This window comes from Emticicia fontis (assembly GCF_054779675.1).
In genome coordinates this window covers 1-47,052 of record NZ_BAAGXU010000055.1, presented here as the reverse complement: position 1 = coordinate 47,052, position 47,052 = coordinate 1, and the positions used below count along the sequence as shown (strand labels likewise).

The following is a 47,052-nucleotide window of genomic DNA, read 5'->3' as shown; positions in this document are numbered from 1 at the left end:
TATCACAGCCCCTGCTACAAAAGTAGTGTGTTCACCAAGTACTTTAACTTTAACAGCCAGCGGTTGTGCAGGAACAGTGAACTGGTCAACAGGTGCATCAGGAACAAGTTTAGTTTTATCAAGTGCAGGCACTTATAGTATTACAGCTACTTGTACCGTGGGTATTTGTACCTCTCCAACAAGTACCGCAGTTACAGGTTTACAGATAGGAGAAACGCCTACGGCCACAATCTCAGGTTCAACAAACTTAAGTTGTACCACGACCAGCGTGACCAGAACGGCTTCAGGTGGCGGCACTTATCAATGGTCCAATGGCTTGGGAACCAATGCCTTGGCAACCATTACCTCACCGGGTATCTATACTGTGACTGTTACAGCAAGCAATGGCTGTACTGCTACGGCTACTACCAGTGTGACACAAAGTACCATACCGCCGACAGCCACAATAACTGGCTCAACAAACCTGGATTGTACCACGACCAGTGTAACCAGAACTGCCAGTGGTGGAGGTACTTATCAATGGTCTAATGGCCTGGGAACCAATGCCTTGGCTACCATCAGCTCTCCGGGTATCTATACTGTGACTGTTACAGCAAGCAATGGTTGTACTGCTACGGCTACTACCAGCGTTACTCAAAATTTACTGACTACAGCTAATGCTTCTAATACAGGGCCTTATAATATAGGTGAAACAATTCATTTGAGTGCTTCCGGTGGTGATTCATATAGTTGGTCCGGCCCGGCTTCATTCAGTAGTTCAAGCCAGAATCCTACTATCCAGAATGCAATAATTGGTAATGGTGGCATTTATACGGTTACAGTAACTACTGGATCTTGTTCGACTACTGCTACCACTAATGTGATTGTGAGTGGTATTGACCCTTGCACACAGGTAGTTGATTATAGATATGTCAAGGCCGGTAGCCCTTACCAATTGATGTTTTCTCTGACTGATGGGATGGTCATTCAGCAGATTCCAGAACAAGTGTCTATCATGGCAGCGCCAATATGCCCAACTACTCCTATTGGTAGTGTTGATATGACCATTGTTGGTCCTGAAATCAACTGGACAATTCTGCAAAACGTAGAACCTTATGCTGTTTTTGATAACCTTGCTGATAATTTTAATGGGCGGAATTTCATTCCCGGTACATATACATTAACTGTCACAGGCTATCAGGAAGACAATAGAGTTGGTGGAGTTGTTTACGGGCCTGTGGTAACTACCTTCACAGTTGTGGGTACTATGGCAACTATCAGTGCTCCAACGGTATCAAATAATAATCTTTGTGCCGGAAGCGCGGTGAACGTAACATTTGCTACCACAGGTAGTTTCGACTCCGGAAACAGTTTTAAGGTTCAGTTATCAGACACCACAGGAAGTTTCAGGAATCCGGTAGTGATAGGAACAAGTAATAGTGCGGGAACAGTTGTTTGTCAATTACCACAGAATTTATCTATGAGCGGGCATTATCTCATAAGAGTAGCCTCATCCAATCAGGTAATTGCAAGCAATCCGACTATGAGTTTCTTAACAGTTACTCCTGCCTCTAAAAATCTGATGGCAGACATCAGCACAGGAACCACTACAGAGCAGGCGGCATTACAGATTAACGCGAGCAATAAAATCATCTCTCCTGCCAATGTAAGTTATAATGCAGGGAAAGCCATTATTCTCAATCCAGGATTTGAGACGAAAGATGGCAGCATTTTCAAAGCCCAGATTCAAGGATGTAGTAATTAAGGGCAAATTCAATGAATTGAATGTTGGTTCATTTGTATCCAAAGTATAAAGTAGCTTGTAAACTACAAGTTGAAAATTAAAACAATAAGGCTTTATGGAGTAATTTCATAAAGCCTTATTGTTTATACAGCAATAGATTGCCGACACAGATTATCATTCAACTTTACGCCTTGTTAAATAATAAACAGAGATGCCTAAAACTGCAATGATTAAATCTGGCCAGGTCTCGGTTTAATGCCTTTAGTGTCAGATAAGTTAAAAGGATACATCCCGCTTAACTCACCATAGCTTAGGGCGGCAGTCAGTGTCATGAAGCCTCCAATTATAAACAACTCGCTTGCGGTTTTTATACCATTCAGATTCGGATTTTAACTATTCATTTCCCAAAGTTTTGCAGTTCATTTAGTTTTTTGATAATTTGTTCTAAAAAAACAGTCTACCGAAATGAACGCCATCATTATTGAAGATGAAAAGATTGTAGCCAGAGAATTGTGCATAAAAATCGCGAAAACCAATCCTGAGGTAAAGATTTTAGATATACTCCCCAGCGTAAAAACTGCACTTAGCTGGTTTGCGGCCAATGCCGAGCCCGATGTTGTATTCGCCGATATTCAATTAGCTGATGGAGTAAGCTTTGAGATTTTTGAGAAATTTAAACTTAGTTGTCCGATTATTTTTATTACCTCTTATAATGAGTTTGCCATTCGCGCTTTCAAAGTGAATGGCATTGATTATCTGTTGAAACCAGTAGAACCCGCTGATTTACAACATGCCATTGAAAAGGCAAAAAATATTAATCAGAAACAAACTAAAAACCCCGTTGACCTAAACAAGTTGATGGAGATGCTCCAAACCGGCAATGCTCCTAAACCTGCCTATAAGGAGCATTTCTTGTGTAATCACCGTAATTCGTGGATACTGGTAAAAACCAAAGATATTGCTTATTTCAATTACGAGATGGTGGTGCATATTGTAACAAAAAGCAATGAGAAGTTCAGTCTGGATAATACGATGGAAGAAATTGAAGCAACGCTCGACCCGGATATTTTCTATAGAGTTAACAGGCAGTATATTGTAAATATAGATATCATTCAAAAGGTGTGGGGCCTGGAAAACCTGAAATTAATGGTCAAATTAAAAGAACCTCATCAGGCGATAGAAATTGACATCAGCCGCCAGAAAGCACCAATTTTCAAGAAATGGCTAGAAAAATAAACCAAGCATACAGGATCAGGAAATACAATAGTAACAGGAGATTCCACTCTGGCCTTCTTCTCCTGGCTATTTTATTGCTTTTTATAAACTCCATTTCGTTAACCTTTGCACAAAGGGTGCCTTATACATTTAATCAGATCAAGGTATCAGATAATAGTCTTGAGAACAGTATTTTTTGTATGCTTAAAGACCAAAACGGCTATCTGTGGCTCGGAACTGCAAGTGGGCTTAAACGCTATGACTCTGAATTGACCATTACGTTTAAGCATAAAAGAAATGATACGTCTTCATTGGTAGATAATAATGTGCTGGCTTTATGTGAAGATAAACGAGGGAGAATCTGGGTAGGGACAAGTGAGGGTGTATGTTATTTCGACAAGCAAAAGAACCATTTTATAACCATTGAGGGTCTGAATAAACCAGATTACGTTTGCCTCAATATTATTTGTGATTCCAGAGGAGATATCTGGTTTACCATACGTGACCGCGGCTTGTTTAAATTTGATTCACGTACTAATCATCTGCAAAATTTCAGACATGATGATGCCAACTACCAGACACTCAGTTCTAACCGAATTCTTCAGAATGGATTAATAGAAGACCCTGATAAAAAAGGATTATGGATTGTTTGTAACAATGATTATGGTTTGAATTATTTAGACTTTTCAAGCCAGAAAACAGTCAATCGGCTTTTTAATCCTGATAAAATTCCGGTTTTTGAAATTCAATCTCCTTCTGCATTAACTATCGATAAAAACAAAGTAACATTTGTCGATAACATTGCTCAGGAAATTGTCTGGTATGATACAAAAAGCCACAAAATAATAAAAAGATTTAAGCCCAAGGGTAATTGGTCTTCCTTTTTTGAAGTCTCAGATTTGTTTTTTGACATCAATCAGAATATCTGGTTAAGTTCATTCAATAACCGGGTTGCTTATATTGACATGAAAAAAAATATGACTACTGAGATTAAATATGAAAGGGGCAATAATAACTCTATTACAGCAAATCGTTTTTTTGATATTTTACAAGAAAAAAATGGAACAATATGGTTTGCAACTTTAAATGGCATTTCAACCATAAATGGTTTATCAGCACTTTATCCGAACAGGAAAATCTTTGATGTTTTTGATTTTTCGAAAGCTTTTTTCAAAGACGATGACAAAAATGGCTTCTTAAATCTGGTAGAAGAACCTCGCGACAGCTCGTGGTGGATGTCAACCAGCGATAATCGCCTGATCAGGTATCAACCGGAAACAAATCAATCTGCCACTTATCAGGTCCCAACCAACAAAAAGTATTTAAGCGTTTATGATATACCCATTATCCTCAATGATTATCAACAGCAGCTAATTGTAGTTAAGCCTTTTGAAATTTTCCTGTTTGAAAAGAAGACGAAAAAATTTGAAAAAATAAAGAATCACCCATTGATTTCTTATGGAGTCAGCTACTCTGTTTCCCATACAAGATTGATGGGTGATTCGTTGTGGGTTTTTCTGACAGGAAAAAGAATTTATAAAACCCTTAATTACCACCTGAAAAAAAAGACCTGGAAGATGTATCCGATTATATTCAGTAAAGGAGCCGAACTAAAGGATACCAATAAATACTTTGCACCGAATTTGTCTTTATATAGCCGAAGTGGAGAATTCTGGCTTGCCATTCATTCGGGTGGTCTGGCCAGGTTTTCAAAAGAAAAACAAGCATTTGAGGTTATCAAAACCAAACAGGACATTGATTTTGCTAAAATCGGGTTTTCGGGTTTTGTAGAAGATAAAAATGGAAAATTCTGGCTTGGCACTTATGACCTGATCAAATTTGATCCAAAAACTTACGACTTCAGAACAGTTTTAGACATGGATTTAATCAATGGCTTAACTATTGATGAGCACGACAATCTTTGTATGACTTTTCTGGATAATGTTATGTATTTCAACGAGAAAACAAGAGAGACATTTACCTTTAACTCCCAAATCGGCAATTTATTTTCAGATTGGGGAAACAGAATAATTACGCTTAAAAATAAAAAAATAGTTTCGATTTATAAACAAATGGCAGTGTTGCTTAATTTTAAAGACTTTAAGCTGCCCTCTTTCAAAGATCAGTTATACTTCAACCGTATTTCAACTGCCGATACTTCTATTATCCTTTATAAAAACAATTCACAAGTCAATTTTGATTCTAAGCAAAACTCATTTTACATTTATTTTGGTATCCTTACACCTCCGAATAATGATATGTATGAAATTTCTTATCAGCTGGAAGGTTACGACAAGAATTGGGTACTGAACAAAGAAAGTAAAAAGATGGCTGTTTATGGGCATCTGGATGGGGGTGATTACCTGTTTAAGATAAGAGCCAAAGATATCAATCAGAACTATTTACCTGTTCAGGTATTAAGAATTCATATTGATACACTCTTTTATCGGACACTGTGGTTCAAAGTGCTATGTGTTTGTGCTATTGCTTTCATTATTATTGCTTTCTTTCGTTACCGGACTGATCAGCGGAAGAAAATCCATCATTTGCAGATTCAATCAACCCGATTAGAAAAAGACAAGACCGAAATTCAATACCAGAACCTGATTAATCACCTGAATCCGCACTTTTTGTTCAATAGCCTTACCTCTTTAAATGGTTTTATCTTATCAGAACCTGAAGTAGCCTCTGATTTTTTGCAGAAACTCTCCGCTATTTACCGTTATATTTTACAGAATAAAGATACCGAAACCGTTACGCTAAGTCAGGAATTAGCTTTTGTTAAAAACTATGTAAACCTTCAGAAATCACGTTTTGAAGAGGGCTTACAGGTCAATATCACGATTGAGGAAAAGTATATGTTAAGTGAAATTGTACCTGTAACCCTCCAGAATCTTTTTGAGAACGCTATCAAACATAATACTATTGAGGAAGACAAGCCACTCATCATAGAAGTTTATATAGAGGATGAACAATTGATTGTAAAAAACAATATCCAGAAAAAGAAATTCGTAGAAACCTCTAATAAACAAGGACTAGACAGTCTGAAAACGCTCTATAAGTACCTGAGCACAACACCTGTAGAAACCCTGGAAACCGAGACTGAGTTTATTGTAAAAGTGCCGCTACTTTAAGTGAATAACTAAAGACAAGATTGAGTTATCCTATTATTTCTTTTGTAGATTGTGCCTCTGTCAAGTCAGCAGAAGCATATTTATGCTGATTCAATGTATATTGAATCAATCTTACCACTTGCATCATCTCTACTTCAGTACCAATCGTCAGGCGAAGACATTGGGTCATAGGGTAACTCAGCAGGATATTTCTTGCTGTTAATGTTGTTTTGATATGCTCTAGTAAATTGGCATCATGAAAACGGAGCAATAAAAAATTAGCCGTGGATGGCAGAACTTTAAAAGAGGTTTCATCAGACATTTCATCAAGCAAAAAGAAAACAAAATCTCTCAGATTTTTCACCCTTGCCTGGTTCACTTTTAAAGCATTGATATACTCCGGATTAGACAGAAACTCGGTTACTACCAATTCGGTAAAAATATTAATCGTAAAAGGAATTGTATATTTTTTGATCAAATTTATTAATGAAGTACTTCCGGCAGCATATCCAAATCTGATACTTGGTAAGCCATAACCTTTTGAAAGTGTTTTAAGTACCAGAAGATTAGCATATTCATTGACTAATGGCAGAACAGATTGCTCACCAAATTCGCCATAAGCCTCATCTATAATAAAAATACAGTTGGCGTGTTTCTTCAACAAAGTTTGTAAAGTAGCCAGAGGCAAACTTAATCCTGTCGGATTATTCGGTGATGTCAGAATAATTAATGATGGCTCGTTTACTTGTGGGAAAGTATTGAGGTCAAAGGTATTTTCTTCACTAATGTTCCAGTTTCTATATGGCATTTGCTCATTCTGGCAAATCTGATGATACAAGGTAAACGTCGGGTTCTCAATAATGGCTTCTGAGAGGAATTTAGAACAGCAATTAATCATTTGCTGTATCAATTGCGAAGAGCCATTGCCTAATATAATGTTTTCAGGAGTTAAACCTGCTTGATTGGCTACTAAAGTATGTAGTTTCGTTTGATGAAAATCCGGGTAACGATTCCAGGATACATTAACCATTTTATTGACCAATTGCTGTTTCAGGTTTTGCGGAATATCAAAGGCTGTTTCGTTACAATGCAATCTCATTACTTCATTTTGCTCTAATTCTTCCCAAAGCATTTGTTCTATCGCAGTATAATCTGATACCTGACTTGTTTTGGCTATTAATTGTTCTGTAGTTTTCATGGTATTTTTTAAAAAGAGAAATTCGATTTTTTTTATATTAATTGGCCCAGAAAAGGCTGGTTATTTCTTCGCCTTTGAATTCGGTGGCGTATCTGTTGGGTAAGTCAGCTTTCAGGTTTGTTCCATTTAAATCTGAATATTCGAATGGAGCTGTGCGTTTTTCTAATACAAACCCGGTTTCTTCAAATAATTGTACCCATTGCTCAGTTGCAAAATGTTTTTCTACCCTTACTTCTTCTGTATTCCCTAATACATCGTCAATTTCGCGGCTAAAGAAGAGTTTTAATGCCGCTTTTTCTTTAGTTGTAATAGACAATGTATCTATAATCTGGAATAAGACCCCATAATGATTAACACAGTTCTGGAAACGCTTTTGATATGCTGGTTCAAAATGATTAGAATTAGGCTCACTCAATACAAAGGCATCTACACTCATATTTTTCAGGATTTCAAAAACCGCCTTTCTCTGAGACAACTTTTGGATATGATGCAAGGCAAAGGAAGCGTTTACATATAATCCATCGTATTGAGCCGGAAGCATCTGGCGTAATTCATCTTGTGACATCTGCTCAATAAATGCTTCTTTGACGATGAGTTTTACTTCGAAAGGGGCATTCTCACTGGCACGTTTGATATTTGTTTCAGTCATTTTCAGGGCATCTGCAAAAGGTTCAATTCCGACAATAGTCAGGCATTTTATCTGGTTATCTGTTCTTTTAATAAGGCCTTCAATAATATTACTTACCTGAAAACCTGTTCCGATGCCAATATCCATCAAAACCGGACATGAATGATTTACCAGCGCATCTATCAATAGAATATTGGTACAGTGCTGGCTAAGATTTGCCAATGGGAATTGCTGAATTAATAGTTCAAACAAACGAATCTGAGGGATTTCGAAACGTTGTAAATAAATATGTTCTTGCGATTGCCCTACCATCAGGTGTTTTCTCATGGCTTTGGCCAAAGTATAGGCAAACATCGCCTCAGGGTCTTCCAGGTCTTCTAAAGATTCATGATAAATATCATTCAGCAAGGCTTTATCAACTTCGGTCAATGAGTCAGGCATTCTGCTTGCCAGATCTTTTAAAATTACTTGTGTATTGGCTGATACAATTTCCATAGAATAATGAGTTGTTTTTGATTGATGATTCAAAACTATTCAATGCAGACTGCTCAGTAAATTTTTTTCGGGCGAATAGCAGGAAAATGAAAATGAATTGTTTCCCAGATGGAAGTGAGTTGAAAAAGCTGTTTTTAAAATCTCCTACTCTTGCGGCTAAACTTATCAACAAACATTAGCAGTATTTTATGCCTTGAATATTGCACCTGATTGGCTATGCTGGTCTTATGAGTTTAATTGCTACTTATATAATTCTTCAGAATAATCTCTTCTTCCAAAAACACAGTTCGTTCATAAATTCTCTCAACTCATGCCAGTGTACATTTTCTGCGCCTAATAGCCTTTTTAGTTTTGCCCAAGGAACTAAAAAACAGAATTTATGAAAAAGTTAATTGTAACAATCGCCGTATTGTTTTCTGCCCTGCTGATAAGTTGTGAGGTAGACGACATCAAAGCAGAATACGGAAGAGGCCCCAAAACAGAGGTGCCGATGAGTATACAAGGTAGCTGGATGTTCGGAAATTTTTCTATGACTGAATACTGGAGCCAGGAACCTGCCAGCTATACCGGTAATGCCTTGCAACTGGCCATTGCTTTTAAGTTTAACGATAATGGCACATTTGAACAGTATTTTACCTCTGGCATTACCAGCAACACCAGCCAGACATATCAGCAATCGGTTACCAAAGGCACCATAGAAATTGATGCTTCTGCCAAGACCATCACCACTCATGCCTATTCTTCTAAATACCGCCGCACAGTAAACGGAAAAATAGTAGAAGATCGCCAGCTGGATGCTGACGAAATGACTAAAGATAATACTTACCATTATACGCTAGATACAGAAGCAAATGGTACGAGAGTAATTAATCTTACCATCGACGGCACCAGCAGCACATTACCATTTCAAAAGAAATTTTAATCTCAAAATCAGATAACCATGAAAATTTTTCTCAAAACTCTAAAATGGATAGGTATTTCCTTATTAGGTGTAGTAATCATATTTGTAGTGACGGTATCTATGCGCCAGAACCTTACTTATGAAGCGCCTTATCCGAATATTAAGGCGAGTAAAGACAGCGCCATCATTGCCCATGGCAAGAATTTGGCGCTAGGGCCTGCGCACTGTGCTAACTGCCATAGTACAGCAAATGTTGATTCGTTAGTGGCCTTAGGGCAGGAAGCGCCATTAAGTGGTGGATTTGCCTTTAAAATACCTCCGGTAGGCACTATTTATAGCCCTAATATTACGTCTGATCCAACACACGGTGTCGGAAAACGTACAGATGGTGAGCTAGCACGTGCCCTACGCTACGGTGTTCGGGCAGATGGAACTGCTATGTTTGACTTCATGCCTTTTCATAACGTATCAGATGAAGATTTAACGGCTCTTGTGTCTTATGTACGTACACTAAAACCAATCAACAAGCCTAGAAAGGAACATGAGTTTCAGCCAATGGGTAGAATCATCAAAGCGTTTTTAGTAGAACCAGTCTGGCCAAGTGAAAAAATTGCAAAATCGATAAAGATAGACTCTACAGTTGAATATGGTCGTTACCTGGCGCATAATGTAGCTAATTGCGTGGGTTGCCATACACAAAGAGGCTTAGCCGGAGGTTATACAGGTGCCCCATTTGCCGGTGGAAACAAAATCGGTGAGCTTATTACCCCTAATATCACAACCGATAGCACAAGTAAGATTTTCGGATGGAGTGAAGAGGCTTTTATTGCACGTCTGAAAGGAGGCAAGGTGATACCACAAAGTGAAATGCCATGGGCATCGTTCAAAAGAATGAATGACACTCAACTAAAGGCGATTTACAGATATTTACAAACGGTGAAACCCGCAAAGATGCCCAAAGAGGGATAAGATATAGGTGTAGGATTGTTTTATAAAGTTTGAGTATTTAAAAATAAAGTGAAAATCAAAAAGGCCGAGACTATTAGTTTCGACCTTTTTCTATTTACTAAACCTCTACCAGAATATATATTAATGCTGATAAACTTGTAAAAAAATAAGCACTCTATTTACCCATCCACTTTTTAAAATCAGTTACCTTTTCGCGGCTTACGATTGCTTCCTTATCTACAGGCGGATTTAATGCTAAAACCAGACGGTTACCAAAATAATCTTCAATTTTAGTAATACAACCTACTGATACATAAAAAGACCTGCTGATGCGGAAGAATAATTCAGGTTCAAGCATTTCTTCCAGTTCGTCCATTGTATAATCAACAGCATATCGCTTATTATCTGGTGTTTTAAAGAAATTCAGACGGCCATCGCTATAAAAATAACAGATGTCTTTTACTTCAATACTTACCAGTTTGGCACTGTATTTCACCAGAAACCGCTTGCGATATTCTTTAGGTTGCAATTTCTGTTGCAATTCTTTTACAATTTTCTCCAGCGAAGTATCTGTCGATTTATAAGCAACCGACAGTTTTTTGAATTTCTCTAAGGCTACCTGTAACTCATCATTCTGTATAGGTTTCAGCAGATAATCTACACTATTTACCTTAAATGCTTTCAAAGCATATTCATCATAAGAAGTAGTGAATATAACCGGGCATTTAATGTCAATCAGGTTGAATATCTCAAAGCTTTGTCCATCGGCCAATTCAATATCCATTAAAATCAAATCAGGGGCAGGATTAGCCGCAAGCCACTCTACACTACTTTTGATACTATCTGCCACCCCTACTACTTGTGCAGTCGGGTCTACGGTCGCTAGTGTTTTCTGGAGTTTTTTCACTGCCAGATCTTCGTCTTCAATAATTAGAATTTTCATAAACCAATGTCACGAAAAGGTTAACTGAGTATTTTTTATACTAATTTAAAAAGAGCTTCTTTATCCTCATACACCTTTAAGTGCAATCAGCTAAATAGTGGATGAATTGTAATTTTTTATGAATGAATTGTAGCGGGCTTCCAAATCAGGGGTAATACAACCGTGAAATTTTTATTGTCAGATAGCACCTGAAACCCTGGTTGATTTAAAAGGCTATACTTGTTTTTAATGTTTTCGAGCCCTACCCCATTACTCGGCACTTTGATTGTCCGGGGTTGAATATTATTATTGACCACCAGTTTTTTGCCTCTGGTTGAGAATATATCAATCACTAAGGGTTTGTTTTTAGATAATGAATTGTGTTTCACTACGTTTTCAACCAGAAGTTGTAAAGTGAGCGAGGGTATGAGGTAACCGTAGTATTGCTTATCTATTTGCAAATTCATTTTTACTGCCTCTCCATGACGGGTTTGCAATAACCGGAAATAAGAATGAATAAATCTGACTTCGTTATCTACTGTACTCATGCCTTCTTCGTTGTTTCTTAGTAAGTATCGGTATACTTTACTTAGCTCGTCCAGAAATTGTTCGGCTCTTTGTTTATCTACGGCAATTAATGAAGAAAGCGTATTGAAACAATTGAATAAGAAATGCGGATTGACCTGGCTTTTGAGCGTATCAAATTCCTGGTTGATAGCCAATTGTCTGAGTGTTTCTTTTTCAATGGCAGTCTCTTTTAGCTTTGATAGTATAAAATCAGCCTCAAATAGGGTTTCGAAAGTAAGATAAATAAAGAAAACAAAGGCGAAGCATTTCCAGAAATGAGCATTTTGATACTCGTAACCAAACAAATGAAAGAAGCCATAAAATGTTACAGGCACGAAAGTACCTACCAAACAAATTAAAAGCAGAGAAATCAGTTTTCTGGAAATCCGTGCAAAACTTTGCTGTACTTGTGGATAAATTCGCTCTAGATATTGATTGTAACGCAAACGTATCAACCAAACGATAAAGCCTAAAACAAAAACCAAGGGAAACGAATATAACCACAGGCGTGAGTCTTGCCAGATGGTATTTTCATACATAAACAGATGTGCGACACAAACAATAAATGGCATCGAAAACAAAAAGCTGAAAAGCTCTAGTTTAGGTATAGATTTAAAGTGCATAGCTCACCTCCTTTTCTTTTTTGATTAAAGGGATAGTAATAGTCCGGCAGGAAACTTTTTGCTCATCTACCTCTATACTTTTGCCCAGCAACTGATATTTTTTTACCAGATGGTCAAGCCCTGACTCAAAGTCAATGGCTTCTGTAATGGACTTGGGGTTAACAGAATTCCTAAATCGCAAAGTCTCTTCGCTTTCGGAACAAATATCAATTTTTAAAGGGCTTGCCTTGCTCATGATATTCTGTGAGAAAGCATTTTCAATTAATACCTGCAAAGTAAGTGGGGCTATCAGTTTTGTTTTTATGCTATCAGTTATTTCAATTTTTACCTGTAAACTATCCCCATATCGCGCTTTGAGGATATGGATGTAAGACCTGATAAATTTTAGCTCTATTTCGAGCGATACCATCGGGTCTTCATCATTCCGAAGCATATAGCGATACACCTTTGTCATTTCGTTCAGAAAAGTCTCTGCCTGCTCTTCATCTTCCTGAATCAGGCTAGACAATGAATTAAGGCTATTGAACAAAAAATGTGGGTTCACCTGGCTTTTCAAGCCAATCAGCTGGCTTTTCTTATAGGCTATGCTCAGTTTTTCGGTTTCTTCTTTACTTTTTTTCCACTCATTATACTGCACAATACCTTCCATCAGGAAAGTGATGAAAATATTGAGGAGCGCTAATGACACGTAATTCCAGGCCAGATCTGTTTCAACAAAATGATAGTTAAGAAAACTAAACCAATCTTCCAGTTTATTCAAGTAGAGATATAGAAATAGGAAAGTCAATAGAAGAAAACAAGTGATGCTCAAAGAAAGACGCGTAGATATCTGCCTCTCGTTCGGAAACCGCTTTTTAACTTGTACAGCTATTGCCCCGCAAAAAACGAAATAGGCTCCGAATGCTATCAATGTGGAGGTACTCAATACCAGAAAATTAAAGGTACTGGCAAAGTATTGCTGCGAGAAGTTATATGAATTGAATATAAGTGCAAACACCGGTGTAACTATCGCCATCACCAAATTATCTTTACCATTATATGCGGGTAGTTTGACTTTCATTTTACGAAATTCCTGAAAATTTTATTAGACAAATAGTTGCTTCGGCTGAATCCGTCAAAGTCAGGCTTGAAGTGTTATAAGGGTATCTTTATCTGAACTACCGAATACTTTTCCTGATGACGGATGTCGAGATGAGCCCGCAGACCATCTTGCTTCTGTATAAATTCCTTACATTCAAAAACACTTTTAACGAATTGACGATTCAGGTTGCTGCTAAAGAATTCAATAGAAAAATCTAAAACAGATAACATTACTTTCAGCTTGATTTTACGTATTTCCGTTTCAGCATAAACCAGATGTTCAATACTTTCCTTAAACAATATCAGCAATTCATGCCTTACACGCATATCCAGTTGTAAAGCCTTTACTCTTTCTTCTACCTCAATTAAAATCTCTGTCCCATTTTCCTGATTCAGACACTCAATAAACTCCTGCAAGCGTTCCACTACTTTTTCCATGCTGTCATTCGCAGGGTTAATACTCCAGAGCATATCATCCATCGCCACAATCATGCTCCCGCTTTTATCATGAATCTGTTCTATAAATTCTTTTGATTTCACAGGGTCAGTATCGGTTTTTATACGGGCAATCTCGCTCAGCACATTGATGTTATTCAACACCGTGCTGATGTCCTGATGCAGGCTATCGGCTATTGTATTACGCATCTTCACCAGAGCGTCTTTGCGTTTCATCCGTTCGGTATCCAACCAGAAAATAACAGCAGCCGCTAAAACAAGCATAGTTATATAAAACCACCAGGTCTGATAAAACGGTGGATTTATTTTAATAGTCAGTTCGGTAGCCTGTTGAGATTCATTGCCCTCTTCGTCTACGGTCTTGATGATAAAATGGTAGCGATCGGGAGGCAAATAATTATAAATAGCCTCATTATCAGCCGTTTGCCAGTCTTTATCAATGCCTTGTAGTTTATATTTAATCATATAAGCACTATTGTATAATAGCGTTGAAAAGCGGATCAGGATGGAGTTCTGGTTGTGTTCCAGTTCAATTTCTTCGAGTTGAAGAAGAGAGTCAACAGGTAATGATTTATTGAGCACCTTAAAGTCGGTAATCCTGACTTCCGGTGGAGTTGTATTCGAATGAATCTGGGCAGGATTAAATGCTACAAATTGGTTTACTGTACCAAAAAGCAATCTGCCATCAGATAGGTGATACGAGGCAGATTGCGTAAAGTTTTCATTTTCGAGTCCGTCTGTACGGTTAAAAGAGCTAAAAATTGTTTTGGGCAAATTGAGTTTGTATAAACCATTGGTGCTGGTTATCCAGAGGTATCCGTTTTTATCTTTCTCCACAGCTGTATTAAAACCGGAAATCCTGCCGGGTGCTCCAATAATTCTGGAGCGATTCAAGAGCATATTATAGCAGACTATACGGGTACCGGTAAGAATCACCATTAATGAGTCGTTACATTGAAGGAACCCAGCAACTCCACGTTCAGGAAGTAGTTTGTTTTCATATTTGATACGACGCAATATTTTACCTGAAACAGGACTAAATACGAAGGCTCCATTTTCGGGGGTAGCTACCCATATATTCCCTTTGGAGTCAAGTTGTAATTTATTAATAGAGACTTTAGGGACAGCCTCAAAAGAATTGATTTTGAAATTATTTTGTGGACTTGCCCTGAAAATACCCTTGCTTTCAGTACCTATCCATAGGTCACCATTTTTGTCTTCTACAATCTGTTTGATGGGCTCGTTTGTCAGTTCATCCCAATGTATCCATTGGCAGGATTTTGATTGCTGATTTAAGGCATAAATTCCGCCGTCTGTACCAATCCAGATGGTATTACTATCTGCTGAGGCACACATAGCCCATACATTGAAATTCCCATGCGCAGGTAAACCTTTTATTCTGAAAGGTATAGGTTTAAGGTTCTTGTCATATTCCGAAAGCCCATCGCCCCAGGTACCAACAAGCAATGTGTGTTTGCGTGTTGGCATAAATGCATGAACCCTTCCTGTACCACTAAGTCCCGATTGTCTATTCAGATGATGCACATTCGTAAAAAACTCCTGTGAGGGGTTAAACCTGAAAACACCATTATTATTGGTAGTCACCCAGAGGTTGTTCTCACGGTCTTCATAAATGGTTCGTACCCGCTCATAGGCAATACTTTTTTCACTCGTAAACCCATTGGGAATCATTTGGAATTGACGGGTATCTTCCTGGAAAAAAGCTAATACCAATTGCCCTTTTACCCATATAGTGCCATTTTGCTGTTCATGAAACCCAAAAATATCGTAATTGCCTTTTAGGATATTATTAAACGAGTAATTAATAAGAACAGGTTGACGACGAGCAATATCATAGCATCCAATAGGCGGAGATATAACAGGGGTTATATACCAGAAACGTTTTTTGCTATCAAAAAATAATCGGTTATAAACCTCTTTTGGATTCAGTTGGTCAATCAAAATCTCATGGTCAGGATTATGACCCGATTCGTTCCATCGTCTGGTTTTTAGGTTGTAAACAGCCAGCCCGCCGTTGCTTAAACTTATCCAATACTTATGGGTATGCGGTTGTTGAACAAAGTCTACTATACCCCATTTGGCTTTAAAAGGCATAAAGTTGTATCGATAAGAAAACTCATTTGCCTGTGGACTATAAGTAATTACCTCACTTCCGCCAATCAGATAAAACAAATGACCTGATTGGTCAGTTATCAGCCGCTTAACATAGGTAACTGGGGATATTTCTTTACGAAAATGTGTTTCTACTTCATGAAAGATGAATTTTTTGGTATCAAAGATTCCAACCTTTCCACTTGCCAGAAGTACCCATAGGTTGTTTTTATTATCTACAAGCAATTGCCAGACCGGATTAGAGGGCAATTGACTATTGGCCATCTGAAAAGACTTGTATTCTTTGCCATCAAAACGTTGCAGACCATTGGTTGAGCCGATCCAGATAAACCCTTCTTTATCCTGCACAACTGTATTGGTTTGATAAGCGAGAAGCCCTGAGGCCGGAGTGTAACGGGTAAAGGTATATTGTCCCTTTACAGGCAGACTTAGCTGTAAAGAAAGAAGAAATAGGATAAGGAGTGTCAGCGTTTTCTTCAAATGCTTTTTAGCAAAATTAACAATTATTCCTTTGCATCCGAAAATTAAATAATTGTTCTGAAAATCAGACTCTTAGCTATTATGTCTTCAAAAAAAAGATGTATGAATTGAGAAAAAACGTGTATGAATTGTAGTCAACAAAATACTAAGCCAAAGAAACACGAACCAGAAAATCTCTTGATGCGTGTTCCTTTGAATTTCTAAACCAAGCCGGCATTATTTATATTATTGACAGGCGTTCTTAACAGCTTCCTCAAATTGTTTTCGTTCGGCGGCAGGTATTCCGGGGCAATCAATTACTTTTCTTGCGGCAGTTACCACAGCTTTACATTTTGTCAGGTTAGTAGGGTCTTGTGCAAATTCTTCATAGGCTGCTATATAATCTTTTGTGGTTTTTTCATAGCAACTTGCAGGATCTGGTATAATATCTACTTTTGATTTACTACAAGCAAACATTGTTGCTGCAATGGTAACGGACATTAATAGCTTTTTCATTTGAATATCAGTTTAAATGACTTGTTTATTTATTTTGATGGCTCAAAGTTCTTTCTTTTTGTATGGGCTAGCTATCCCTTCCGGCTGGATTGAGGCTTTTTTCGAATCAATTGAAGTATTTAAGGTTATAGCTTCTGGCAATTCAATAAATGCTGTGATTGGGAAGGATTAAGTATAGCTTTTATTGAAATAAGGCTTAGTAGAAAAAAACCAATAAAAATCTAATTAGCTCTCTATAAAGCAATTGCAATAGAAATAAACAATTCAACGGCTTCTCCCTCAATCTATTCCAATCTTCTGTTGAATGAACTGAAAGGCTTATTTTCTTTTTTGGATAATGATGAATTTTGGATAAAATATTAACACAAAAATCAAGAAACCATGAAAAGAAAATTCATCAATCCTGAAATACAGGATGAAGCAACCTTCACCAGATTTGCTTGTGAGACTGATGGGGAATTAACCGAAATTGACATTCTATTACAAGTGGGTGGAGGCAATCCATTGCATTATCATAAAACGTATTCAGAGACTTTTGAAGCCATTGAAGGAGAGCTAGGCGTAAAAATTGGTAAGAAAAAAGAAATAAGAATTTTGAAACCGGGAGAGAAAGTAACAGTACCTGCGAATACACTTCATTGCTTCTTCAATCCTGGTAAGGAGCCAATCAGATTTAAGGTTACGATTGCTCCGGGGCACGAAGGTTTTGAAAAGGCCATTATGGTTGGATATAGTCTGGTTGAAGACGGAATGATGAAGAAGCATTTTTTAAGAAATATGTCCGTACTCATCACGATAAGTGATATGAACATACCGGGTCTCTTTTCCTTTTTCGAGCCTCTTTTAAAATGTATTGCTTATTTCTCTAAAGATTATGAAAAAGCATTAGTAAAAAAATATTGTTCACAATCCATTCAAGTCAATGAATTGGCTTGATATTCAATTTTTCATAAAGTTGATGAATCGAAAAGAGGCTTCTAAAATTAGTTTACAGGGACTTATTCTGATTCTGTTGATTCGGGAAATGCTTAAATCAAAAAATCATGCGAAGAAGTTTTTTCAATCCTGAGATGCAGAATCAAGCAACATTTATACAATTGGCTTATGAATCTGATGGTAAGAAGACTGTAATTGAAAATGTTTTACAACCGGGTGGAAGCAATCAATTACATTATCATAAAACTTATTCGGAGACATTCACAGCCATTGAGGGAGAGCTAGGCTTAAAGGTTGGTAAAAAGAAAGAAGTTAGGATTTTGAAACCCGGAGAATCATTTACACTATCGCCCAAAACGCCGCATTGCTTTTTTAATCCGGGTGAAGTGGCCATTAAATTCAGGTCGGAGGTTGTTCCGGGTCATGAAGGTTTTGAAAAATCAATTATGATTGGATTTGGTCTGAACATAGATGGCCTCTTCAAAAAGAATCTTTTAAGAAATGCCTCAATCATTCTTACGATTGGTGAAATGAATATGCCCGGCATCTTGTCTTTTTTAGAACCTGTGTTGAAATGTATTGCTTATTTCTCAAAAGACTATCAAAAAGCATTGGTGAAGAAGTATTGTACGCCAATTGCCATCGCAAAAGAGTTAGCATGATATATAGGAATTTACTCACCGCATGGTGTTAAATATAGATGATCAGTAGTCAGAAACCGTCTCAAATGAATTTTGAGGCGGTCTTTTTTTGCAGATTATCGGAGTACAAAACTATGGCGCATTCGCCCTATTGAATGTCGTTTTCGACCCTCATCTGATTAAATAAATTGGCTAATTTTACAAGAAAACACTATGCGAAAAATTATTGTTACCGAATTCATCACGCTGGATGGTGTTGTTGAGGCACCCGGCGGCAACGAAACCAATCATCCTCACGGCGGCTGGCAGGCACAATACAGATCACCCGAAGGGGGCAAATATAAAATGGACGAGCTGCTTAATGTAGGTGCTTTATTATTGGGCAAAAATACATATGTACAGTTTGCTGATTACTGGCCAACTCAGGCTGGAAGTGTATTTGGCGACCGGATGAACGACTATCCAAAATATGTGGTATCTACTAGCTTGCCCAGTGCCGATTGGAAAAATAGCCATATTCTTCGGGATGTTGCTCAGGAAGTAGTAGCATTAAAAGAGACCGATGGGAGTGATATATTGGTGTATGGAAGTGCTACACTTGTGAAAGCTCTGCTTCACAATGACTTAGTTGATGAATTGCGATTGATGGTAATTCCCGTAGCAGTTGGTGGTGGATTGAGGCTTTTCGATGATAATCTGGAATTAAAGAAATTTGGCCTTAAAAGTGCTGACACATGGAGCAATGGCATTATTATGCTAGTATATCAGCCAATCAAATAAAGTGTCTTATAATACTTATATAGGCTAAAGCCTGCGAATAAATTCTTGCAGGCTTTAGCTATAATTTTCTTTTTACAATCTATTAATTATCGGTTGTGCTATATACACAAGCTTCTATTTTAGCCTCAAAAACTGAATTGCTATCGGCTACAAAACCGGGTGTCAGTTCAATAGATTTGCCTGCTATCAGTTTATAAGATTTATCGGCTGCAACTCTATTGCTACTCTTGATGGTATCATAGGCTTGATTGTACAAGTAATTAATATCTCCTGCCAATACCGCATTATTCTTACAATCTCTGAATACATGAATCTGATGTGTGCCATTCTGAAGTGTTATCCTTACAAATATAAGGCCGTTATGCGGCACAAAGTATTGTGGAAATGAGTACCAATTAGGCACTAAGTCAGCCAGTATTCTCTTTGAATCAGCAGTAGACTCAATTTTTGCAGGTTCCGAATCTGTTGCATCATTAGATGCAAAATAAACACCTCCTTTCCCAGCATAAGCATATATATTAGTTATACCAGTAAGGGGCACGGTACCTTCTGCTGTCAAATCAGATTTAAATAATTGTCTATAATTGTTTGGTGAAGAAGCAAGGAAGTAGACATTGTCTTCAAATACCGCAAATCTAAGATTGTTTGCATAATTTAAAGGTGCGCCTGAGTTAGTGCCTGGATAAATATCTTTTAAGAGTTTGGTACCAGCCGCTGTTCCGTCTGATTTCCAGAGTTCATAACCATTTTCATTATCGTAAGCACTGAAAACTAAAAGCGAATCTTTGAAATTGGTGAGATAACTTGGGCAAGCCCCTGCGTTTCCAAAAGAATGTAAAAGCCTTGTATTATCAGCCGTACCATCTGTTATATACAATTTACATCCATCTGTAGTGCTGTATTTAGTAAAATAGAGACTTGTACCCACAAGTTCTATGAACGAATTTCCCAAGTACATATTCAATCCTGGTGTAAGTTCTTTCACCAAAGTGATATTCCCCTCACTATATTGAAATAATTCTTCGCCATAAATACTTGAATATCCCATAAAGTACAATTTGTCGTTTAAGGCCTTCAGGCCTCTGATACCTCGGGTATCGTTAGGATAAGCACGATCTACAATTCCCACATTTACTGTGGTTTCAATGCTTCCGGCGGTTTGCCATAATTCATTAACTACACTGAAATAGACCTGGCCATTGGCTGACTCAAACTTATTAGAACTTGATAGCTGCCCAAGCCTTGGGCTTGAATAGAGTTCGACAGGTGCACTCACACCATCTGTTACCCATACTCCTGTAAAGGTCATGATATAAATCTGGTCATTAAACTCATATAAATCCCAGAATTTAGAAGAGTTATTATAATATTCAAAAGCATCTTCTTCCGCAATCGTTTTTTCGGGCATCGGATACGGTGCAAGATCTGCAAATAAGGCTGTACCAGCTTGCTTGCCATCTGTTTTCCAGATTTCTAAGCCATTTTTTCCATCGTCGGCGGCAAAAAACAAGCCTGTTGAATTAGAAACTGTTTTTGAAAAGTTATAATCATTGCTTTTATAAGTAGCATCAATATCACTTATAAAAGTGTTCGTTTCACCATCGGTTTTATAGAGTTCGTAACCAGTTGCCGGATTATAAGCAGAGAAATAAAACCAGTCACCTGATTGTGTCAAAGGATACACATTGTCGATATTGAGGGCAGAGGTGATATTTTTTACTAAAACTGCATCTTCACCGTTTTGTGTCATATAGCATTGGTATTGGCCTTCAGTATTATTTGTAATGAAAAACAATTTATTATTGAACCCTCTCACATACGAATAATCGCCGTACCATAAATTCTGAATGGGCTTGGTTCCTTGTTGAGTGCCATCAGAAATCCATAGTCTGGTACTTGACGATTCGTGATCAGTAAAGAAATAAATACTTCCATTGGCCATAGGGATGAATTTTCTCTTTTCTGCATTTACAGGAAACGGGTCAATATTGGCATCTGTCACGTTTATTACCTGTGCAATTTCTTCATCAACAGGCGATTCAATTATTCCTAAATCTGTTTTTCCACCAGTATTATTTATTAAAAAGAATAATTTATCCTGAGAAACAGTCAGATTTTCTGCCGTCCATGAGCTATAAGTAAATTCGTTATTAACAATAGTAGGTAGACCATTAATTCCCAGGAAGAAAAGATTACCGCTATAAATAGGATTAGTAGTAAAATATACTTTTTCATCAAAGAGGGTTAAATTATTAACATTTAAAAAACCGGAACCCATAGAATAGGTACTATTATAGGTCCCCCCCGATTGTATCATCACTGTAGTGTTAGCCACACTCCCATCCAATAGATTAATATAAGCCCCATATCCATTCACTACTATTTTACTGGTGCTTATAAATGAACTTTTGACACCGGGATAAATATCCTTTACTAATTCTGTTCCCCCTGAAGTACCATCCGTTATCCAGAGTTCACGGCCATTTTTACTGTCAGTAGCTGCGAAAAGTACTTTATCTTGCAGTACTTCAAAATTCGAAGGTGATGAACTCCCTGAATCAGGATTAATGTCTTTTAGTAATTTAGTACCCTCGGTTGTACCGTCAGTTACCCAAAGTTCCTCACCTACCAAACCATCATTTGCACTAAAAAATGCTTTGAGTGCTCCTTTCATAGAAACGACTTTGACATTCTTAATATCAGATGTTCTACTGTTTACATTAATGTCTTTTACCAGAAAAGTCCCTGCGGGTGTTCCGTCTGTTATCCATAATTCATAATTTAAGTTATTATAATAATCAGAGGCAATTAGAAGCGCCTTATTTCCAAATGGAATAATACATTCCTTGTTCCGGATGCTGGGCTGAGGCTTGGTTCCTGTAGCAGTAACAATTCTGGTGGTACCACCAGGAGTACCATCCGATTTCCAGAAACCGTAACTAGAAGAGTTTGCTATGCCTCCTACAAAATAATAGACTCCGTTTACATCTACGCCATAGCGAGGATACGAACTCTGGGTAGAGGATTTGATTTGCGTTAAAAGCGAATTCTGGCCAAAGCCAATTGATATAAAGAGAGAAAAAATAATGGTCAAAAGTTTTTTCATAGCTCGTATAATTTTGATTTATGGTCAAAACTATCGGCTTGCAAAACAGTAAAGAACAGGCTTGTGAATGAGTTGAGGTTATTGGTTTATGGATTGAGGAATTATTTTCAGTGCAGTGAGGTATAAGGATGATATATAGACATTACATAGATGTATAATATAGCAGTGTAAAATCATCACAAACAATTATACAATTTTCTTAATTTTTACTCTATACCATAGATAAGAGATTAGTTTTGATAGTGCATTCAGGTAAGTAAATCTATCCGGGAAGACCATGAGTCTCTTTCTTTCAAGTGCATTGGGTAAAGAATAGAATTTTATTAATTGATGTGTGTACTCAGCCCATGAAAGTGGAGTGTCCTGTAATTGACGATAAATAGATTTGTATTTTATTTTTGGCAAGAATCTATCGTAATGCCGACTCTTTTCCCAAAAAGAAAAAATCCTGTGTCCGATTTTTTGTTCAAATACTATCGATTCTCCAGATTCAGAAAATATATTCTCCATGATGGCATTACCTGTATCAAAAATCTTCTTCATTTTCATTTCCTCGGCCCAATTTCTTAGACATGAGGAATCATGCTCTGGATACCTATTCCTGAATGCTATTAAATCGGCAAAATCTTTGAGCCTTAACCAACAACCTCTTCCACCATGATGATTAAGCATCATTTTGAAAATGGCTTTTGCATTTGGGATACGTACTAGTTTTCTTTGAAAATTTTCAATTTCAGTTTGTTCAAAAAACTCATTCAGATCAATGGTATAGAAATGAAAATTCTCTCCTATCGCCCAATGAAAATCTATATATAATTTAATTCCCATAGGTGATTCTTTATATAGTCCAAGCTCTCCGTTTTGAGCCCTTTTTATCAAGTCATCAATAAAATCATCATCAATTTTGTGTATTTCTGTATGTTTTGTAGTTAGATTATAGCCATTTTCAAGTAGTAATTTAGCAGCTTTAGAAGCTTTTTCTGGTTTTACGAGAATATCAATATCACAACTTTCACGGTATGGCTTTTTGCCATAAAGCTTTTCAGAGAAAAGAATGCCCTTGTAAGGTATACACTCTATATCATTTTCCTGAAAAAAGGCTAATATGTTTCCCAGTTCCTGAATACTTGATAAATCGTTCATCGCCTGATTCCGGACAAATTTTTTCAGAACAGCAACAGACTTATTTTCAAAGCCGACAATTCGGCAGGCTTCATAAAGCAGAGGTCTTATCCGATGATACACGGCCATCTGGGTCAATCTTTCCCAATCTATATCTGATGAATTAATAAGCGCTGAAAATGTATCTTTTTGTTTATTAAGAAGAATAAGCCTAATGGCTTCAATTAAAACCTGCAATTCGAAAGAAAAGAGGGTCTTTTGATTATTCATGAAAGTCGGTTTGATTTAATTAAAAGGGTTTAGCGTTTTCATTTGCTCAATCTGTTAGAAACTGAGTACTCCAGCGAGGATATTTCTCTCTTTGTTAGTAAAGAAACAGAAAAAGCATTGCCAGCAAATATCAAAAGCGAAACTAGGAAAATATTAAAGTAAATACAAATAGCAAAACTCATGAGTTGGTTTTATAGGAATAAATGATGAGGTAGAAAAGCTTTATTTCTTTGTTGTATTGATGGATAATAAGGCCCAAATTTCTACCAAAAAAAAATAATGCAGTATACGTATTGTTTATTTAAATGGGATTACATAGTTTTATAACGTATTTCAAGCCAAACTTCTATAATATAAAAACGCTTTACTTCTGAAAGGAAACTTTTGCTGAGTTTAATAACCATTTCCTTCACAAGTAACTAGCTCCATTCGAAAATTTGCAAATGCTTTTTCGGATAAAATCATTAATCATTTTTTGCGGTTACTTCATTTGAGTAATCAAAAAACAGGGATTGGCCCGCTTTTTTATCAGCATGAGATTAATTCTTTTGCGTTTTACTTTTGCGTAAGTTTTTTATAAATATTAAAACTTTTGTTCTGTGTCGTTTTCAAATCCTAATTTTCAGTTCAGTCGTGAGCGGAAGTTCACGATTGCTCCGGCTGCGTCTGCTTCAATGGAGGTAATGCCTGCCGTTATCAATAACCTGGCGCTTATCATTAAAGGGCAGGGAGTGGTAATTTTCAAAGCACTTAAAGAATTCTCATCCGACACTTCAACCTTTCTGTCTTTTCATAATGAAGCCAAAAGTGTAAATATTGAATTACAAATGCAGGTAGGCAAGATAATTCTGACTCAGAATGGCAGCATATTGTATGAAAAAAATGATAGTGGGCTCACCACCCATTCGAGAGCTTTTTATTGGGCAAGCCTAGATGCGCAAAAACAATGTTTGCGATTTGGTGTGGGAGAATCCCGCTTAGAGACTGAAACATTTCTTTATCAGTTCCCTATTGGCCACTCTACTAAACTATTATTAGAGAGCTTAACCAATTTCAGCTATGATGATGAACAAATAAGCCTTTTAAGGCTTCTGCGCGATCCTATCCTTGACGATGTTCCGTTAATGGTAAAAAATACTAATGAATTAACGATGGACATGATTGCCAATGGTACTTTTCTGCCTAAAGCAAATCTTTCTACTATTGCTCAGAAGCTATATGATAATATAGCTGGTAACAATTTCACACTTAATACATCAGATTTCCCTGATTTTGTTGAAGCAATCGAACATAGCATTGCTACTCCCGGGTGCTGGTGTTATGAAAAACTCAAAGAAAAAGCCGGAGAGTTTGGAGATAAAGACCCTAAAAAAGTATATCTCAGAATTACCTTAGGGCAGAATGGGGGTGAGTCACCGGGCATACCATATGTCATGGAAATCTGGCCGGCGGGCTGTTACTCCCCTATTCATAACCACGCTGGGGCCAACGCAGTTATCCGGGTTTTACACGGGCAGATAAATGTCAAACTATTTCCGTATCTGGGCACAGATAAACCTTTTGGTGAGGCAGTGTTTTCAGAAGGAGACATTACCTGGATTAGCCCTACACTCAATCAGTTTCATAAATTACAAAACCCTAATGAAGCCGGCCCAACATGTATTACCATTCAGTGCTATATGTATGATGAGAATGATTTAGGGCATTATGACTATTTTGATTATATGAGTGACGACGATAAGATACAACAATATGAGCCTGACTCTGATTTAGACTTTGTAGAATTCAAGGATAAAATGCAAAAGGAATTGGGCAAAAAATGATTTACGTATATTAGTTGCGTTAGTTGCGGATCAGTAATTTTTCGCGACTAAAGAGTGCATTTAACTAATAAGTCTGAAAGGTTATCAAAAGGCTGTCAAAAACCATTCAACCAGGTTATTAAAATTAAAACCAGAATCGCAAAGTTGGATGTCTGAAATTAGTATTTAAAGTAAATCTGTATTCGGGAGGTAAGATGTGTTTACATCAACCTAATGATGGTAAGTTTCAGGTCTGGGAAGAGGCTATCGTTTGAAGATCCTGAACAAATATGATAGTATTATTTTTACACAGAAACTTAGTGCCGAAAAATAAATACAAGCAAATTCTTGGAAAACTAAGAATCATTATTTTCATTTGTACCGTATAGTCAAAAAAAACAACTGAGCTGACAAGCTTCAAAAGGGCCCTGTCTTACTAAATCTGAGAAAAGTTTTATTAACCTAAGCATTTATTGTTTTGTAAACAATGATAGGAGAGGTATCTGTCTTTTTAGAAATTCTCTTAACAACTAAACACTTTTGTTCACAGAATGCATGAATATATTTTATAGCTACGCTCAAGTGTTATAAGTTTTCATGCCGCATAATTAAAAAACAACTAGGCTGACAAGCTTCAAAGGCACTCTGGCTTGCTCATCTGATAAGATTCTTATTGGTTTAAATATACCGTTGCTTTTAAAACAACGGCTTGGGCAGCTTTTGTCGTTTCCTAAATTATTTTTTCAACCTTTAATCACTTTTATTCACATTATGGATGAATATATTGGCATTATCAAACCGTTTTTGGGAAATTTCCCTCCTAAGAACTGGTTACTATGCGATGGCTCATTAGCGCCCATTGGCACTTTTCAAGTGCTCTACTCTCTGATGGGAACAAGGTATGGTGGCGATGGTATCAGGACTTTTGGCTTGCCTGATCTGAGGGGTCGAATTCCAATTGGTTTGGGTACAGGTGGTGGGCTAACCCCAAGAAATCTTGGCGAAAAAAGCGGTTTTGAAAATGTAACCATTACGCCATTAACCTACCCTAAACACACGCATACGTATAATGGACTTACCGGATCAAGAGAGACGAATGCTCCTACCGGTAACTACTTAGGTATAGCAGCCGGTAATTTCTACTGCCAGCCAGACTCAGGCGACACTTTACTTCCTATGAATGATAAAACTGTTTCGGATTCCCCAGGAGATAATCTGCCGCATGATAATATGCCCCCTTTTCTGGTAGTAAATTTTATTATTTGCTATAACGGTATATACCCGTCAAGACCATAATACAGAGTAGAAAAATATAACTATTTACTTAAAATAGGCTTTAAAGACCTTTAAAATAATTAATAAAATGGAAGAATATATTGGAATGACCAAAATGTTTATCGGTGATTATGCTCCTATAAACTATCTTTTGTGTAATGGTGATACCTTGCCAATTAGTAAATATAATGCCTTATTTGCTGTTATTGGCACTACTTATGGCGGAGATGGCAAAACCAGTTTCAAACTACCGGATTTCAGAGGGCGTATAACAGTCGGTATGGGTTCTGGCCCAGGTCTTACTCCCCGGCCACTCGGCCAATATGCCGGTGTAGAAACAGTAACACTTAATACCAACCAGGTTCCTCCACACAATCATGTCTACAATGCTTTATCAGGCAGTAGAGAAGCGCCAACCCCGGCTGGTAACTTTTTAGGTACTGCTGCCGGTAATTTTTACTCTCAACAAGACTCTGGTGATCAGTTATTACCTATGAACGAAGGAGCCATTTCTCCAGCTGGTGGAGGACAGGCACATGACAATATGCCTCCATTTTTATGTATCAATTTTATTATTTGTGTATTTGGCATCTTTCCGTCAAGACAATAATAAAAGTACGCATTTGATTATGCAGGCTGTTTTCGTGTGAATGAAGCATACTTCATTTTTTTATGCCGGAATATAGAAGAAACCATGCCGGACATTAACGCCAATCAGGCAAGTAAACATCGGAAAACACCTTGTTTTAGAACATCATATTGGCTCAAATAACTCGCTGTTTGTAAAACAACAGCACTGATAAGCCTTTTTCTTTTTTAAATATTTTTCAACCTTAAACACTTTTATTCATATCATGGATGAATATATGGGTATTATTAAACCTTGGGTAGGCCTTTTCGTTCCAGAAAACTGGGCTCTCTGCGATGGTTCTGTGCTACCAATACAACAGAATGAGGCACTTTACGCAATTATCGGTACAATGTATGGGGGCGATGGTAGAACTACCTTTGGGTTGCCGGATTTAAGAGGCCGTGCCCCTGTAGGACCAGCTACAACTCCGACACCCAAACCTCTTGGATTGAAAAGTGGCGCTGAAACCGTAACCATTAACAGTTCAACTTTCCCGACTCATACACATGGTTCGAATGGTTTGAATGGAGCAAGAGAAACCACTTCTCCTACAAATAATTATTTAGGCATAGCTGCGGGGAATTTCTATTGTCAACAAGATCCGGGAGATACCTTGCTTCCTATGAATCCCCGCGTTATTTCAACAGCACTCGGTGGTAGCCAGCCTCATAATAATATGTCCCCTTTTCTTGTAGTGAACTATATCATTTGCGTGAATGGATTGTTTCCTGAACGTCCTCAATAGAGCCTATTAATACTCAAAATAATTTTTAACTGTATCTAAAAATAATAAGTAAAATGGAAGACGAATTTATCGGAATGATTAAATTATTCGTGGGCAATTTTGCTCCTGTTAACTTTCTTTTATGCCAGGGACAATCATTACAGATTAACGAATATCAAGCATTATACACTATTCTTGGTACTCAATATGGCGGAGATGGCAGAACTACCTTCAATTTACCAGATTTAAGAGGTCGTATGCCAATTGGATCGGGCAACGGCCCAGGTCTTACACCTCGGACACCTGGCCAATTTGCCGGTGATGAAACTGTAACACTTACTGTTAATACTATTCCGTCACACAGCCATACCTACAATGCGTTGGCAGGTAACAGAGAGGCTACAAGCCCGGCTAATAATTATCTTGGTGCTGCTGCCGGTAATTTTTATTCTCAGCTAGACCCTACCGATCAATTATTGCCTATGAATGCCGGAATTATTACTTCAATTGGTGGAAACCAGCCCCATAATAATATGCCTCCGTTTGTAACTTTCAATTTCGTTATTTGTGTAAACGGGACTTATCCGCCAAGACCATTTTAATAAAGTTTATGCCAATTTATTTATATATATAATACCTTAAGTACCATGGAAAATCAATTAGAACAAAATCCAGAAGTTGCATCAGAGAAAAAACAATGGATTAAACCAGAAATGCAAGAAGTTATTGACATTGATTCATTTGGTGGAGGTGGATTAGAATCTGCCACTGGAGGATCTTAATGTAAGAAATCACTCCGAAACTATATAAATAGCGCTTAAAATATGGCGTATTTAAAAAGTTGAGGAAGATAGGGAAAACTTTCTGGTTAAATTTAATAGTCATTACAGTATTAAATAAAATCAGGAGGTTTTCTACTGTAGAGACTCTTTTTTCACTTTCGGGAAATTAAAGTAATAGTGGCGAGTGCTAAAAAATACCCAAGCAGACAAGCTTCAAAAGGCACTTTGTTACACTATTTTATTAAAGTCTTACTGGTTTAAATATTTCGTTGCTCATAAAACAACGGCTATGATTGTTTTTGTCTTTTTTTAAGATTTTTCAACCTTTAAAAACTTTTATTCAAATTATGGATGAATATGTTGGCATTATAAAACCTTGGGCTGGCATTTACGTACCTCAGAACTGGTACATTTGTGACGGCTCTTTGTTACCTATCAATCAGTTTCAATTGCTCTTTGCAGTTATAGGTAATATATATGGCGGTGATGGAAGAGTAAATTTCGCTTTACCGGATTTAAGAGGCCGTGTTCCTTTAGATATGGGTACAGGTCCCGGGCTAACAACAAGACCTATTGGAACTAAAAATGGAGTTGAAAGCGTAACAATTACTCCGTCAACATTTCCTAGCCATACTCACGGTTCTAATGGCTTAAATGGCCCTAGAGAAACTACGTCTCCTATCAATAATTATCTCGGTATAGCAGCAGGAAACTTTTATTGCCAGCAAGATCCGGGAGATACTTTAATTCCGATGAATCCGTCAGTTATCTCAACTTCACCTGGTGGCAGCCAGCCGCATAATAATATGCCTCCTTTTCTGGTGGTAAAATATATTATTTGCTATGATGGTTTATATCCTGTACGCCATTGATAAACAGATTGAAATAGAATATACTCAAAATAATTTTTAACTGTATCTAAAAATAATTAATAAAATGGAAGAATATCTTGGAATGATTAAAATGTTTGCGGGTAACTATGCCCCACAAGGCTATCTTTTGTGCGAAGGACAAACATTAACGGTTCAACAATATACTGCATTATACTCTCTCATCGGCAATACTTATGGAGGACAGAACGGTGTAAATTTTAAACTACCAGATTTAAGAGGGCGTATGCCAATAGGGGCAGGTAATGGTATTAATCTTACAGCTCGGCCACTTGGACAATCAGCCGGAGAAGAGGGTGTAACACTTACTGCTAACAATATTCCACCACATAGCCATACTTATAATGCCATATCTGGTAATAGAGAGACTACAAGCCCGGCAAATAATTTTCTTGGTAATTCTGCTGGTAATTTTTATGCTCAACAAAACCCAGGCGATCAGCTATTGCCAATGAATACAGGAGCTGTTTCCTATAGTGGTGGAGGGCAGCCACATAATAATATGCCTCCTTATTCATGTGTTAATTTTATTATTTGTATACAAGGTTTATATCCAACAAGACCATGGTAATAAAACTCACCTCTAATGGCTTCTGGGAATAATCTGAGTAGCATACCAATCAATCAGAAAGTGATCTTCAGGTTTCTTTAAAACAATGAATAAATCTGGACTTATTATAGGTAGAATTGCTTCATAAAGAAGTTTCAGCAGCAATGTAAATAGCGGCCAAAAGGGAGGCGACATCGCTCTCCCTTTTCATTTTATCAGGGTTGGCTAGTCTTTCTTCTATCTTTTCTATATTAACTATATCACTTTTTAAAACAGGCTTATCAGCTAATAGCTGATTCAGGAAAATAGCATTCTTATATCTGAAATAAGGTACAACAGCGCTGCTTTTATCATTTCTATACTTTATGGCCTCTGGCAATATATCGCCTAATGCATTCCTAATAAACTGCCTTTTGTTTTCCTTAGGCCGGAATAAGTCTGAAGGGAGTCTCATCATAAACTCCAATAATCTGATATCAGCCATCGGATAGCGGCATTCGGTATTGAATCTTAAGGCATGCAATGTTTCGGTTTCGAAGCGTAAAGAAGTATAAGGCCGGTTTATTTTTGATATCAGATAATCTTTATAAGATTTCGTATCTAGCCTGTTTTCTATCGGCAACAAGTCTTTCTCAAAGGGTTTATTAAGATAGTTGGCAGCTTCGGTTTTGTTTTTAGTCTGGTCGTTTACTTTATACCCGAAAAATTTATAACGGAGAAATTTCGCCATCAATAGATAACTATTTTTATTAAAACTCCGGAATTCCTGTAATAAAGTCTTTAAATCAGCTTTATAGAAAATATCAAATAGCCACCATTCTCCACTATCCGTCACACATTCATCTCCTGCAAAACCGCTTAATTTAACCCGACAATTGTTTTTATTCATGGCTTCATAAATAGACTTTTGCCAGGTAAAATTCACTTTACTTAGCCCTCCGTGTACTTGTGTACCGTAGTTTAATTCTGCCAGATAAGAATCAAAAGGGTGTTTTCTTAATTTGAAAACCTTTTCTCTATTAAGTTTTATTTTTTCTAAAGCTAATTCCTGCAATGGTTCTTCGTCGTGAAAATCCTGATGATGGGTGCGCCCTTCAATAGACTGCACTAATGAATAAGAGTGAAGATTATCAAAAAACCGGTTATCAGTATCAAATACTTCTTTACTCATGCAAGCAATAGCTGAGGAATCGAGCCCACCACTCAATTCTAAACCTACGCCAAAGCGCTCAATGCCACGCATTCTGCACCTGACGGCAGTCCGGAACAATTCAAAAAATTCATGATAGTATTCTTCTTTCTTTTTTTGTTTGGTCGAAAAAACCGGATTTAGTGACCAATACTTTACTTCTTTAAGCGACTCTCTGGTAAACAATAAATAATGCGCTGGTTTTACCCTAAATACATTCTCATAACAAGTATGTTGAATTCCGGCCGAGGTAAGAATATAGTCGCCATAAAGCGCACTTGCTATATATGATTTAGAGAATTGAGCTTTAAGAGATGTAAGATGTAGAAAAGCATTCAAATCGCTTGCAAAAAAAATAACTCCTTGCTGATAGGTATAGAATAGGGTTTTAAATCCTATATGGTCTTTAGCTATGAAAAGTTTTTTTTCTTGCTTATCCCATATAATGAAGGCAAAGTCACCCAATAAATGCTTAACACAATCTTCTTGATAGTGGGTATAAGCAGCCAGAATGTATTCGTGATCAGATATAACCAGAGGTTGCTTTATAGGTATTTTATTGGCTAGTTCAGCCCGATTATCTATTCTGCAAGACGCTGCCAGAATATAACGCTCATTCTGGCAAATATCATTCAGATTTATTGACTCAGGCGTATTGAATAAAAATTTATTGCATATAAATACCTCGTTTGTCTGGTAGATTCCAAGCGCATCGGGCTTAAAAAAACTGGTAGGTTGTTGCATTTCTGAAACTACCTCTGCCACATTAAAATCAGAATTAAAAGAAATACAGCCAAAGAATTGTGACATAAAAGTCTTCAAAATAATACTACAAATAAAACAAGAACCAAGAGATAAATTTTTATTTCTATTTCAAAAATACTTAATTTACAGAAAAAAAGCTGTAATGACTTTTAATTACCTCGCATACGGAATTCCGATTATTTCAACTATTGAACTACCCGCTTTTATTACACAACCAGAAGTAAGTGAAGTACTGCCCATAAAGGTATCTATAGGAACTGTTCCGGATCAATTAAAGAATCCAGCCTTAGAAATAAAACCTCTTTCAACTTTTAATGAAGAAGAGTTTATTTATACAATGCCCGGTGTAGCCCGATACTATATTTACAAAGGCGAGGAAATAATTATTGAACCCCAGTGTGATAAACAGGAAGATATATTACTCTATTTTTATTCTAATTGCATGGCAGCGGCATTATTTCAGAGGAATCTGCTTCCATTCCATGTATCCGGAGTATTTATAAACGATAATAAAGTTTTACTGTTTGCCGCACCATCTCGTGGAGGTAAATCTACTACATCAGTTATGCTACAACAAAAAGGATATGCTCCTTTTACGGATGATACTACCATATTAAAAATAGACAAGGGTAGATGTTTTGCTCAGGCCTCTTATCCAATGATGCGTTTATGGCAGAACACAATTGCCGAACAAACTATCTTAAATGAGCATGAAAAACATTTATTACGTGCTGATTCAAGCTTAAATAAATATGGATTCTTGTTTCATGAGAAATTTGTAAAAGAGGAAGTAGAAGTAGCCGGTATTGTATTTCTGGCGGAAGAGGGCACTAAAATATGTATTGAAAAGATTAATCCTAATATTGCTATGCCTGCATTAAGTAATAATATTTACAGAAGGCAATGGGTTTTAAAAATGAAGAAAAACAAACTTCAGTTTAGGTATCTTACAAGTATTGCTAATGTCTTACCAGCATGGAGAGCCACTCGCCCTAAAGGTAAGCCTACATTTCAGGTATTTGCTGATACTATTGAAAACGAAATCATTAATCTCTTAAAATAACCCTGTTTTTAATTTATGGAGAGATTAACAAAAGACCCTAAAATAGTATGGCTGGCATCTTATCCTAAATCTGGTAATACATGGTTTCGTTCGTTTCTGTCTGCTCTTTTAACGAATGAAGCAGTTGATATCAATAAAATGGTAACTAATGGCATTTTCTCTGCTAAATGTTTTAGTGAGGAAACGCTGGATTTTAATGCTGATTACCTGACTCAAAGACAAGTAGAATACTTTCAGCGAATTACCTTTTCTTATTTGGCTGCAAAGAGTGATAAATTACTGTATTTCAAGATTCATGATGCATTTACTTTCTCAGAGATTGATGGTCTACCCCTAATTCCGGAAAGCCCATCTAAACTAGCCATTTATCTAGTCAGAAATCCGCTTGATGTAGTACTATCTTTAGCTAATCATGTAGGTATATCTATTGATCAAACGATTGATAAATTCATTATCAATCCTTCAGGTGCTTTTTCCAGGCTAAGGAATTCTTATCAAAATCAATTCTATCAACCCTTGGGTACCTGGTCGATGCATGTTGAAAGTTGGTTAAAGATTCCATCATTTCCTGTTCATTTTATGAGATATGAAGATATGAAAGCCAAACCGTTTGAGACTTTTAAAAGTGCTGTAAATGCCATTGGGCTACAAGCGGATGACAAACAGATTGAACAGGCAATTGAAGCAACCGAGTTTGAAAAACTACAAAAGCAAGAGCAAGAAAAAGACTTTAAAGAAAAATCTAAACCTGCTACCACTTTCTTTTTTAAAGGGAAAGTAGATAGATGGAAAGAAGAATTGACTTTGCAACAAATAGAAAAAATACGTAATGCCAACGAGCCAATGATGCGGCATTTTGGTTATTGGTAAACCTTAGAAACTATGAATTATACAATTAACACTGAGAAAATCCTGTTTACACAATTAGGTGAGGAAGGAGTACTATGCGATATCGACACAAATGAATACATCTCGCTGAATGAAACGCTTTTCAAAATTCTTAAAGGAATTGAAGAAGGTGACAATGTAGAAACTATTGTAAGCAATCTCTGTAAAGAATATAATATTTCAGAAGAGGCATGTAAAGCAGATGTAGATGAGGCTATATCTAAGCTAGCAGCGAAAAAATATATTATCTGATGTTTATATTCAGCCAAATACAAGTTTTTAACCGCCTTAGTTTCAGACGGAAAATACTTCTATTAGTACTGTTTCCTGTTTCTTTGTATAGCTATATTATGCTGCTCTTTTTTAAGAAGAATGCTACCTTCGGAAAGAGAGACATGCCTGTAATACAATCAGATACTATTGATATGCAGCTCGTCAGAGACATCAGTTTTGCTATCAGAATAATCAGTAAATATAGCCCCTGGAAGAATGTCTGCCGACACCAGGCATATCAGGCAAAGCTACTTTGTAATTTCTATAAAATACCCTATACTATCTATATAGGCTTCAAGAAAAATGCAAATGGAGTGATTGAAGGACATGCCTGGACCATTGTTAATGAACAATTGATAACAGGCTTTTGTAGAGTGGAAGACTATGTGGTTCAATCTCGTTTTTCATAAAATAATAGTACCAACCACGCTCAAATCTTAAAATCAACGCTGTCCTTAAGATTTCCTAATGCGTTTTTCTTAATAATTGTATTAATTGAGAGAAACACTCTTCTATTGTTGCATCAATTGATTTATTCTCTGTGTCTATTTCAATATCTGGATTAGTAGGAATTTCAAAGGGAGAATGAATACCTGTAAAATCATGAATTTGTCCTGATCGGGCTTTTTTGTAAAGCCCTTTTACATCTCTTTCTTCACAAGCCGCCAATGGCGTTGATACGTATAGCTCAATAAATTCTTCTGGTCTGATAATTTGTCTGGCAAATTCGCGGATTGCTTCCGTTGGTGAAATAAAAGCACAGATAGGGATAATGTCTACACTTAAAAATAGTCGGGCTATTTCAGCTACTCTTCGGATATTCTCCAATCGATCTTCAATAGAAAACCCTAAATCTTTATTAATCCCATACCTGATAGCATCTCCGTCTAAAATAATAGATTTAATACCTGATGCACTTAGTTTTTGAAAAAGCCCATTAGCAATAGTACTTTTTCCTGCACCAGATAATCCAGTTAGCCAAATTGCCTTTACTTTAAGTTCATTCATATTCAGTTCTTTAGAAAACCAAAGTACAGATGATAACTTAAAGAAACTACAATTTTCTTTCCTTAATCTAATTATTACCAAAACTGATTGAAATGGAAATAATTTCAATCAGTTCTCTGTTCCACCACCAAGTGCACGATACAAGTCTGTAGTTGCATTCAGTTTTTCTCTTTTGATATTGATAATGTCGAGTTCGTTCTGTAGTGTATTATTCTGCGCTATTATTACTTCCAGTATAATTAGCCACACCACTTTTGTAAAGTAACAAGGCATCCTTTGTTGCTTTAGTAAGGTATGTATTTTTCTGTTCGGTAAGTAGTGCACGTTCATCCAGGTATTTTAATTTCACCAATGCATCAGATACTTCTCCTACGGCATTCAAAACAGATTGTTTAAACTGTAAACCAGATTTCTCTTGTTCTAATTCTGCAATTTCATGGGCTGTTTTTAATGATTTTTTACGAAAAACAGGCTGTAAAAGATTTGCACCAACATTCTTTACGAGTGACCCCGGCAAATCGAACCAGACACCAAATTTGAATGAATTAGCTCCTATAGATGGGGTAATACTTATGGTGGGATACATGGCTACTTTTGCTAATCCTGTTCTTGAATTAGCCGCTATTAATGCATATTCAGCAGCTTTTATATCAGGTCTACGGCTTAAAAGCAAAGCAGGAACACCGTTTGGAAAAATACTCTCCGACAATATCATTGAATTATCTTTACTTCTTGCAATAGCATCAGGATAAGAACCACAGAGTATACTCAGCGCATTTTCCTGTACCGCTATATTTTGTTTAGCTACAGGAATTAGTATCTCTGCGGTTTTCTTTTGCATTTCCGCCTGCTCCACCGTTAATGAATTAACCTGCCCCGAGTTGTATTGCAATCTGATAATCTGCAAGGTACTATCACTCAATTCTATGTTTTTGTTAGCTACAAGTATTTGCTCGTCCAAGGCAAGAAGGTTATAATAAGCCTGGGCAACTTGTGTAATAATTCTTGTTCTAAGAGCTGCAACATTTTCCTTCTGCGCAAAATACTCTGCCAATGTTGCCTCTTTCTGCAATTTTGTTTTTCCAAGATGTCGGCTTCCCATGGTAAGGTTAGAGAAGCGTCATTACCGGAATCATTTCGCCCTGATTATTTCTGACAAAAATTTCATTGAACGCACTTTCGTCAGTTCTGAATATCCCATCAGCTTTGATGTTTACCCGATAAAATTTACCAAATCTTGTAAAATTCAGCGATTGGTCTCCGGCAAAATAATTCTGTACAGTTCCCAACATCGCACTCACATCAACGCCTAACTGCATGGCTTTGTCTTCATCTACTTCCAGCTCAAATTGAGGATAATCGACACGAAATACAGTATAAGCACTTTGTACGCCCGATTGTTTCATAATCTGTTCAATTACCTTATCTGCCATAGCTTTTAAAGAAGTTATTCCTCTACCCATTTTGTCCTGCAATACAAGTTCGGCACCAATACTGATTCCATAACCATCTACCGGAGGCATACGAATCACCAGCGTTGTGCCTTCTTTGATGGTACTCAGTTTGTGAAGATATACATTATAGTCTTTTTGCTTTTTTTTATAAATAATTCTTTTTTGTAAACCTGTTGCACTTATTTTTCGCATAAATTTGCTTCATGAAGATACTTCAGTTCATATTATCTATGTACATTCTGACACTCTCGTTTCTGCCTTGCGGAGATGTGGAGGACTGCAATGAGGTGGGTAATGTACCAGTAATATTTTCACAATCAAGCCACTCAGAGCATCAGGACGATGCAGAGTTTTGCTCTCCCTTTTGCATCTGTACCTGTTGCGGAACGAATATCAGTTACAACTTTCATATTCCTTTTCTCGCTTCAGAAGACCAACCTTATGTATTCACACAAAATCTAAGAGTTGCTTATAAAAACGACTCTTCTCTTTCCAATTTCTTCGGAAATATCTGGCAACCTCCCAAGTTATCTTAGTCTTTTCTTTTGATGAATTGTGTTATATGCCCTAATCAAACGGGTATGTATTATGCTATTATTAATTTATTTCTATTAAAAAATGGCAACTCATAAGAAGTCAAAAAAGGCTACCCAGCCTCTGACTAAGCCATTCTATACTAAAAAACAACCACCTCAGCCATTCACAATGAGGTTGTTGAAAATACTATTTGTTGTAATTCTGGGTATTGTACTGGCTTTGGGTATCATGGCCAGAATTTACCATTACAATAAATACGAAATCATTCATAAAAAAAATGTTAGATAAAATCATACAATTTTCAATCGTGAACAAGTTCATCGTCGGCTTACTCACGTTGGCATTGGTATTTGTCGGAATCTATAACTTAACACGATTACCGATTGATGCCCTGCCTGATATTACTAATAATCAGGTACAGATTATTACAACTGCTCCAACGTTAGCAACACAGGAAGTAGAACAGTTTATAACCTATCCCATCGAGCAAACCTTAAAAACAATTCCACGAATTGTAGAAATGCGCTCATTTAGTCGGTTTGGGTTAAGTGTGGTTACTCTTGTCTTTGAAGAAAGCGCAGATATTTATTGGGCCAGACAGCAGATGAACGAGAAGCTGAAAGATGCAGAACGTCTTATTCCGAAAGGCGTAGGTACGCCCGAATTAGCGCCCATCAGCACAGGTTTAGGTGAAATTTACCAGTATGTGATTTTTGCCAAAAAGGGATTCGAAAACCAATATGATGCTTCCAAGCTTCGCAGTATTCAGGACTGGGTGGTTAAACCTCAACTGCTTGGAACTCCCGGTATTGCCGAAGTAACAACTTTGGGTGGCCATCTAAAACAATACGAGATTGGCGTACAGCCCGACCGCCTCAAAAGCATGAATATAACGATTACAGATATTTTTGATGCACTTGAGCGGAATAATGAAAATACCGGAGGGGCATATATTGATAAACAACCCTACGTGTACTTCATCAGGGCTTTGGGGATGGTTAAGAGCATTCCCGATATTGAAAAGATAGTCGTTAAAAATAACAATGGCGTTCCTATCTTAATCAGGGATGTTGCCAAGGTACAGGAGGGCGCAGCCTTACGCTATGGTGCTGTCACCAAAGATGGTAAGGGCGAAGTGGTGGGTGGCATGGTGCTGATGCTGAAAGGAGAAAATTCATCGGCAGTTGTCAACCGAACTAAAGCTAAAGTAGAGCAAATCAAAAAATCACTACCCAAAGGGGTCGAACTTGAACCCTTTATTGACCGCACAAAATTAGTCAACAATGCCATCGGCACCGTTGAAACCAATTTAATAGAGGGCGCTTTGATTGTCATTTTTGTACTGGTTCTCCTATTAGGTAATTTTCGAGCAGGCCTGATAGTAGCATCAGTTATTCCATTGGCTTTGCTATTTGCTGTTATCATGATGAATCTGTTTGGTGTAAGTGGCAACCTGATGAGTTTGGGAGCCATAGATTTCGGTCTAATTGTCGATGGTGCGGTGATTATAGTGGAAGCAGTCATTCATCGTCTGCATCAGAATAAGGAAGGTAGATTAACTACCGAACAAATGAATGATGAGGTATTGGCCGCTTCAACCAAAATCAGAAGTAGTGCCGCCTTTGGTGAAATCATTATTCTGATTGTATATCTGCCTATTCTCACTTTAGTAGGGATAGAGGGCAAAATGTTTAAGCCTATGGCTCAAACAGTGGCCTTTGCCATTCTGGGTGCCTTTATCCTCTCGCTTACGTATGTACCAATGGCTTCTGCACTTTTTTTAAGCAAAACAATTAGCCACAAAAAGAACATTTCAGATAAAATTATTGACTTCGTTTACCGCTATTATCGTCCGGCTCTAGACAAAGCATTAAATCTAAAGGCCATTATCTTAAGCATTGCATCCGTCTTGTTTTTGGTTGCCTTATTTATTTTTAGCAGGATGGGCGGTGAGTTTATCCCAACTCTGGAAGAAGGAGATTACGCTATCAATTTCAGAAATGCCAATGGTAGTTCGCTGAATATGAGTATTGAAACCTCTACAAAATTAGAGAAAATCCTCAAAAGCAAATTTCCGGAAGTGGTTGAAGTAGTATCTAAAATAGGTTCTGCCGAAATACCAACTGACCCTATGCCGATTGAGTCAGGTGATTTGATTGTCATTTTAAAAGACAAAAAAAAATGGACGACCACTAAGGATTTCTACGAATTAGCCGATAGAATGAAGGAAGAAATGGAGCAGATTCCCGGAATAGGCTTTGAAGTATCGCAACCGATTCAGATGCGTTTCAACGAATTGATGACTGGTGTAAGAAGCGATATTGCCATCAAAATTTTTGGCGAAGATTTAGAGAAACTGGCTGCTACTGCTAATACTGCTGTAGGGCTTATCGGGAACATTGAAGGTGTAGCAGATATTAAGGCAGAGCAAGTTACCGGAATGCCTCAAATCACGATACGCTATAATCCTGATAAAATGGCATTATATGGCTTGAACGTAGGTGATTTGAATAAAGTAGTAAGGACTGGTTTTGCAGGAGAAGCAACAGGAATGGTATATGAAGGGGAGAAACGTTATGAACTGGTAGTACGTCTGGAAAAAGACTTTCGTCAGGATATTTCTAATGTAAAGAATATTTTCATCAGCCTCCCGACTGGTAATCAGATTCCATTGGAACAGGTAGCAGATGTGAATTTTGAACAGGGACCCTCACAAATCAGCCGTGAAGAAGGCAGACGCCGCATCGTAATCGGGTTGAATGTAAGGGGACGTGACGTAAAATCGGTGGTAAATGATATTCAGGCAAAATTAGATGCAAAGCTCAAATTACCTGAAGGCTATTATGTGACTTATGGCGGGCAATTTGAAAATCTGGTTGAGGCAAATAAGCGTTTATCTGTGGCTGTTCCCGTGGCTTTATTGCTCATTTTTGTGCTTCTGTATTTTACTTTTAATTCTATCAAACAATCTCTACTCATTTTTACGGCTATCCCACTTTCAGCTATCGGTGGCGTATTTGCTCTTTGGCTGCGTGGTATGCCATTCAGTATTTCTGCAGGTATTGGCTTTATTGCACTTTTCGGAGTTGCAGTACTCAATGGTATTGTCATGATCGGGTATTTTAACCAGTTAAAGTGTGAGGGTTGGACGAATGTGATTGATAGAATTAAAGAAGGCACAAAAGTACGGCTCCGTCCGGTAATCATGACTGCTTCTGTAGCTTCTTTGGGCTTTTTGCCTATGGCATTAAGTAGAGGTTCAGGTGCTGAAGTTCAAAAACCTTTAGCAACAGTAGTTATCGGGGGGCTGATTACTGCTACACTTCTTACGCTGATTGTATTACCGATTTTATATCTTCTGCTCGAAAGAGATATGAAACCAAGTAGGAGAACCGGTACAGCTACCGCCATTATACTATTTTTATTACTGAACAATTTAGCACAGGCACAGGAAACACCAAGGCTTAACCTAAATCAGGCCATTGAAACAGCTATCAAAAATAATCAGTCGATACAGGCTAATGAACTTGGCATAAGGGCGCAGAATCAGTTAAGTCCTACGGCTTTTGAATTGCCCAAGACCGATTTGAATGCTATGTTGGGGCAATATAACTCAAGAAACTTCGATCAGAACTATAGTATTTCGCAGAGTTTTAATCCGTTTCAGTTTCAGGCCCGAAAACAATTGATGAATGCCAATATCAAAAACAGTGAATTGAAACTGGCAACAACCATACATGAGCTTACTTTTCAGATACGTCAATCATGGAATCGGATTTTATACCTGAATGCAGTTAATCAACTACTTCTAAAACAAGGCGAATATCTGAATCTTCTTGTCAACGCTGCTACTGTAAGACTCAGGACAGGCGAAGGAACGCTTCTTGAAAAAACAACTGCGGAAACCAGACAACTGGAACTGGAGCAAATAAGAAAGCAGAGCGAAGGAATGGTTAGAAGTGAAAAATTGAAGATTCAGCGTTTGTTAAATATGCAGGGAGACTTCATTCAGGCTGATACTACCTTTCAGCTTTCAAAACCTTTGGTAACTGATTCAGTCTACATTAATCAGAATCCAGTACTCCAGCAGGCCATTCAACAGGTACGTATTGCCGAAGCCAATAAAAACCTGGACAATGCCCTACGCAGACCGGATTTATCAGCAGGTTATTTTATTCAGTCATTGACCGGGAATCAGGAGGTAGAAGGCAAAACAATTTTCTACAATGGTATGCCGCGTTTTCAGGGAATTACATTGGGGATAAGCATTCCGATTTTTGGTAGAGCCGCCAATGCCCGTGTAAGAGCAGCAGAAACGGAGATACTCGTACAACAGAAAAATGCCGACTATCTGAAAACCCAGCTGATTACTCAACTACTCCAACAAATGGAAGAGCAAAGAGTCAATCAATCCTTACTGAACTATTATACACAAACCGCTTTGCCCAATGCCGAGATTATAGTTCGTAGTGCTCGTAAAGCCTTTGAAAACGGAGAAATAGGCTATGTAGAATACCTGCAAGGCTTAGAAACGGCTTTGAGTGTTCAGCAAAATTACCTGAAAGCCATCAATCAGTTTAACCAGAATAATATCAATATTCAATATTTATTGAACAACTAAATTTTTGAAAAATGCCATTCAAACATCATAAAATCATTCATTATATAAGGGTCATCTTTTTAGCACTGAGTTTATTTTCCTGTAGTAAAGAAACAGAAAAAAAAGAAACTGAAGAACATCATGAAGATGCAGCCGGAATTGTAGAACTGACCCCTGCCCAAGTACAGGCATCACAGATCGTTTTTGGGAATTTTGAAAAGAAAAACCTGAGCGAAGTGATTACTGCTAACGGCTATACTAAACTTCCACCGCAGAATCAGGCCGATGTAGCCGTATTTGTAGCAGGTATTATCAAATCAATCGCCGTAATTGAGGGACAGTTTGTTAAAAAAGGACAAGTATTAGCTACTTTTCAGAGTACTGACTTTAATAATATCAGGCTCGAAAAAGAAAAGCTCAGCGAACAACTGGAACAAGCCAGAGTAAACAGAGATTTCCTGAGCCTGGAGTATGCCCGCCAGAAAGAATTGAGTGACGAAAATATAACTGCTAAAAAGAATTTTCAGAAAGTAAGCTCAGACCTTGAATCAGCTAAAAGCAGAATCGAAAGCCTGACCAATCAGATTAAGATTTTAGAGAGTACGCTCTCACTGAACGGAAAAGATAACTCAGGACTCCTTTCTATTCTTGCTCCTATTTCGGGCTATATAACCGGTGTTAATATAAAAATAGGTAGCAGTATCGCCCCAGATACTTCTTTGTTTTCGATTGTAGATAATACAAAAATGCACGTTGATTTACTGGTCTATGAGAAAGATCTTTTTAAAATAAAGGTCGGACAGAGTGTTCGTTTTGTGCTTACTAATCAGGGTAATCAGGAGATTATGGGACGAATTTTCAGCGTTGGGAAAGCCTTCCAGAATGAAACCAAATCTGTGGCCGTTCATGCTGATATTAATAATAGTGACGCTCGCCTGATTTCAGGTATGTATGTGAGTGCTTTGATTGATATTGGCAAGAATGAAGTGAATACCCTGCCTATTGATGCCATTGTAAAGGCCGAAGGAAAAGAGTTTATTTTTATTCAGGAAGAAGAAAAGGAAGACACTCATAAACCTACCGAAGGAAAAGAAAAACCGGAAGAAAAGAAAGACGAAGGCATACATTTTAAACGAATTGAGGTAAAAACAGGAACAGTTCAATTAGGTTTTGTTCAGGTAAATCCTTTACAGGAAATTCCAGTCGGAGCAAAAATCGTTACCAAAGGGGCTTTTTATCTGCAATCGACTATCGCTAATGCAGAGGGTGGTGATGATCATGGACACTAAAAATCATTTCTAATACAATAATACACTATGAAAACTAGCATAAAAGATTGGAAAGAAAACTTTAATCAACAACTGGCTCATATATAGATTGAGTTTGATGCACTTTTTGTCAAGGGAAAAATCGAAGATTACTTTATACTCGAAGAAAATGTGGAAACAGGTATGCTTACCCTTCGTATTTCAGGGAATGGTATCCTACCCAAACAAATAGAAGATTTACTTATTGATGCCTTTAATCAATCGAAACCGTAATGTATAACATTATCATCGGGAGCTTTTTATTGAGTGTATTGCATGCTGCCATTCCTAACCATTGGTTGCCAGTCATTGCAATTGGTAAAAAGGAGCAATGGTCAATCCGGGAGGTTTTACAGGTAACGCTTGCTGCTGCATTGGCGCATGGGTTCAGTACCATTCTGATTGGCCTGGCATTGAGTTTTCTGGGTAAATCAATGGCAGACAATATCAATCAATTTTCACACCTGGTAGCACCAGTCATTTTTATACTATTGGGCTTAGTTTTTATATACCGACATCACCATCACAAGCATTTTCATTTGTCTGAAATACCACCCAGAAAGACCTCTAAAAGACATATAGTAATGGCATTAGTCATTGCCATGTTCTTTTCGCCCTGTATGGAAATAGAAGCCTATTTTCTACTGGCAGGTACGCAGTCTTATTGGTTGGTGGCATGTATAGCCATTATGTATATAACTACAACTACGGTAGGCATGGCATTATTGGTATCTCTGGCTTATAAGGGTTTACTGAAATTGAACTGGCATTCGCTCGAAGACAATGCCGGAATCATTACAGGTATTACATTAATCGTAACAGGATTCATATCTTTCTTTATATTTTAAAAATTTAAAATTATGGCAAAAGAATGTTGTAGCACAGATGATGAGCAAACGCCAAAAAAATCATCTAAAGCAGGAAATACTACTCATAAGGAGGCTAATAAATCTATAATGGCTGTTTATAAAGATAAAAATACGCATAAACATGATGACGACGAAGAACACAATCATGACCATGAAGAGCATAGTGATGATGACGGCCATGACCATGGTGCAGAGGGTGAAGAAACAGGATGGAAGTCTCATTGGGATTTGCTTCTGGCTTTAGTTATCCTTGTTGTCATGATGACATTAAACTTCGGCTTTGATTATATGCCACCTAAATTGATTGATTTCACTATTCATCTGGTAGCTTATCTGTTGGCGGGTTGGCGTGTGTTGGATATGGCTTTCCGCAAGCTCAAAAGACGTGACATCTTCAATGAGTTCTTCTTGATGAGCGTGGCAACTATAGGAGCCTTTGTCATTGGCGAATTCCCTGAAGGCGTAGCCGTGATGGTCTTCTATTGCATTGGTGAATGGTTTCAGGATGCAGCAGTTAGCAATGCCAAGAAAAGCATTAAAGCCTTACTGGATGTGCGGCCTGATAAAGTTTCAGTTATCCGAAATGGTAAACCACAGGAAGCAGCTCCATCAGAGGTAAAAGTAGGCGAAACTATACAAGCCAAGCCTGGCGAAAAGGTAGCATTAGATGGAGAATTGCTTTCAGAAAGTGCGTCTTTCAATACAGCCGCTCTTACGGGCGAAAGTAAGCCTGATACCAAATATAAGGGAGAAGCTATTCTTGCCGGAATGATCAACCTGAATAGCGTGGCAGAAATAAAAGTAACAACTCTGTTTAAAGACAGTAAATTAAGTCGCATTCTTGAAATGGTTCAGGATGCGACTGCCCGTAAATCGCAAACACAATTATTCATTTCAAAATTCGCCAGGATATACACGCCTATTGTCTTCTTTCTGGCAGTAGCAGTTTGTTTTGTGCCTTATTTTATCGTGGACGATTACGATTTTCAGACATGGTTTTACAGAGCTTTGGTATTTCTGGTGATTAGCTGTCCTTGTGCCTTGGTTGTATCAATTCCTTTAGGCTACTTTGGTGGTATCGGTCTTGCTTCAAGAAATGGAATCCTGTTTAAGGGAGGTAATTTCCTTGATGTAATGACCAAAGTTAATACAGTTGTTATGGACAAGACCGGAACACTCACCAAAGGTGTATTCAAAGTCCAGAAAGTAGTACCTGATAAAATGAGTGAACATGAATTAGTGAGAATTACCGCGGCAGTAGAAGCCAATTCTACCCATCCTGTCGCCAAAGCCGTAACCGATTACGCCAAAGAAAAAGGAGATTTGGCTAAAGCAACTGATATTGAAGAAATAGCCGGACATGGATTAAAAGGAAAAGTAGATGGCAAAAGTGTGCTGGCAGGTAATGTAAAACTACTAAAAAAATTCAATGTTGCTTATCCAGTTGAAATTGAAAAAGTAGTGGATACCATTGTAACTGTAGCCATAGACAATAAATATGCAGGCTATATCACGATTGCTGATGAAATAAAAGAAGATGCGGCAGAAGCTATTAAACAGATGCATACCCTGAATATTAAAACAGTCATGCTTTCAGGAGACAAGCAAAGTGTAGTGGATAATGTAGCAGGGCAGATTAGAATTGATGAAGCCTATGGCGATTTATTACCGGAAGGAAAGGTAGAAAAATTGCGGAACCTGAAAAATCAGGGTAAACATGTCGCCTTTGTTGGGGATGGGGTGAACGATGCCCCGGTCGTAGCTCTGGCAGATGCAGGTATCGCTATGGGAGGCTTGGGTAGTGATGCTACCATTGAAACAGCCGATGTGGTAATCCAGAATGACCAGCCCTCCCGCATTGTTTCGGCTATTAAAATCGGCAAAATTACCAGAAGCATTGTGTGGCAGAATATCATATTGGCTATGGGTGTAAAAGTCGTTGTACTTGTGTTAGGCGCAGGTGGTGTAGCTAATCTTTGGGAGGCAGTGATTGCCGATGTAGGGGTGGCTTTATTAGCTATTTTGAATGCAGTAAGAATACAGAAAAAACAGGTTTGAATCTCATAAATGGCTATCAGAAACAGAAAATTCTGAGAATTAAAAATTTCATATATGGGTGGAATCTATAATAAATTTCAGGAAGATGAACTTGTATTAGCTGAGAAAATAGCAGTAAAGTTGTTTGCCCTTGATTTTAATACAACCATCTAAAAGACAAAAAACCTTAGTAAAACACACAATGGGTATAGGTAAATATATCGATTTGCCTATACACTATGCAATGCAATACGGCAGTAAACAAATTGGAAGCTTTATTCATATAGTACAACCAGTTTGTAAAAAGCCTCATTTAGGTTTTCCGAATTCTGCATTTAACCTGGCTTGCCGGATTGATGAAGTTTCTCAATTATACCTGCTATTAATTGGCGGCCAATTGCCTCAACTGTTCTTCGCTTCAATTACCGTTTTCAAAAACGATGGGATTTATTAGAAAATCCGACAAGCAGGACAGGAGTATTACATTTTGGGATTTCAAGCTATTTTGAAATTTATTGGGATCAACCCTAAAAGTTGTGGGGAAGTAAAATAATCTTGACCTTTGCATTTTAAGAA

40 protein-coding genes are annotated in these 47,052 nt (G+C 37.5%); 27 read left to right on the top strand and 13 right to left on the bottom strand.

Annotated features, from left to right (window positions below; translation table 11 throughout):
- The 3 genes from ACYVFA_RS23430 to ACYVFA_RS23420 all read left to right on the top strand — a co-directional run.
- The coding region (locus ACYVFA_RS23430; RefSeq protein ID WP_460474298.1) for a 3-coathanger stack domain-containing protein at positions 1-1,744 on the top strand (1,744 nt) is incomplete at its 5' end.
- A gap of 444 nt (positions 1,745-2,188) precedes the next feature.
- Positions 2,189-2,959 carry a LytR/AlgR family response regulator transcription factor gene (locus ACYVFA_RS23425; protein WP_460474297.1) on the top strand — a complete coding sequence of 257 codons (771 nt, stop codon included), beginning with the start codon at positions 2,189-2,191 and terminating at the stop codon, positions 2,957-2,959.
- On the top strand, positions 2,944-6,072 hold the full coding sequence (locus ACYVFA_RS23420; protein ID WP_460474296.1) for a sensor histidine kinase: 3,129 nt from the start codon (positions 2,944-2,946) through the stop codon (positions 6,070-6,072). The genes ACYVFA_RS23425 and ACYVFA_RS23420 overlap by 16 nt, the downstream gene beginning before the upstream one ends.
- A gap of 25 nt (positions 6,073-6,097) precedes the next feature.
- Here ACYVFA_RS23420 and ACYVFA_RS23415 read toward each other — a convergent pair whose 3' ends face one another.
- Both ACYVFA_RS23415 and ACYVFA_RS23410 read right to left on the bottom strand, forming a co-directional pair.
- Positions 6,098-7,249, bottom strand: a complete 1,152-nt coding sequence (locus tag ACYVFA_RS23415) for a pyridoxal phosphate-dependent aminotransferase (RefSeq protein WP_460474295.1) — start codon at positions 7,247-7,249, stop codon at positions 6,098-6,100.
- A 37-nt stretch (positions 7,250-7,286) separates the two neighbouring features.
- On the bottom strand, positions 7,287-8,372 hold the full coding sequence (locus ACYVFA_RS23410; RefSeq protein ID WP_460474294.1) for a GRAS family protein: 1,086 nt from the start codon (positions 8,370-8,372) through the stop codon (positions 7,287-7,289).
- Between the two features lie 379 nt (positions 8,373-8,751).
- On the opposite strand from ACYVFA_RS23410, the gene ACYVFA_RS23405 reads away from it, so the two are divergent.
- Both ACYVFA_RS23405 and ACYVFA_RS23400 read left to right on the top strand, forming a co-directional pair.
- Positions 8,752-9,294, top strand: a complete 543-nt coding sequence (locus ACYVFA_RS23405; RefSeq protein WP_460474293.1) for a hypothetical protein — start codon at positions 8,752-8,754, stop codon at positions 9,292-9,294.
- Between the two features lie 18 nt (positions 9,295-9,312).
- Positions 9,313-10,242 carry a c-type cytochrome gene (locus ACYVFA_RS23400; RefSeq protein ID WP_460474292.1) on the top strand — a complete coding sequence of 310 codons (930 nt, stop codon included), beginning with the start codon at positions 9,313-9,315 and terminating at the stop codon, positions 10,240-10,242.
- Between the two features lie 154 nt (positions 10,243-10,396).
- Here the strand turns inward: ACYVFA_RS23400 and ACYVFA_RS23395 are convergent, their stop codons facing one another.
- The 5 genes from ACYVFA_RS23395 to ACYVFA_RS23375 form a co-directional block, all read right to left on the bottom strand.
- Positions 10,397-11,164 (bottom strand): LytR/AlgR family response regulator transcription factor, encoded by a 768-nt coding sequence (locus ACYVFA_RS23395; RefSeq protein ID WP_460474291.1) that lies wholly within the window; start codon positions 11,162-11,164, stop codon positions 10,397-10,399.
- A 116-nt stretch (positions 11,165-11,280) separates the two neighbouring features.
- Positions 11,281-12,333, bottom strand: coding sequence for a sensor histidine kinase (locus ACYVFA_RS23390; protein WP_460474290.1), 1,053 nt, complete (start codon positions 12,331-12,333; stop codon positions 11,281-11,283).
- On the bottom strand, positions 12,323-13,393 hold the full coding sequence (locus tag ACYVFA_RS23385; RefSeq protein ID WP_460474289.1) for a sensor histidine kinase: 1,071 nt from the start codon (positions 13,391-13,393) through the stop codon (positions 12,323-12,325). Before ACYVFA_RS23385 ends, ACYVFA_RS23390 begins: the two co-directional genes overlap by 11 nt.
- A gap of 74 nt (positions 13,394-13,467) precedes the next feature.
- Positions 13,468-16,482, bottom strand: a complete 3,015-nt coding sequence (locus ACYVFA_RS23380) for a ligand-binding sensor domain-containing protein (protein ID WP_460474288.1) — start codon at positions 16,480-16,482, stop codon at positions 13,468-13,470.
- 225 nt (positions 16,483-16,707) lie between these two features.
- Positions 16,708-16,977, bottom strand: a complete 270-nt coding sequence (locus ACYVFA_RS23375; RefSeq protein ID WP_460474287.1) for a hypothetical protein — start codon at positions 16,975-16,977, stop codon at positions 16,708-16,710.
- 381 nt (positions 16,978-17,358) lie between these two features.
- On the opposite strand from ACYVFA_RS23375, the gene ACYVFA_RS23370 reads away from it, so the two are divergent.
- The 3 genes from ACYVFA_RS23370 (at position 17,359) to ACYVFA_RS23360 (ending at position 19,334) form a co-directional block, all read left to right on the top strand.
- Positions 17,359-17,913, top strand: a complete 555-nt coding sequence (locus ACYVFA_RS23370; protein ID WP_460474286.1) for a cupin domain-containing protein — start codon at positions 17,359-17,361, stop codon at positions 17,911-17,913.
- 107 nt (positions 17,914-18,020) lie between these two features.
- Positions 18,021-18,575 carry a cupin domain-containing protein gene (locus ACYVFA_RS23365; protein ID WP_460474285.1) on the top strand — a complete coding sequence of 185 codons (555 nt, stop codon included), beginning with the start codon at positions 18,021-18,023 and terminating at the stop codon, positions 18,573-18,575.
- A 192-nt stretch (positions 18,576-18,767) separates the two neighbouring features.
- Positions 18,768-19,334 (top strand): dihydrofolate reductase family protein, encoded by a 567-nt coding sequence (locus ACYVFA_RS23360; protein ID WP_460474284.1) that lies wholly within the window; start codon positions 18,768-18,770, stop codon positions 19,332-19,334.
- An 82-nt stretch (positions 19,335-19,416) separates the two neighbouring features.
- On the opposite strand, the gene ACYVFA_RS23355 is transcribed toward ACYVFA_RS23360, so the two are convergent.
- Positions 19,417-22,440, bottom strand: coding sequence for an ELWxxDGT repeat protein (locus tag ACYVFA_RS23355; RefSeq protein ID WP_460474283.1), 3,024 nt, complete (start codon positions 22,438-22,440; stop codon positions 19,417-19,419).
- Positions 22,441-22,626: 186 nt separating this feature from the next.
- On the bottom strand, positions 22,627-23,832 hold the full coding sequence (locus ACYVFA_RS23350) for a nucleotidyltransferase family protein (protein ID WP_460474282.1): 1,206 nt from the start codon (positions 23,830-23,832) through the stop codon (positions 22,627-22,629).
- A gap of 599 nt (positions 23,833-24,431) precedes the next feature.
- Between ACYVFA_RS23350 and ACYVFA_RS23345 the strand changes: the two genes are divergently transcribed.
- The 8 genes from ACYVFA_RS23345 (at position 24,432) to ACYVFA_RS23310 (ending at position 30,507) form a co-directional block, all read left to right on the top strand.
- A complete protein-coding gene (locus tag ACYVFA_RS23345) occupies positions 24,432-25,655 on the top strand; it encodes a cysteine dioxygenase (protein ID WP_460474281.1) in 1,224 nt (407 codons plus the stop codon).
- A 750-nt stretch (positions 25,656-26,405) separates the two neighbouring features.
- Positions 26,406-26,930, top strand: coding sequence for a phage tail protein (locus ACYVFA_RS23340; RefSeq protein ID WP_460474280.1), 525 nt, complete (start codon positions 26,406-26,408; stop codon positions 26,928-26,930).
- 67 nt (positions 26,931-26,997) lie between these two features.
- Complete coding sequence (locus tag ACYVFA_RS23335) at positions 26,998-27,519, top strand: phage tail protein (protein WP_460474279.1); 522 nt, start codon at positions 26,998-27,000, stop codon at positions 27,517-27,519.
- Between the two features lie 244 nt (positions 27,520-27,763).
- Positions 27,764-28,285, top strand: a complete 522-nt coding sequence (locus ACYVFA_RS23330; RefSeq protein ID WP_460474278.1) for a phage tail protein — start codon at positions 27,764-27,766, stop codon at positions 28,283-28,285.
- A gap of 53 nt (positions 28,286-28,338) precedes the next feature.
- On the top strand, positions 28,339-28,866 hold the full coding sequence (locus ACYVFA_RS23325; RefSeq protein ID WP_460474277.1) for a phage tail protein: 528 nt from the start codon (positions 28,339-28,341) through the stop codon (positions 28,864-28,866).
- 45 nt (positions 28,867-28,911) lie between these two features.
- Positions 28,912-29,046, top strand: a complete 135-nt coding sequence (locus ACYVFA_RS23320) for a hypothetical protein (RefSeq protein ID WP_379790802.1) — start codon at positions 28,912-28,914, stop codon at positions 29,044-29,046.
- A 347-nt stretch (positions 29,047-29,393) separates the two neighbouring features.
- A complete protein-coding gene (locus tag ACYVFA_RS23315; RefSeq protein ID WP_460474276.1) occupies positions 29,394-29,918 on the top strand; it encodes a phage tail protein in 525 nt (174 codons plus the stop codon).
- 64 nt (positions 29,919-29,982) lie between these two features.
- Positions 29,983-30,507, top strand: coding sequence for a phage tail protein (locus tag ACYVFA_RS23310; protein ID WP_460474275.1), 525 nt, complete (start codon positions 29,983-29,985; stop codon positions 30,505-30,507).
- A 121-nt stretch (positions 30,508-30,628) separates the two neighbouring features.
- Here ACYVFA_RS23310 and ACYVFA_RS23305 read toward each other — a convergent pair whose 3' ends face one another.
- On the bottom strand, positions 30,629-32,485 hold the full coding sequence (locus ACYVFA_RS23305; RefSeq protein WP_460474274.1) for an asparagine synthase-related protein: 1,857 nt from the start codon (positions 32,483-32,485) through the stop codon (positions 30,629-30,631).
- A 97-nt stretch (positions 32,486-32,582) separates the two neighbouring features.
- Here ACYVFA_RS23305 and ACYVFA_RS23300 point away from each other — a divergent pair, with 97 nt between their 5' ends.
- From ACYVFA_RS23300 to ACYVFA_RS23285, 4 genes are all read left to right on the top strand, one after another.
- Complete coding sequence (locus ACYVFA_RS23300) at positions 32,583-33,503, top strand: hypothetical protein (RefSeq protein ID WP_460474273.1); 921 nt, start codon at positions 32,583-32,585, stop codon at positions 33,501-33,503.
- 15 nt (positions 33,504-33,518) lie between these two features.
- Positions 33,519-34,373, top strand: coding sequence for a sulfotransferase family protein (locus ACYVFA_RS23295; protein ID WP_460474272.1), 855 nt, complete (start codon positions 33,519-33,521; stop codon positions 34,371-34,373).
- A gap of 12 nt (positions 34,374-34,385) precedes the next feature.
- Positions 34,386-34,643, top strand: coding sequence for a PqqD family protein (locus tag ACYVFA_RS23290; RefSeq protein ID WP_460474271.1), 258 nt, complete (start codon positions 34,386-34,388; stop codon positions 34,641-34,643).
- Between the two features lie 98 nt (positions 34,644-34,741).
- Complete coding sequence (locus ACYVFA_RS23285) at positions 34,742-35,074, top strand: lasso peptide biosynthesis protein (RefSeq protein ID WP_460474270.1); 333 nt, start codon at positions 34,742-34,744, stop codon at positions 35,072-35,074.
- A 55-nt stretch (positions 35,075-35,129) separates the two neighbouring features.
- Here ACYVFA_RS23285 and cysC read toward each other — a convergent pair whose 3' ends face one another.
- From cysC to ACYVFA_RS23270, 3 genes are all read right to left on the bottom strand, one after another.
- On the bottom strand, positions 35,130-35,672 hold the full coding sequence (cysC, locus tag ACYVFA_RS23280; protein ID WP_460474269.1) for an adenylyl-sulfate kinase: 543 nt from the start codon (positions 35,670-35,672) through the stop codon (positions 35,130-35,132).
- Positions 35,673-35,880: 208 nt separating this feature from the next.
- Entirely contained in the window at positions 35,881-36,774 is an 894-nt protein-coding gene (locus ACYVFA_RS23275; RefSeq protein ID WP_460474268.1) for a TolC family protein, read from the bottom strand.
- A gap of 7 nt (positions 36,775-36,781) precedes the next feature.
- Positions 36,782-37,318, bottom strand: coding sequence for an efflux RND transporter permease subunit (locus ACYVFA_RS23270; RefSeq protein ID WP_460474267.1), 537 nt, complete (start codon positions 37,316-37,318; stop codon positions 36,782-36,784).
- Positions 37,319-37,329: 11 nt separating this feature from the next.
- On the opposite strand from ACYVFA_RS23270, the gene ACYVFA_RS23265 reads away from it, so the two are divergent.
- The 7 genes from ACYVFA_RS23265 (at position 37,330) to ACYVFA_RS23235 (ending at position 46,930) form a co-directional block, all read left to right on the top strand.
- A complete protein-coding gene (locus ACYVFA_RS23265) occupies positions 37,330-37,662 on the top strand; it encodes a DUF6660 family protein (RefSeq protein ID WP_460474266.1) in 333 nt (110 codons plus the stop codon).
- Between the two features lie 82 nt (positions 37,663-37,744).
- A complete protein-coding gene (locus ACYVFA_RS23260; protein ID WP_460474265.1) occupies positions 37,745-37,951 on the top strand; it encodes a hypothetical protein in 207 nt (68 codons plus the stop codon).
- Positions 37,941-42,284 (top strand): CusA/CzcA family heavy metal efflux RND transporter, encoded by a 4,344-nt coding sequence (locus tag ACYVFA_RS23255; RefSeq protein WP_460474264.1) that lies wholly within the window; start codon positions 37,941-37,943, stop codon positions 42,282-42,284. The genes ACYVFA_RS23260 and ACYVFA_RS23255 overlap by 11 nt, the downstream gene beginning before the upstream one ends.
- 11 nt (positions 42,285-42,295) lie before the next feature.
- The gene (locus ACYVFA_RS23250; protein ID WP_460474263.1) at positions 42,296-43,552 is read left to right on the top strand and encodes an efflux RND transporter periplasmic adaptor subunit; all 1,257 of its coding nucleotides are present in this window, start codon (positions 42,296-42,298) and stop codon (positions 43,550-43,552) included.
- Between the two features lie 251 nt (positions 43,553-43,803).
- Positions 43,804-44,418 carry a hypothetical protein gene (locus tag ACYVFA_RS23245; RefSeq protein ID WP_460474262.1) on the top strand — a complete coding sequence of 205 codons (615 nt, stop codon included), beginning with the start codon at positions 43,804-43,806 and terminating at the stop codon, positions 44,416-44,418.
- 108 nt (positions 44,419-44,526) lie between these two features.
- A complete protein-coding gene (locus tag ACYVFA_RS23240) occupies positions 44,527-46,497 on the top strand; it encodes a heavy metal translocating P-type ATPase (protein ID WP_460474299.1) in 1,971 nt (656 codons plus the stop codon).
- Positions 46,498-46,678: 181 nt separating this feature from the next.
- Positions 46,679-46,930 (top strand): hypothetical protein, encoded by a 252-nt coding sequence (locus tag ACYVFA_RS23235; RefSeq protein ID WP_460474261.1) that lies wholly within the window; start codon positions 46,679-46,681, stop codon positions 46,928-46,930.
- Positions 46,931-47,052: the final 122 nt, after the last annotated feature.

Coding starts and splice junctions, on each gene's coding strand:
- ACYVFA_RS23425 (WP_460474297.1), top strand. CDS start 2,189: ATGAACGCCATCATTATTGAAGATGAAAAGATTGTAGCCAGAGAATTG.
- ACYVFA_RS23420 (WP_460474296.1), top strand. CDS start 2,944: ATGGCTAGAAAAATAAACCAAGCATACAGGATCAGGAAATACAATAGT.
- ACYVFA_RS23415 (WP_460474295.1), bottom strand. CDS start 7,249: ATGAAAACTACAGAACAATTAATAGCCAAAACAAGTCAGGTATCAGAT.
- ACYVFA_RS23410 (WP_460474294.1), bottom strand. CDS start 8,372: ATGGAAATTGTATCAGCCAATACACAAGTAATTTTAAAAGATCTGGCA.
- ACYVFA_RS23405 (WP_460474293.1), top strand. CDS start 8,752: ATGAAAAAGTTAATTGTAACAATCGCCGTATTGTTTTCTGCCCTGCTG.
- ACYVFA_RS23400 (WP_460474292.1), top strand. CDS start 9,313: ATGAAAATTTTTCTCAAAACTCTAAAATGGATAGGTATTTCCTTATTA.
- ACYVFA_RS23395 (WP_460474291.1), bottom strand. CDS start 11,164: ATGAAAATTCTAATTATTGAAGACGAAGATCTGGCAGTGAAAAAACTC.
- ACYVFA_RS23390 (WP_460474290.1), bottom strand. CDS start 12,333: ATGCACTTTAAATCTATACCTAAACTAGAGCTTTTCAGCTTTTTGTTT.
- ACYVFA_RS23385 (WP_460474289.1), bottom strand. CDS start 13,393: ATGAAAGTCAAACTACCCGCATATAATGGTAAAGATAATTTGGTGATG.
- ACYVFA_RS23375 (WP_460474287.1), bottom strand. CDS start 16,977: ATGAAAAAGCTATTAATGTCCGTTACCATTGCAGCAACAATGTTTGCT.
- ACYVFA_RS23370 (WP_460474286.1), top strand. CDS start 17,359: ATGAAAAGAAAATTCATCAATCCTGAAATACAGGATGAAGCAACCTTC.
- ACYVFA_RS23365 (WP_460474285.1), top strand. CDS start 18,021: ATGCGAAGAAGTTTTTTCAATCCTGAGATGCAGAATCAAGCAACATTT.
- ACYVFA_RS23360 (WP_460474284.1), top strand. CDS start 18,768: ATGCGAAAAATTATTGTTACCGAATTCATCACGCTGGATGGTGTTGTT.
- ACYVFA_RS23355 (WP_460474283.1), bottom strand. CDS start 22,440: ATGAAAAAACTTTTGACCATTATTTTTTCTCTCTTTATATCAATTGGC.
- ACYVFA_RS23350 (WP_460474282.1), bottom strand. CDS start 23,832: ATGAATAATCAAAAGACCCTCTTTTCTTTCGAATTGCAGGTTTTAATT.
- ACYVFA_RS23340 (WP_460474280.1), top strand. CDS start 26,406: ATGGATGAATATATTGGCATTATCAAACCGTTTTTGGGAAATTTCCCT.
- ACYVFA_RS23335 (WP_460474279.1), top strand. CDS start 26,998: ATGGAAGAATATATTGGAATGACCAAAATGTTTATCGGTGATTATGCT.
- ACYVFA_RS23330 (WP_460474278.1), top strand. CDS start 27,764: ATGGATGAATATATGGGTATTATTAAACCTTGGGTAGGCCTTTTCGTT.
- ACYVFA_RS23325 (WP_460474277.1), top strand. CDS start 28,339: ATGGAAGACGAATTTATCGGAATGATTAAATTATTCGTGGGCAATTTT.
- ACYVFA_RS23320 (WP_379790802.1), top strand. CDS start 28,912: ATGGAAAATCAATTAGAACAAAATCCAGAAGTTGCATCAGAGAAAAAA.
- ACYVFA_RS23315 (WP_460474276.1), top strand. CDS start 29,394: ATGGATGAATATGTTGGCATTATAAAACCTTGGGCTGGCATTTACGTA.
- ACYVFA_RS23310 (WP_460474275.1), top strand. CDS start 29,983: ATGGAAGAATATCTTGGAATGATTAAAATGTTTGCGGGTAACTATGCC.
- ACYVFA_RS23305 (WP_460474274.1), bottom strand. CDS start 32,485: ATGTCACAATTCTTTGGCTGTATTTCTTTTAATTCTGATTTTAATGTG.
- ACYVFA_RS23300 (WP_460474273.1), top strand. CDS start 32,583: ATGACTTTTAATTACCTCGCATACGGAATTCCGATTATTTCAACTATT.
- ACYVFA_RS23295 (WP_460474272.1), top strand. CDS start 33,519: ATGGAGAGATTAACAAAAGACCCTAAAATAGTATGGCTGGCATCTTAT.
- ACYVFA_RS23290 (WP_460474271.1), top strand. CDS start 34,386: ATGAATTATACAATTAACACTGAGAAAATCCTGTTTACACAATTAGGT.
- ACYVFA_RS23285 (WP_460474270.1), top strand. CDS start 34,742: ATGCTGCTCTTTTTTAAGAAGAATGCTACCTTCGGAAAGAGAGACATG.
- cysC (WP_460474269.1), bottom strand. CDS start 35,672: ATGAATGAACTTAAAGTAAAGGCAATTTGGCTAACTGGATTATCTGGT.
- ACYVFA_RS23275 (WP_460474268.1), bottom strand. CDS start 36,774: ATGGGAAGCCGACATCTTGGAAAAACAAAATTGCAGAAAGAGGCAACA.
- ACYVFA_RS23270 (WP_460474267.1), bottom strand. CDS start 37,318: ATGCGAAAAATAAGTGCAACAGGTTTACAAAAAAGAATTATTTATAAA.
- ACYVFA_RS23265 (WP_460474266.1), top strand. CDS start 37,330: ATGAAGATACTTCAGTTCATATTATCTATGTACATTCTGACACTCTCG.
- ACYVFA_RS23260 (WP_460474265.1), top strand. CDS start 37,745: ATGGCAACTCATAAGAAGTCAAAAAAGGCTACCCAGCCTCTGACTAAG.
- ACYVFA_RS23255 (WP_460474264.1), top strand. CDS start 37,941: ATGTTAGATAAAATCATACAATTTTCAATCGTGAACAAGTTCATCGTC.
- ACYVFA_RS23250 (WP_460474263.1), top strand. CDS start 42,296: ATGCCATTCAAACATCATAAAATCATTCATTATATAAGGGTCATCTTT.
- ACYVFA_RS23245 (WP_460474262.1), top strand. CDS start 43,804: ATGTATAACATTATCATCGGGAGCTTTTTATTGAGTGTATTGCATGCT.
- ACYVFA_RS23240 (WP_460474299.1), top strand. CDS start 44,527: ATGGCTGTTTATAAAGATAAAAATACGCATAAACATGATGACGACGAA.
- ACYVFA_RS23235 (WP_460474261.1), top strand. CDS start 46,679: ATGGGTATAGGTAAATATATCGATTTGCCTATACACTATGCAATGCAA.